The organism is Acidovorax sp. Q11, assembly GCF_054950075.1.
Genome location: NZ_JBUDZG010000036.1, coordinates 1 through 42,791, shown reverse-complemented (window position 1 = coordinate 42,791; position 42,791 = coordinate 1). Strand labels below are relative to the sequence as shown.

Annotated in this window: 37 protein-coding genes, 1 tRNA gene and 1 pseudogene; 17 read left to right on the top strand and 22 right to left on the bottom strand. The window is 66.7% G+C overall.

The features are described from left to right. The first annotated feature begins 136 nt into the window (after positions 1–136). From ACYZGB_RS20305 to ACYZGB_RS20290, 4 genes and pseudogenes are all read left to right on the top strand, one after another. A pseudogene (locus ACYZGB_RS20305) lies at positions 137–953 on the top strand (DMT family transporter). A gap of 9 nt (positions 954–962) precedes the next feature. Next, a complete protein-coding gene (locus ACYZGB_RS20300; RefSeq protein WP_462390648.1) occupies positions 963–2,075 on the top strand; it encodes an aldose epimerase family protein in 1,113 nt (370 codons plus the stop codon). 75 nt (positions 2,076–2,150) lie between these two features. Beyond that, on the top strand, positions 2,151–3,140 hold the full coding sequence (locus tag ACYZGB_RS20295; protein ID WP_462390647.1) for a catalase family protein: 990 nt from the start codon (positions 2,151–2,153) through the stop codon (positions 3,138–3,140). A 112-nt stretch (positions 3,141–3,252) separates the two neighbouring features. Further along, positions 3,253–4,773, top strand: coding sequence for a DegQ family serine endoprotease (locus ACYZGB_RS20290; RefSeq protein WP_462390646.1), 1,521 nt, complete (start codon positions 3,253–3,255; stop codon positions 4,771–4,773). Positions 4,774–4,788: 15 nt separating this feature from the next. On the opposite strand, the gene ACYZGB_RS20285 is transcribed toward ACYZGB_RS20290, so the two are convergent. After that, positions 4,789–6,981, bottom strand: coding sequence for a TonB-dependent siderophore receptor (locus tag ACYZGB_RS20285; protein ID WP_462390645.1), 2,193 nt, complete (start codon positions 6,979–6,981; stop codon positions 4,789–4,791). Positions 6,982–7,090: 109 nt separating this feature from the next. On the opposite strand from ACYZGB_RS20285, the gene ACYZGB_RS20280 reads away from it, so the two are divergent. Both ACYZGB_RS20280 and ACYZGB_RS20275 read left to right on the top strand, forming a co-directional pair. Next, positions 7,091–7,750, top strand: a complete 660-nt coding sequence (locus ACYZGB_RS20280; protein ID WP_462390644.1) for a response regulator transcription factor — start codon at positions 7,091–7,093, stop codon at positions 7,748–7,750. Continuing rightward, entirely contained in the window at positions 7,750–9,099 is a 1,350-nt protein-coding gene (locus ACYZGB_RS20275) for an ATP-binding protein (protein WP_462390643.1), read from the top strand. Before ACYZGB_RS20280 ends, ACYZGB_RS20275 begins: the two co-directional genes overlap by 1 nt. A gap of 733 nt (positions 9,100–9,832) precedes the next feature. Here ACYZGB_RS20275 and ACYZGB_RS20270 read toward each other — a convergent pair. Then, on the bottom strand, positions 9,833–10,504 hold the full coding sequence (locus tag ACYZGB_RS20270; protein WP_462390642.1) for an IPTL-CTERM sorting domain-containing protein: 672 nt from the start codon (positions 10,502–10,504) through the stop codon (positions 9,833–9,835). Positions 10,505–10,681: 177 nt separating this feature from the next. On the opposite strand from ACYZGB_RS20270, the gene ACYZGB_RS20265 reads away from it, so the two are divergent. Continuing rightward, the gene (locus ACYZGB_RS20265; RefSeq protein WP_462390641.1) at positions 10,682–11,680 is read left to right on the top strand and encodes a 2-dehydropantoate 2-reductase; all 999 of its coding nucleotides are present in this window, start codon (positions 10,682–10,684) and stop codon (positions 11,678–11,680) included. Here ACYZGB_RS20265 and ACYZGB_RS20260 read toward each other — a convergent pair whose 3' ends face one another. Continuing rightward, positions 11,681–12,169 (bottom strand): Lrp/AsnC family transcriptional regulator, encoded by a 489-nt coding sequence (locus ACYZGB_RS20260; RefSeq protein WP_462390640.1) that lies wholly within the window; start codon positions 12,167–12,169, stop codon positions 11,681–11,683. Positions 12,170–12,269: 100 nt separating this feature from the next. On the opposite strand from ACYZGB_RS20260, the gene ACYZGB_RS20255 reads away from it, so the two are divergent. Next, positions 12,270–13,172, top strand: coding sequence for an EamA family transporter (locus ACYZGB_RS20255; RefSeq protein ID WP_462390639.1), 903 nt, complete (start codon positions 12,270–12,272; stop codon positions 13,170–13,172). A 91-nt stretch (positions 13,173–13,263) separates the two neighbouring features. On the opposite strand, the gene ACYZGB_RS20250 is transcribed toward ACYZGB_RS20255, so the two are convergent. The 7 genes from ACYZGB_RS20250 to ACYZGB_RS20220 form a co-directional block, all read right to left on the bottom strand. Beyond that, positions 13,264–13,338, bottom strand: a tRNA-Arg gene (locus ACYZGB_RS20250). Between the two features lie 54 nt (positions 13,339–13,392). After that, a complete protein-coding gene (locus ACYZGB_RS20245) occupies positions 13,393–17,703 on the bottom strand; it encodes a translocation/assembly module TamB domain-containing protein (protein WP_462390638.1) in 4,311 nt (1,436 codons plus the stop codon). A 5-nt stretch (positions 17,704–17,708) separates the two neighbouring features. Next, positions 17,709–19,649: an autotransporter assembly complex protein TamA gene (locus ACYZGB_RS20240; RefSeq protein ID WP_462390637.1), complete on the bottom strand. Its 1,941-nt coding sequence runs from the start codon at positions 19,647–19,649 to the stop codon at positions 17,709–17,711. Positions 19,650–19,784: 135 nt separating this feature from the next. Continuing rightward, positions 19,785–20,972, bottom strand: a complete 1,188-nt coding sequence (locus ACYZGB_RS20235; RefSeq protein ID WP_462390636.1) for a vWA domain-containing protein — start codon at positions 20,970–20,972, stop codon at positions 19,785–19,787. Between the two features lie 21 nt (positions 20,973–20,993). Further along, a complete protein-coding gene (locus ACYZGB_RS20230; RefSeq protein ID WP_462390635.1) occupies positions 20,994–21,584 on the bottom strand; it encodes a GNAT family N-acetyltransferase in 591 nt (196 codons plus the stop codon). Between the two features lie 28 nt (positions 21,585–21,612). Beyond that, entirely contained in the window at positions 21,613–21,849 is a 237-nt protein-coding gene (locus ACYZGB_RS20225) for a hypothetical protein (protein ID WP_462390634.1), read from the bottom strand. A gap of 20 nt (positions 21,850–21,869) precedes the next feature. Continuing rightward, positions 21,870–22,724, bottom strand: a complete 855-nt coding sequence (locus tag ACYZGB_RS20220; RefSeq protein ID WP_063458900.1) for an AAA family ATPase — start codon at positions 22,722–22,724, stop codon at positions 21,870–21,872. Between the two features lie 106 nt (positions 22,725–22,830). On the opposite strand from ACYZGB_RS20220, the gene ACYZGB_RS20215 reads away from it, so the two are divergent. Together ACYZGB_RS20215 and ACYZGB_RS20210 are read left to right on the top strand one after the other, a co-directional pair. Beyond that, positions 22,831–23,493, top strand: a complete 663-nt coding sequence (locus tag ACYZGB_RS20215; RefSeq protein WP_462390633.1) for a c-type cytochrome — start codon at positions 22,831–22,833, stop codon at positions 23,491–23,493. A 250-nt stretch (positions 23,494–23,743) separates the two neighbouring features. Continuing rightward, positions 23,744–25,006 carry a putative Na+/H+ antiporter gene (locus ACYZGB_RS20210; RefSeq protein ID WP_462390632.1) on the top strand — a complete coding sequence of 421 codons (1,263 nt, stop codon included), beginning with the start codon at positions 23,744–23,746 and terminating at the stop codon, positions 25,004–25,006. Positions 25,007–25,027: 21 nt separating this feature from the next. Here the strand turns inward: ACYZGB_RS20210 and ACYZGB_RS20205 are convergent, their stop codons facing one another. Beyond that, positions 25,028–25,462: a DUF1841 family protein gene (locus ACYZGB_RS20205; RefSeq protein WP_063458898.1), complete on the bottom strand. Its 435-nt coding sequence runs from the start codon at positions 25,460–25,462 to the stop codon at positions 25,028–25,030. A gap of 185 nt (positions 25,463–25,647) precedes the next feature. Between ACYZGB_RS20205 and ACYZGB_RS20200 the strand changes: the two genes are divergently transcribed. Continuing rightward, entirely contained in the window at positions 25,648–25,869 is a 222-nt protein-coding gene (locus tag ACYZGB_RS20200) for a hypothetical protein (protein WP_199865904.1), read from the top strand. A gap of 176 nt (positions 25,870–26,045) precedes the next feature. Here ACYZGB_RS20200 and ACYZGB_RS20195 read toward each other — a convergent pair whose 3' ends face one another. Beyond that, entirely contained in the window at positions 26,046–26,846 is an 801-nt protein-coding gene (locus ACYZGB_RS20195) for an IclR family transcriptional regulator domain-containing protein (RefSeq protein ID WP_462390631.1), read from the bottom strand. A 91-nt stretch (positions 26,847–26,937) separates the two neighbouring features. Between ACYZGB_RS20195 and ACYZGB_RS20190 the strand changes: the two genes are divergently transcribed. From ACYZGB_RS20190 to ACYZGB_RS20170, 5 genes are all read left to right on the top strand, one after another. Continuing rightward, on the top strand, positions 26,938–27,639 hold the full coding sequence (locus ACYZGB_RS20190; RefSeq protein WP_462390630.1) for a 3-oxoacid CoA-transferase subunit A: 702 nt from the start codon (positions 26,938–26,940) through the stop codon (positions 27,637–27,639). Between the two features lie 29 nt (positions 27,640–27,668). After that, entirely contained in the window at positions 27,669–28,319 is a 651-nt protein-coding gene (locus tag ACYZGB_RS20185) for a 3-oxoacid CoA-transferase subunit B (RefSeq protein ID WP_462390629.1), read from the top strand. Positions 28,320–28,355: 36 nt separating this feature from the next. After that, the gene (gene pcaF, locus ACYZGB_RS20180) at positions 28,356–29,567 is read left to right on the top strand and encodes a 3-oxoadipyl-CoA thiolase (RefSeq protein WP_462390628.1); all 1,212 of its coding nucleotides are present in this window, start codon (positions 28,356–28,358) and stop codon (positions 29,565–29,567) included. Beyond that, a complete protein-coding gene (locus ACYZGB_RS20175) occupies positions 29,564–30,307 on the top strand; it encodes an SDR family NAD(P)-dependent oxidoreductase (RefSeq protein ID WP_462390627.1) in 744 nt (247 codons plus the stop codon). Before pcaF ends, ACYZGB_RS20175 begins: the two co-directional genes overlap by 4 nt. Before the next feature lie 163 nt (positions 30,308–30,470). After that, positions 30,471–31,475 (top strand): Bug family tripartite tricarboxylate transporter substrate binding protein, encoded by a 1,005-nt coding sequence (locus tag ACYZGB_RS20170; protein ID WP_462390626.1) that lies wholly within the window; start codon positions 30,471–30,473, stop codon positions 31,473–31,475. A gap of 99 nt (positions 31,476–31,574) precedes the next feature. Here the strand turns inward: ACYZGB_RS20170 and ACYZGB_RS20165 are convergent, their stop codons facing one another. Then, positions 31,575–32,177 (bottom strand): short chain dehydrogenase, encoded by a 603-nt coding sequence (locus ACYZGB_RS20165; RefSeq protein WP_462390625.1) that lies wholly within the window; start codon positions 32,175–32,177, stop codon positions 31,575–31,577. A gap of 128 nt (positions 32,178–32,305) precedes the next feature. On the opposite strand from ACYZGB_RS20165, the gene ACYZGB_RS20160 reads away from it, so the two are divergent. Further along, positions 32,306–33,199, top strand: a complete 894-nt coding sequence (locus ACYZGB_RS20160; protein WP_462390624.1) for a LysR family transcriptional regulator — start codon at positions 32,306–32,308, stop codon at positions 33,197–33,199. Between the two features lie 29 nt (positions 33,200–33,228). Here the strand turns inward: ACYZGB_RS20160 and ACYZGB_RS20155 are convergent, their stop codons facing one another. The 9 genes from ACYZGB_RS20155 to ACYZGB_RS20115 all read right to left on the bottom strand — a co-directional run bounded on the left by ACYZGB_RS20155 (position 33,229) and on the right by ACYZGB_RS20115 (position 42,338). After that, on the bottom strand, positions 33,229–34,524 hold the full coding sequence (locus tag ACYZGB_RS20155; RefSeq protein ID WP_462390623.1) for a type II toxin-antitoxin system HipA family toxin: 1,296 nt from the start codon (positions 34,522–34,524) through the stop codon (positions 33,229–33,231). Then, entirely contained in the window at positions 34,521–35,222 is a 702-nt protein-coding gene (locus tag ACYZGB_RS20150) for a helix-turn-helix transcriptional regulator (RefSeq protein ID WP_462390622.1), read from the bottom strand. Before ACYZGB_RS20150 ends, ACYZGB_RS20155 begins: the two co-directional genes overlap by 4 nt. Positions 35,223–35,450: 228 nt before the next feature. Continuing rightward, entirely contained in the window at positions 35,451–35,894 is a 444-nt protein-coding gene (locus tag ACYZGB_RS20145; RefSeq protein ID WP_094291371.1) for a PaaI family thioesterase, read from the bottom strand. Continuing rightward, positions 35,891–36,583 (bottom strand): transglutaminase-like domain-containing protein, encoded by a 693-nt coding sequence (locus ACYZGB_RS20140; protein ID WP_462390621.1) that lies wholly within the window; start codon positions 36,581–36,583, stop codon positions 35,891–35,893. Before ACYZGB_RS20140 ends, ACYZGB_RS20145 begins: the two co-directional genes overlap by 4 nt. A 377-nt stretch (positions 36,584–36,960) precedes the next feature. Then, a complete protein-coding gene (locus tag ACYZGB_RS20135) occupies positions 36,961–37,605 on the bottom strand; it encodes a trimeric intracellular cation channel family protein (protein ID WP_137745912.1) in 645 nt (214 codons plus the stop codon). Between the two features lie 168 nt (positions 37,606–37,773). Beyond that, positions 37,774–38,124 carry a hypothetical protein gene (locus tag ACYZGB_RS20130; RefSeq protein ID WP_462390620.1) on the bottom strand — a complete coding sequence of 117 codons (351 nt, stop codon included), beginning with the start codon at positions 38,122–38,124 and terminating at the stop codon, positions 37,774–37,776. Beyond that, entirely contained in the window at positions 38,121–38,951 is an 831-nt protein-coding gene (locus ACYZGB_RS20125; RefSeq protein ID WP_462390619.1) for a hypothetical protein, read from the bottom strand. The genes ACYZGB_RS20130 and ACYZGB_RS20125 overlap by 4 nt, the downstream gene beginning before the upstream one ends. Before the next feature lie 47 nt (positions 38,952–38,998). Next, positions 38,999–40,147 (bottom strand): PepSY-associated TM helix domain-containing protein, encoded by a 1,149-nt coding sequence (locus ACYZGB_RS20120; RefSeq protein WP_462390618.1) that lies wholly within the window; start codon positions 40,145–40,147, stop codon positions 38,999–39,001. A 31-nt stretch (positions 40,148–40,178) separates the two neighbouring features. Next, positions 40,179–42,338 carry a TonB-dependent siderophore receptor gene (locus ACYZGB_RS20115; protein WP_462390617.1) on the bottom strand — a complete coding sequence of 720 codons (2,160 nt, stop codon included), beginning with the start codon at positions 42,336–42,338 and terminating at the stop codon, positions 40,179–40,181. Positions 42,339–42,791 lie beyond the last annotated feature (453 nt).

The following is a 42,791-nucleotide window of genomic DNA, read 5'->3' as shown; positions in this document are numbered from 1 at the left end:
TCATGTCCATGGTGATCACTCCTCGAACCCCGCTGCTTAAATAAACAGCAGGGTAGGTTGAACACCTGGCTCATTTTTACTTCGGCCCTACCTACAAAACTGGCTCAGTTTCCGGTCGGCGCCAACATGGTTCGGCATCGCCCGCCATGACATTCCCACACAGCTGGTGTTTGCAGGCTGGCGGTTTCTGGGCGCGGGGCTGATCCTGCTCGCCTGGGCCATGGCCACGCGCAAGGCCATCTGGGGCCTGGGCTTTGCAGCAGGGCGGCAGCTGATAGTGCTTGGGCTGGCGCAGACCACGCTGCAATACGTGTTCTTCTACGTGGGCCTGGCGCACACCACGAGGGTCAAGGGTTCGATCATGAATGCCACGGGCACCTTCTTCAGCGTGCTGCTGGCGCACTGGGTCTATCACAACGACCGCCTGAGCCACGCCAAGCTGTGGGGCTGCCTGGTCGGCTTTGTCGGAGTGATGGTGGTCAACCTGGGGCGCGGCACGTTGGACATGGATTTCATGCTGCTGGGCGAGGGTTTTGTGGTGATCGCTGCCTTCGTGCTCGCTGCGGCCAGCATCTACGGCAAGCAGGTGTCCCAGCGCATGGATTCGGTGGTGATGACGGGCTGGCAGTTGGGCATCGGAGGCGCGGCGCTGCTGGCCATCGGCTGGGGCCTGGGCGGTGCGCTCACGGGTTTCACCTGGGGCTCGGCCCTGCTGCTGGTGTACCTGGCGCTGCTGTCATCGGCCGCGTTCTCGCTGTGGAGCATTTTGCTCAAACACAACCGCGTGAGCCAGGTCACGGTGTTCAACTTCACGGTGCCGATTTTCGGTGCGGGCGCTGTCAGCGCTGTTCCTGGGCGAGGCGCTGCTGGAGTGGAAGAACCTGCTGGCCCTGGTGCTGGTGTGCGGGGGCATCTGGCTGGTCACGCGCGACGCAGCCAGCCCCACGAAATAGACTCGGCGCATGGCTTACACACTCTCCCGCGAGGCATTCCAGCGCGACCTGCATGGCCAGCGCACCGATTTGTTTACCCTGCACGGCGCGGGCGGCCTGCAGGTGGCCGTGAGCAACTACGGCGCCCGCCTGGTGCAAGTGGCGGTGCCCGATGGGCAGGGCGGTCTGGTCGATGTGGCGCTGGGCTATGACAGCCTGCAGGGCTATCTGGATGGTCAACTCTCCATGGGCGCATTGATCGGGCGCTGGGCCGGGCGGTTGCGTGCAGGCACGCTCACCCTGCCCGATGGCTCACACCTGCAGCTGCCCACCAACAGCGGCCCACACCACCACCACGGTGGGCCGCGCGGCAGCCGCTTTCAGGTGTTTGCGGTGGATGGCGTGCAGGCCGATGCACTCGCCCTGAGCCACACCTTTCGCACCGAAGACGACGGCGTACCGGGTGATGTGCATGTGCAGCTGCACCTGCAGGTCACGGCCGACAACGCGCTGCACATGGCCTGGACGGCCCAGGCGCTGCGTGCGCCCACGGTGCTCAACCTCACCGGGCATGCATTCTTCAACCTGGCGGGCTGTGGCAGCACCCACGGCCACACCCTGCAGGTGCCTGCCAGCCGCTACGTGCCACTGGCCGCCGATGTGTGCCCCACGGGTGCACTAGCGGGTGTGTGGGGCACACCGTTCGACTTCCGCCAGGCCCGCCGTGTGGGTGACGCAGTGGCAGCGCCCAGCGAGCAACTGGCCCTGGCCGTCGGGCTGGATCACTATCTGGTGCTGGACGAACTGGATGTACACCGTGCACCTCCCGCTGTATCGATCACCGCACCCGGCCTGCGCCTGGCCGCGCTGCTCAGCGAGCCCGTGGGTGGCCGCGCGATGGAAGTCTGGAGCACCGCGCCTGGCGTGCAGGTGTATGCAGGCCATGGCCTCAAGGCTGACCCTGCGCGGGACCGAGGCCGTGGCATGCAGCAGGCCGACTGGCTCTGGCAGCCGGGCGACGGCATCTGCCTGGAACCCATGGCGTACCCCGATGCGCCTAACCAAGCCGCCTTTCCGGTGCAGTGGCTGGTGCCGGGCGAGGTGGCGCAGGGGGCCATCGTGTACCGGTTTCTCTACCTGTAGCGCAGTGGTTGCCAGGGGTGCCGATTTGGGGCGTGTCGCGCTACCATGCGCGCTGGCTTTCAAACGAGGTGGCCCATGGACACACGCTACACCCCCAGCACAGGCTGGAAAGAAGTGGTGGCACCCGACGAAGCGCAGCGCTTTGCCGGGTATGCGCGCCAGTTTGCCGAGTTGCAGGCACGCAAGTCGCAAAAATACGGCAAGGGGCGGGGCCTGCACCGCAAGCAGCTCACGGCTGCCCGGGGCCGATTGGAGGTGCTGGGCGATCTGCCCACATTTGCAGCCCAGGGGCTGTTCGCCGAGCCGGGGTTGTACGAAGTGCGGGTGCGGCTGAGCAACGGCGGCATGGACACCACCTCCGACCGCAAGCCGGACATCCGTGGCTTTGCGTTCAGCGTTCTGGGGGTGCGGGGCGATTCCGCTCTGGGCAACGGGCCCGCCAAAAGCCAGGACTTCCTGCTCATCAACCAGGAGAAGTTTGCTTTCCCCCAAAGTGGCGAGTTCGTGGACTTTGTGGTGGCGGCCTCGCATGGTGGCGGCGCGTTGATCAAGTTCCTGGTGCAACGCCATGGGCTGCTGGGGGCCGCCAGGCAGATCGCCAAGACGGTCAAGACCTTCGGGCGGCCCTTTGGCGGCTTTGCGTCGCATGCCGTGCACAGTGCGGCGCCCATCGCCAGTGGACCCTATGCGGTGCGTGTGCGCCTGGTGCCCCAGGCATCCAACGGCGCACCGGTCACCCAGGTGCAGGACGACTGGAACGCCGAGTTTTCATCGCGCCTGCAACAGCAGGATCTGCATTGGGATCTGCAACTGCAGCCTTTTGTGGACGAGGCCACCACCCCCATTGAAGACGCCAGTGTGGACTGGCCCACGCCCTACACCACGGTGGCCCGGCTGACCTTGCCCCGCCAAGACCCAGCGGCCGACCCCGCGCTGGCCGAGCAGGTGGAAGCTGCCGTGTTCGACCCCTGGCAGGCCCTGGCTGCGCACCGCCCGCTGGGCGACGTGATGCGCGCGCGCAAGGTGGTCTACTTCGAGAGCCAGAAAGGGCGCGAGGCGGCTTAGCCTGCAGCCAGCCGGTCCGGCGCGACGCAACCTTCGTCGCGCCTAAGTTTCGTCTAAGCGTGCGTGCCCACACTGCCTTCCATCGCAACTCCGATGGAAAAGGCATACCACCATGAACACGACCACGCTGACTTCCACCCCCCGCCGCCTCATCCTGGCCCTGGTGGCCGCCGGTGCAGTGGGCGCCATGGGCACGGGCCTCATCACGGGGCACCAGGCCCGTGCCCTGACCCCCACTGCCCCCATCGTTGCCCAGACCCCGTCGGCCCAGGGCGGCACGCTGCCCAGCTTTGCCCAGATCACTGCACAGAACGGCCCGGCCGTGGTCAACATCAGCGTCACGGGCAGCACCAAGACGGCAATGGCCCGCGATGAGGACGACGATGAGGGGCAAGCCTCTGCGCGCCAGCAACGGGGCCCTCAGATCGACCCGAACGACCCGTTCTACGAGTTCTTCCGCCAGTTTGGCTTTCCTGGCGCGGGTGCGCAGGGCCAGCCCAATGTGCCCACGCATGGCCAGGGATCGGGCTTCATCGTCAGCCCCGACGGCCTGGTGCTGACCAATGCCCATGTGGTCAAGGGCGCAAGCGATGTCACCGTCAAGCTCACCGACCGGCGCGAGTTCCGCGCCAAGGTGCTGGGCGCCGACCCCAAGACCGACGTGGCGGTGCTCAAGATCGATGCCAAGGATCTGCCCACGGTGCGCCTGGGCAGCACGCGCGACCTGCAGGTGGGCGAATGGGTGCTGGCCATCGGCTCGCCCTTCGGCTTCGAGAACAGCGTGACCGCAGGCGTGGTCAGCGCCAAGGGCCGTTCGCTGCCCGACGACAGCCTGGTGCCCTTCATCCAGACCGACGTGGCGGTGAATCCCGGCAACTCGGGTGGGCCGCTGTTCAATGCGCGCGGCGAGGTGGTGGGCATCAACTCGCAGATCTACAGCCGCTCGGGCGGCTACCAGGGGCTGTCCTTCTCCATCCCCATCGAGTTGGCCGCCAAGATCAAGGACCAGATCGTTGCCACGGGCAAGGTGCGCCATGCGCAACTGGGCGTGGCGGTGCAAGAGGTGAACCAGGCATTTGCCGGGTCGTTCAACCTCGACAAGCCCGAAGGCGCGCTGGTGGCCAGCGTCAGCAAGGGCAGCCCGGCCGAGAAGGCCGGCCTGCAGGCGGGCGATGTGATCCGCCAGGTGGACGGCCAGCCCATTGTGGCCTCGGGCGACCTGCCTGCGTGGGTGGGCCAGGCGCAGCCGGGTCAACAGGCCAAGCTGTCGGTGTGGCGCCAGGGCAAGCCCGTGGAGCTGACCGCCACCCTTGGCGACGCCAGCGACAAGGCCATCAAACAAGCGCGCAACGACGATGCCGTGGGCAAGGGCCAGCTGGGCCTGTCGCTGCGCCCGCTGGAGCGCGAGGAGCGCCAGGAGGTGGGGGTGAGCGAGGGCCTGGTGATCGAGCAGGCGCGTGGCCCCGCTGCGGCCGCCGGTGTGCAGCCGGGCGATGTGCTGCTGGCCATCAACGGCGCACCCGCCAAAAACATCGAGCAGGTGCGCGCGGCCATGGCCAAGGCAGGCAAGTCGGTGGCGCTGCTGATCGCGCGCGACGGCAACAAGATCTTTGTGCCGGTGCGCCTGGGGTAAGCCTTGCGCGCGCTGTCAGAACCGCACGGTGGCGCTCAGGTTGAAGGTGCGCGGATCGCCCGCCTTCACGTAGTTGGCGTACTGGTAAAGCCAGTATTTTTTGTCCGCCGCGTTGTTGATGGACGCGCGCCAGGTGGTGGCATAGCCGCCCATCAGCGTGTCGTAGGTGGCGCCCAGGTTCAGCAGCGTGAAGGCGGGCGTGCTCAGTTCACCCGAGGGGCGCAGCGGTGTGTTGCCCGTGTGCTTGATGCCCGCAGTCAGTTGCAGCCCAGGCACTTGCGCCACCCGGTAGGCCAGCTGGGCCGTGGCCACGGTCTTCGGGGCGCCCACCACGCGGTTGCCGGTGTGGGCGTTGCCCCGTCCGTACTCGCTGTCCAGCAGCATCAGGCTGCCGCCCAGGCGCCACTGGGCACCCAGGCGCGCCGTGGCGCCCAGCTCCAGGCCCTGGAAGGTGGACTGACCGTCCTGCACTACGGTGCTGGCGCCGCCGTTCACCGCTACGTACTCTGCCTTCTTCTCGATACGGAACAGCGCCGCTGTGGCCGCCCAGCTGGCTTGCTCGGTCTTGATGCCCATCTCATACTGGCGGCTCTTGAGCGGGTCCAGCAGGGCTCCATAGTTGGTGTAGGCCGGGTTGCTCACCGAGGTGCCCGGCTGCAGCGCCTCGACAAAGCTGGCATAGGCCATGGTCTGCGGCGTGAGGTGGCGCATCAGCGCGAGCGATGGTGTGATCACCCCCGACTGGCTGTAGCGCGACGTCTCTGCACCGTTGGTGCCAAACCCCCGTTGCGTGTAGTGGGTGTAGCGCAAGCCCGCCAGCACAGACCACTGGGGAGACAGCGCAATGGTGTCGCTCACGAACACAGCCTTTTGCGTGACCTCTACCGCGCGGAACAGCCCCAGGCTCGCCAAATCGCCTTGGCTGATGTAGCCCAGGGTGTTCTGGCTGCCCAGGTTGCCGGTGCCCACGGTGCCGTAGAACCCGTTCGCAGAGTAGTCGTTCGCCTGCTCTTGCCATGCGGCACCGGCCACGATCTGGTGCTGCAACCCTCCAGTGACAAGGCGCCCCTGCAGCACCGCGTCCAGGTGCCTGTACTGGTAGGACTCCCCATAGTCCGAGCGGTCGTTGCGGTAGTTGCCTGCGGCGTCCAGCAGGTCCAGCACCGTTTCATTGCGCCGCGTGCGCGTGCCGCTGTAGCTGTAGCTGCTGCGCAGTTGCCAGTCGGGTGCGATCTGGTACTTCAGGCCGGTGGAGACATATTTGAACGTGTTGTCTGCAAAGTTGCCCGGCCCCACCAGACGGCCGTTGTCATTGGCGATGGGCGAAGGCAGCCGCGTGCCCGCCAGGGATGCGGTGGTGATGGTGGGCTCGGCATCGCGCGAGAGGCGGTCCTGGTAGAGCGACTGGAACTCCCAGCTCAGGTCGCGTGTGAGCCGAGCATCCAGCGCCAGCGAAACGGCATTGCGCCGCAGATTCCCGTCGTTGAAGGTGTTGCCCTGCTCGCGCGTCACGTTCAGGCGAGAGCCCCAGCGGTCGTTCTCCCCGGCGCGTCCACCCAGGTCCGCATGCGTGCGCCACACGCTCTTGGAATTGACACCCAGGCCCACGCTGCGTTCGGCCATCGCCGCGCTGGCGGGCGGCTTCTTGGTCACATAGTTCACCAGGCCGCCGGGGCTGCCAAAGCCATACATGAAGCCCGTGGCGCCCTTGAGCAGCTCCACCTGCTCCATGTGCTCGTAGGGCAGCGTGGTCACGTAGCTGATAAAGGGGCGCCCATCGATGCGGTAGGCGTTCTGCCAGTCCAGATCCAGCCCGCGCACCGTGAGGTAGCTGGCCCAGGCCCCGACGCTGGCGCTGTTGTCCGACACCGACGCGTCGGTAAAGAACAGATCCCCCAGCTTGTTGGGCGCTGTCTGTTCAATCGTTTCGGCTGTGACCACGCGGCTGGAGTAGGGCGTCTCCAGCGCACTGCGTTCCCCCAGTGCACCTGCGCTGACCGGGCGGCGCAGTTGCAGGTCGGCCGCATCCTCCAGGGCGGTGGCACGCACTGTTACGTCGGCCAGCTGGGCCGAGGTGGTGGTTGCATCACCTGTGCCCTGAGCCTGCGCCGCCGCACAGGCCAGCAGGCACGCCAGGCCCAGCGCGGTGGGCGCAAAGGTGCAAGAAGGGGTGGCGGGGCGGCGCAAGGCGGTTCGGCGGTTTGTCATTTTAAAATGCGAATGAAAATAATTATTATTACAGAACTGGATCAAAGCGCCGCGCTTGGCAGCCGCTATCCTCGCGCCATGCTCTCTTCTTTCCTTGTAGACCGCCGCCATGCGCCTGTTGCTGGTTGAAGACGACCCCATGATCGGCGAAGCCGTGCAAGACCTGCTGCGCGCCGAACACTACGCGGTGGACTGGGCGCGCGACGGCGACGCCGCCGACACGGCCTTGCGCACCCAGCCCTACGACCTCGTGCTGCTCGACTTGGGCCTGCCCAAACGCGATGGTCTGACCGTGCTGCGTGACCTGCGCACCCGCAAGGACCGCACCCCCGTGCTGGTGGCCACTGCCCGCGACGCCGTGGCCCAGCGCATCGAGGGGCTTGATGCCGGTGCCGACGACTACGTGCTCAAACCCTATGACCTCGATGAGCTGCTGCCCCGCATCCGCGCTCTGCTGCGCCGCGCTGCGGGGCGGGCCGAGCCGGTGTACGAACACCAGGGCGTCAGCATCAACCCCGCCACGCGCGAGGTGACGGTGCGCGGCACGCCGGTGGTGTTGTCCGGCCGAGAGTGGGCCGTGCTGGAGCCGCTCATCGCCCGCCCTGGCATGGTGCTGTCACGCCAGCAGCTCGAAAACAAGCTCTACGGCTGGGGCGACGAGGTGAGCAGCAATGCGGTGGAGGTGTACGTCCACGGCCTGCGCAAGAAGCTGGGGCCCGAGCTGGTGCTGAATGTGCGAGGCGTCGGCTATCTCGTACCCAAGATGTGATGGACAAGCTTTCCTACGCCTTGCGGGGCCTGCTCCCGCGCTCCCTGCGCATGCGGCTGCTGATGTTCCTGCTGGCCGCCATCGTGCTGGCCGGGGCGGTGCAGGGCGCATTGGCCTACCGCAGCGCGCTGGATGAAGCCGATGCGCTGTTCGACTACCACATGCAGCAGACCGCGCTGGCCCTGCGCTCGGGCCTGCCGGTGGACGCGCAGGGCCTGGGCCCGGGGCTGGACCCCGAGGACGAGAACCACGAATTCATCGTGCAGGTGTGGACCAACGAAGGGCTGCGCATTTTTGAATCTGCCGTGGGCGCTGCCCTGCCGCAGATTGCCGTGCTGGGCTTCACCAACGTGCAGGCACGCGGCGGCACTTACCGAGTGTTCTCGATGCAGACGCGCTCGCAGGTCATCCAGGTGGCGCAGAACATGGCCGTGCGGCAGGGCATGGCCCGCAGCCTGGCCCTGCGCACGCTGGCGCCGCTGGCCTTCATGGCCCCGCTCTTGGTGCTGGCTGTGTGGTGGGGCGTGAGCCGCTCGCTGGCCCCGGTGGAGCGCGTGCGCCGCCAGCTCGCCCAGCGGCAGGCCGACGACCTCTCGCCCGTGAGCGATGCGCAGCTGCCCGACGAGGTGCAGCCCCTGGTGAGCGAACTCAACCTGCTGTTCGAGCGCGTGCAAAGGGCTTTCGAAGCGCAGGAACATTTTGTGGCCGACGCCGCACACGAGCTGCGCTCGCCCCTGGCCGCGCTGCGCCTGCAGCTGCAGGGTCTGCAGCGCGCGGGCGACGATACCGCGCGCGCCGCCGCCATCGAACGCCTGTCGGCCGGCATCGACCGCGCCACGCGCCTGGTCGAACAGTTGCTGACGCTGGCACGGCAGGAAGCCGGATCCACGGCAACCGAGCCTGTGGACCTGCGCGCCATCGCCCAGCTGGCCCTGGCCGATGTGGCGCCCGCCGCCCAGGCGCGCAGCATGGACGTGGGCCTGCTCGACGCCGAAGCCGCCACCGTGCCCGTGATCGTGCGGGGTAGTGCCGAGGCCCTGCGCATGCTGGTGCGCAACCTGCTCGACAACGCCATCAAATACACCCCGCCTGGCGGCCAGGTGGACGTGCAGGTGGGCACCGACCATGGCCGGGCCCTCCTCACGGTGGAAGACAGCGGCCCCGGCATCGCCCCCGAGCACCGCGAGCGCGTGATGCAGCGTTTTGTCCGCGACACCGCCGACGGCGCCCCCGGCAGCGGCCTGGGCCTGGCCATCGTGCAAGCCATTGCGCAGCGGCACGGTGCGGTGGTGGCGCTGGACAGCTCCCCGCGCCTGGGGGGGTTGCGGGTGACGCTGCGGTTTGGCTGATGATGTAGCGGTATATTGCTATGTACTTGATAGCTATAAGCGCTTGGTGGTCGCGCGGAGAAGGCCAAAAAGGCCATAAATTTCAGCGGAAGAAGGGCATGGATGGGCCCAGCGTCGCCTGCGTGCCAGACTGCGGGCCGCCCGGTCTGCACAATGCCACCGGCACCCGGCCCACTTTCCAAGGATTCTTAGAGCCTGTTCAAGGTCTTTTTGGAGATCGCATTGGAGTGCCATCGTGATGAAGTGGATGCTTCGGATGCGCCGCATGGGCTCATGCCCATGCAAGCAGCCGGGGCGTTCAATCGCCCGATTTCACTCCAACCCTTCGGGCAAGGGACTTGTGTGACTCCAAAAAGACTTTGAATAGGCTCTTAACCATGCACTTCATTGTTCTCGGCGCAGGCGCCATCGGTTGTTACGTGGGCGGTCGCCTGACGGCGATTTTCGGCGTCCTTACGGAATGGGTCTCCAATTCAGGACATTAGGCCGTCATGTTGGCGGGCCGCGATTGACGTCGCGTGTGTGCCACGCTGCCGCTCGAGGAGCGACGCGTGACCGCCTGCCCAGCGCAGGATTCACTCCAACTTAGGCTGCGGTCACACGACCTCAGGGGTTTTGACATCGGCCTTCGCTCACCTGCATGGAAGCCCTGTAGGGAGGTGGCGCGACCGGATCAACTGCGGGGCACAGTAATCTCTGCCCCTTTTCGCAGAGCGTTCTACGGGGTGGATGCTTACGCCGTACGTCGGCGCAGCGCGAAGTATCCCCCCATGCCCATCAGCCCTGCCATCAGCAGGAGGCCCCACTCAGACATCGTCGGAATGGAAGCCGTTGAGGTCGCCACTGCTGCGGAAGTCCAGCTGATGGTGGCCCCGCTAGCCTGTGAACTGCTCGCATCCACGTTTTCACTGTTGCAACTGTCCGCGACGCCAGCGGGAGACACGCCCACAGAACTGCACACGGCATTCCGCCGAGCAGTGCTTGGCAGAAAGATGAAGGAAAAGCGGTCGCCGATTGCGTGAGGCGAGGTGCCAGACTCCCAGCGCTCGATCAGGATGTCAACCGCAGTGATGGCAGCAGCCGCGTTGGTGGTCACTCGAATCCGATGCACACGGACATTGGGGTCAGTGTTGGTATAGGTCGTGAGACCGTCATTGAAACTGAACGAAGTCACTGAGGCGAGCACGTTGGCGTTGGCCAGATTGGCCGCCAGTGGGCTGGACACGGTAAAGGAGCCCGAGGGGCCCATGGCCAGCGTGAAGTTCTGGCATGGTCCCACGCCGCAGGGCGCTGTGAAGTCAACTTTGTTGCTGTAGTTGCTGGTGGCGGTGGCGGTGTAGGTGGTGGCTTGTGCCAGCGCGTTGCCTGCCGAAAAAAAAGCCAGCGCTGTGAAGAACGCGGCCATCCACCGCGCAAATATTGTTTGACCCATGGTCCGTCCATCCCTTCCAAGAAAAATATGTAACCTGCCGAAATGTATCAGGGCGTACAAGGCTGCCCGGGCGTCGCCAGGGCTACCGCGTCTGCACAATGCGCGGTCGGCCCGGTGCAGCGGCCCGCTTTAGTGAAGGAGGGCTCCACTATGAATTTCATCGTTCTCGGCGCAGGCGCCATCGGTTGTTATGTGGGCGGCCGCCTGGCCGCGCATGGACAGGCCGTGACCCTGGTGGGCCGCGCCCACGCGCTGCAGCCCATCGCCGCGCAGGGCCTGCGCGTGACCGACCTGGATGGCTTTGACCGCACCGTGCCCGCAGGCGCCCCGGCGCTGCGGCTGGCAGCGACTCTGGCCGAGGCGGCGCCGAGCGCGGACAGCATCGTCCTGCTGTGCGTCAAAAGCGGCGCCACCGAATCCGCTGCACGCGAACTGGCTGCCGCGTGCGCGCCTGGCACTCCCGTCATCTCATTGCAGAACGGCGTGGACAACGTGGCCCGCGTCCAGGCGCTGGCGCCGGACCTGAACGTGCTGGCGGGCATGGTGCCCTACAACGTAGTGCTGCGCGGCGCGCATGTGCACCGCGCCACCGCGGGCCACCTGCAGTTGCAGCGCGATGCGGCCACCGAGCGCATCGCGCCGGTCTTTGCCGCCGCAGGCCTGGCCACCGTGCTGTCGCCCGACATCCGCGCCGTGCAGTGGGGCAAGCTTCTGCTCAACCTCAACAACCCGGTCAACGCGCTGTCCAACCTGCCCCTGCGCCAGGAGCTGCTCGACCGCGACTGCCGCCGCGTGTTCGCCGCCCTGCAGTCCGAGGCCCTGGGCGTGATGGCCCGCGCAGGCATCACGCCCGCAAAGGTCACCGCAGTGTCGCCCACGCTGCTACCCGCTGTGCTGCGCCTGCCCAACTGGCTGTTCACCCGCCTGGCCAAACGTATGCTGCAGATCGACGCCACCGCCCGCTCATCCATGTGGGACGACCTGGAAGCCGGGCGCGTGACGGAGATTGATGCGTTGTGCGGCGCGGTGGTGCGGCTGGCGGCGCAGCAGGGCATGGCGGCGCCGCTGAATGCGCGCATGTGCGAGCTGTTGGGTGGGCCGAGGCTGCGGCTTGGCGGGGCAGAGATGCGGCGGATGCTGGGGGTGTAGTCAGATGCCGGGGCCGGTGCCCAGCGGCACGCGCAGCCCCGTCTTCATGCATTCCAGCGCCACCGAGGTCCGAAACCAGCGCACGTTGTCGTCGCCTTCAAACAGGCGCCGCGTCAGTGCCTGGTAGCCGGTCATCGAGGCCACTGTCACCACCAGCAGGTAGTCCGCCTCGCCTGTCACGCTGTAGCACTGCTGCACGGCCTCTTCGGCGGCGATGCGCGCGCGCAGCGGGGCGGTGCGGTCAGGGCGTTCGTTCTCCAGGTGCACCTCCACCACGATGGTCAGCGGCTTGCCGACCTTTTCCGGGTCGAGCACGGCCACGTTGGCGCGGATCACCCCTGTGTTCTGCAGCCGCTGGATGCGCCGCTGCACGGCCGGGGCCGAGAGGTTCACGGCCTGGGCGATCACGCGCTGGGGCGTGGTGTTGTCGGTCTGCAGGATGTCCAGGATGGCGAGGTCGAAGCGGTCGAGTGCGGCGGGTGCGGTCATGCGGAACCTCGTGCAGGGGCGAGAACGGTCGAGTGAAAGTTGCGTTTGACCCCTCAAATCAGAGTCAAAAACACGGCGTGAGCGAACTATATTTTTGCGCATGCCAGTTTCTTCCTCTACCTCTGCGGTTTTCCACCGATTTCTCCCTTTTCTTGCCGTGCTTGGCTCTGTGACAGCGCTGGGCATCGGCACATCCTGGGCCAAACACTGGCTGTTTCCGGCCGTGGGGGCGCAGGGCACCACGGCGCTGCGGGTGGGGTTCTCGGCGCTGCTGGTGCTCTTGCTGTGGCGGCCCTGGCGCTGGCACCTGAGCCGGGCCGATGCGAAGTCGGTGGTGCTGTATGGCGCGGCCCTGGGCGGCATGAACCTGATGTTCTACATGTCGCTGCGCACGCTGCCCTTTGGCCTGGCCGTGGCCATTGAATTTGCAGGGCCGCTGGCCGTGGCCATCTGGTCGTCGCGCCGCGCAGTGGATTTTGTGTGGGTGCTGCTGGCCATCGCGGGGCTGGGGCTGCTGCTGCCACTGGGGCTCAACGGCAGCATGCTGGACCCGGTGGGCGTGGCCTACGCGCTGGGCGCGGCGGTGTTCTGGGCGCTGTACATCGTGTTTGGCAAACGCGCGGGGCATTTGCACGCGGGGCATTCGGTATCGCTGGGCCTGTTGGTGGCGGCACTGGTGGTGGTGCCGGTGGGGGTGGCGCACGCGGGGGCGGCGCTGCTCTCGCCCAGCCTGTTGCTGATTGGCGTGGCGGTGGCAGCGGTGTCCAGCGCAGTGCCGATTTCGCTGGAGATGATGGCCCTCAAGCGCCTGCCCAAGGAGGCCTTCGGCATCATGATCAGCATGGAACCCGCCGTGGCCGCGCTGGTCGCCATGGCCCTGCTGGGCGAGCATCTGAGCGCGGTGCAGTGGCTGGCCATTGGCTGCATCATGGCCGCCTCGATGGGCAGTGCGCTCACGGCGCGTGCGCCCGCAGCGCCAGAGGCGGCGCCGCAACCGGCCTGAGCACTGGCAGGCGGTTGAGCGCGCGGTCGCTATGAAATTTGTAGCTTCAAATCCATGTGGATCGCGCGGTAAGGCCTATTTCTTTTAGCCGTGGTCCCCTCAGCAGGAATCGAACCTGCATCTAGCGCTTAGGAGGCACTCGTTCTATCCATTGAACTATGAGGAGCGAGGACAGCCGCGCATTGTAGTGGCGTGAGCGGGCCTCTTTCCCCGCCAAGCTCTAGTCGTACTTCACCGTGTAGATGATGTCCACCGCGCTTTTCTCGCCTGTCTGCCCGCGCAGCGTGAGGCGGCGGGAGAGGTCGTAGAAGATGTAGAGCGTGCCCAGTGTGCCCGACAGGCTGCGCTCGTAGGTCACGTACAAGTCCTTGGACAGGCGCTTGCCGAAGGTGAGGGCGGCGGTGCTGGCGTCGTCGCCCGGGGTGGCGCCGCGAAAACCGATTTCGTCCAGGCCCACGCGGCTGGCGATGTTGGCGGTGCCGGTGTTGCCGCCCTTGCGGCCGAGCAGGGCCAGGGCGGCTTGTTGCAGCACGGCGGCTTCGGCGCCGCCTGCGGTGGCGTTGCGGCCCAGCACTACCCACGAGAGTTTTTCGGCGTCGGGCAGGTCGGGGTCGGAATAGAGCTTGACGCGGGGCGCCTGCGCGCTGCCCGTGACCTGTACGCCCGCGCGCACGCTGATGTTGGGGCGCAGCGCCAGGATGTCGAGCGAGGGGTTGTTGTAGGGGCCGTTGAAGCGGATCAGGCCCGTCTCCACGTCCAGCATCTGGCCCCAGGCGCGGTAGCGGCCTTCGTCGGTGCGCACCTCGCCGGTCACGCGCGGCGGGGCGCCGGGCACGGCGCTGCTACGGATGTCCACCTCGCCCGTCAGCCGGGTGGTGATGCCATGGCCGCTGAGTGCAAAGTCGCGCCCCAGGTTGAGGGTGATGGCAATGTCGGGCGGCTTGGCGGTTTCTGCCTGTGCCGCCACCTGGCTGGCCTTGGCGGCGGCCTGGGCCCGGGCCTGGTCTTCGCGGTCCTTGGCAGCAGAGCGCACGACCACGTCGGTGCCCAGGGTGGGCGCGGTTTCGTCGGGCAGGATGATGGTGGCGCGGTCGGTGGTGAGCTTGCCGCGCAGGCTGATCTGGCCCTGCTGCAACTGCGCCTGCAACTGGCCCGACACGCTGACCTGCCGGTCGGCGCGCACCAGCACCTGCAAGGCCTTGGCCTCGGCCTGCAGTGCCATGGTGATGCCCGACAGGCCGGTGGTTGCCGCAGCGCTGTCGCCCCAGCCCACGCTGCCGGTGGCGGTGAGCGTGCCGCCGTCTTGCGGCGCGGCAGTGCGATTGCCGCTGAAGCCTGCAATGCGCGCGCCGCTGCCGCGCCCGCCCTGCAGGCGGAACTCGGTGATCTGCAACTGGTTGCCTTGCAGCGTGGCGCGCAGGCGGCCAGCTTGCAGGTCCACGCCATCGACCACCGAGCGCACGGCCATGTCGTCGGCGCCCAGCGTGCCGGCCCAACGCGGCGCATTGCGCGTGCCCGACAAGGTGGCGCTCGCATCCAGCGTGCCGCGCACGCGCCAGCCGGGTGGGGCCAGGGCCGACCACACCCCCACGTCGGGCAGGCGCGCGCGCAGCGTGCCAGCCAGGGGCGCATCGGGCGTGATGCGGGTGCTGACGCTGGCCTGCACTTCGCCAGCCCGGTCGCTGGCCCAGGCCAGTTGGGCGCGCAGGGCTTCGCCGTCGATCTCGATGGTGACCTCGGCCTGGCGCACACCGGCAGCAGTGCCTGGTGCATTGGCCGATCCTGCAGTGCTGGCCGACGCCTCGGTGGCGATCACGGTGGTGGCGCCAGCGCCCGTGCCCTGGCCGCTGCTTTGCACTGCGGTAATGGCGGTGGCGTCGCCCGCCAGGATGCGCAGGTCGCCACTGGCCCGGCGCAGGCTGGCGCTGGCGCGCAGCGGGCCCTGGGTGGTGTCTACATTCCATTGCCCGTCGAGCACGATGCTGGTGGCCAGCCCCATGCGGGCCAGCAGCGGCTGGGCGGGGCGGCCACCGGCGGCGGGTGTGTCGCCGAGGCCCAGGGCATCGACCCAGGCCATGGGCAGGCCCTGCAGCGTGCCCTGGGTTTGCATTTGCAGCGGGTTGGCACCGGTGGCCACGCGCAGGGGTTGCCACCGCAGCGTGGCGGTGCCGGGCAGGGGGCCGGTCAGGCGGGCCTGGCCTGCCGAGGCCTGCACGGTGTAGCCCGCCGCTGGCGACGACGCACTGGGGCTGGAGGGGGCGCGCGTGGTGAGGGACAGGGGCTCGGCCAGTTGCAGCGTCCAGGGGCCGGGGCGGGCGGCATCTTGCGCCACCAGCCGCAGTGCGCTGATTTGCACCTGAGCGCTTGGTGCGCCTTGCGCGGGTGTGCCCAGCCCACCGGTGGCGCGGGTGTGCAGTGCCAGCCGCTGCATCTGCCGGGGCTGGGATGCGTTCAGGCGCGCTTCGCCGTCCAGCACGAGCGTGGCCTGCGCCAGGGTGCCGGAGAGGTCGGCCTTGACAGCGCGCAGCTGCACGGCGGTGGCGCCGCCCGCGCGCTGGCCTGGGGGCAGGGACAGGTCCAGCTGCGGGGTGGAGAGCGCGGCTTGCAGCTCGAAAGGGGCCTTGTCCGATGGCGGTGTGCTGCACGTGTTGCGGGCGCTGGTGCTCGCACCGGTGCGGGTGCCGGTGGCGGATTCCAGCTGCCGGGCCAGCGTTTGCCAGCCGCCTTTCCAGCGGGCGGTCAGTTGTGCGGCGCCCTGAGCGGTGGCGCCTTGCAGGGCCTGTTGCAGTGGAGTGCCCACCAGCGGCAGGCTGGCCAGCCAGCGCTGGGTCTGGCCCACATCGGTCCATTGCATGTGCAGGTCGCCCGCGCCGGTCTGTGGGGCGATGCTGCCTTGTGCACGTGCTGTGGCGCCCGGCACGGCCAACGTGACCTGGCCCTGGCCCGACAGATCGCCGGGGGCCACGCGCAGCTGGGTGGCTTCGACGCGGGCTTGCAACGCGTCCAGCAGCAGGCGCTCCAGCTGCAAGCTGCCACCGGGCTGGGTGGGCGAAGGCGGGTGCCAGCTGCCTTGGGCGGCGAGCGTGTTGATGCGCAGCAGCGGGGCGCGCTGGGTGGTTGATTTGGCCGATGCCACAACGCCAGAGCCGGTGGCCCGGATGTCTGCTGTAAAACGCACCACCTCGCCCTGCATCTGCGCTGCCACGCGGCCTGCCAGCGGGGCGGCCGCCCAGGCGGTGTGCAGGGCGTCGGGGCGCAGGTTGCGCAGTTCGGCCTGGCCCTCCAGCGCGCCGGTGGCGGGGGTGTAGCTGCCGTGCAGGGTGACTGCGCCGGTGCCCGCATTCACCGTGGCGCCTGGCACCGTCCAGCGGGTGCCGTCGTACTTCGCGTCGGCCTGCAGGGTGGTGATGGGCAGGCGGGTTTGGTCCCATGGGCCTGCCAGCTCGTTGCGCAGCTGCGCCTGCAGTGCCCAGCCCGTGCTGCTGGTGGCCGCGCCTGGGGTGGGGCCCGCCTGCACGGTGCCATGCAGCTGCGTGGTCGGGGCCTGGGGCCACAGGGCTGCGAGGTTGACGGCGCGCAGCGTGGCCTGGGCCGATTGCAGGGGCTGTGTGGCCCATGGGGCCAGCGTGGCCTGCACCTCGGCCTGCATGGGGGCGGCGGTGGCGGGCGGTGGCGGTGTGGCCTGGGTTTCTTGCGAGCGAGTGGGTTGGATGCGCGCCTGCAGTTGCAGCTGCGCCGCCGCCGTGGCCAGCGTGCCCTGCAGCGTGGCGTGCGCGCCCAGCTGGATAGCGGAAGTGCCACCAGGCACGGCGGTGCGCACCGTGCCGCCCGCGGTGGCGTCCAGCGCCAGGGGCGCCTGGGCCTGCAGTGTCAGCCGCGCGTTGTATTGGCCCTGGGCCAGCTCCACGCCGCCGATGTTCAGGCGGTGCTCGCGCCCATCAAAGTGGTAGTCGCCCGCCAGGCCCCGGGCCTCCACGGCCGGGGCGCCTGCCCACTGCAACTGGTCCACGCGAAACGCCACGCCGATGTGCAAGGGCAGCACCAGCTGGGTGGGGGGCGTTGGTGGCTCGGCGCTTTGCGAGCCGCCCAGTGGCGTGATCTGCACCCGTGTGGCCAGCACTTCGCCCAGCTCCAGCCGGCGCTGCAGCAAGGGCGCCAGTTGCCAGCCCAGGCGCAGGTCGGTCACTTCAACGGACAGGCTGGGGCTGCTCCAGCGCAGCCAGCCGATGCGCCCGCCGCCGCGCAGCGAGCCGGTAGCTTCGCGGCTTTCCAGTTGCTGGCCTGCGGGCAGGTATTGCGCCGCGCGGGCCAGCGTGGTGGCCAGCGACGTACCGCTGCCCGCCCACCACCACAGCAGCGCGCAGGCCGTGAGCAGCAAGGCCACCAGCGCCACCAGCAGCCAGCCCAGTGCCCGCAGCATGCGGTAGGCACCGGGTGGGCGCGGTGGGCGAGGGCGCTGGGCCGATGAAGACCCGGCGCTGAAGTCCGACGCGCGGGCGCGCGGTGCGGGATGGGGCGGGGTGCTGCTCATCGCCATCAGAAGCTGAACCCCAGCCGCAGGTGCAGCCGCAGTTCCTGGGTCTTGATGCCATAGGCCAGGTCGGCCTGCAGGGGCCCCACGGGGCTGCGCCAACGCACGCCAGCCCCCACGCCCACGCGGGGGCTCAGGTCGCCCACCTTGTCGGCCACGGCGCCGGCATCAACAAACAGCGTGCTCTCCCAGTCGGTCATCTGGCCCTTGTAGACGATGGGGCGTTGCCATTCCACGCTGCCCACGGCCAGGTAGCGGCCACCGTAGAGCTGGCCGTTGTCGGTGCGCGCACCAATGCTGCGGTAGCCGTAGCCGCGCACCGTGGTGTCACCGCCGGTGATGAACAGCTGTGTCACAGGGATCTGCGCGCCATCGCGGGCGAGCACGGCCCCGGCCTCGGCCCGCAGGGCCAGCCGGGCGTTGCGGCCTGTGCCTGCATCGTCGGTCACGCGCCCGGCGGGGATGAAGGATTGCCAGCGCACCAGGGTGCGCACAAATGGGTCGCGCTCAGGCCGCAGCGTGGTGCCCAGGCCCAGCTCCACGGCGATGCCATGGCCGCGTGTGGGGGCGGTGAGGCTGTTGAAGTAGCGGCCTGTCCAGCCGTAGTTCACGCTGATGGCCGTGCTGGTGTCAGACTGCGACTGCACATTGGCGCCCAGCCCCTGGCTGTTGGCGTAGTCGTACTGCACAAAATAATTGCGGTCGATGTGCCGGGTGCTTTTGCTGCGGCCTGCGCGCACGCGGCTGCTGTTCACGTCGTAGTCGCCGGTGGATTCGCGCTGCAGCTCGCCGCCAGCAAACCAGCGCCAGCCCCGGGCGTCCGGCAGGTCGGTCCATTCACTGCTGGCCTGCTGGGTCTCGCGGTCCACTGCCAGCTTGCTCACGGCGCGCCAGCCCAGGCCCGGCATCTGGTTGTGGATATGTTCCAGCGACAGGCGCGCGCCGCTGTCGGTGGAGAAGCCCGGGCCGAACACCAGCTTTTGCACCTTGGCCTCGCGCACCTGGGCCACCACGGGGGCGGCCTGCGGGTCGGCGCCATCGGTGTCGAGTGTGAGGAACACGGCGTCGTAGTAACCGCTGCTGGCCAGCCGCAGCTGGGCGTCCAGCATTTCGGCCTCGTCGTACACGGCCCCTGTGGGCAGGCGAGCCAGGCGCCGCGCGCCATCGGGGTCGTAGCGCTGGCTGCCCTCCACCCGCAGGGGCCCAAAGCGGTAGGCGGGGCCGGGCTCGTAGGTCACGCTGAGCTGGGCCTCGTGTTTGTCGGCGTCGATCTCGGCCCGGCTTTTGGCAATGCGGGCAGTGGGGTGGCGGCGCGCCTGCAACTGGCGCAGGCCATCGTTCTTGGCTGTGTCCCAGGCAGACTGGGTGAAGGGCTGGCCTGGCGACAGTGACCAATTGCGCCGCACACGCTGCTGCTGGCGGGCACTGGCGTCCGGCGCCTGGGCACTGGTGGCTTCTGCGGGTGTCGTGTTGCCGGGGCTGAAGAGCACTTCTGCTCTGGCCACCTGGGTCTGCGGGCCGGGTTCCACGGTGATGACCACGGCGCGTGGTGCGGTGGGGCTGTCGGGGGTTTCGGTCAGCTCCACGGTGATGGTGGGCGCAAAGTAGCCCATCGTGCCCAGCAGCTCGCGGGCATTGGCGTCGGCGGCGCCCAGCAGGCGCTGCAGTTCGTTGGCATGCAGGTCGGGCAGGTGGCGAAAGCGCTGCAGCTCCAGGTGGCGCTCCAGGGTGTCCTGTACGGTGGCCGGTGCGCGCACCCGCAGGTCGAACGCGGGTGTGGCGGATTCGGCTATGGTTGCGGTGGCGGCTTCCTGGCTGTTGCCGCCTTCCTCACCGCGCGGCAGCAGGCTGCACCCGCTCAGGCACAGTGCGCCGATAAGCAGCAACGCCGACCATGGGGCCGGCGTTGGGGGATTGGCGGAGGAGCACAGGACGCGAAAGGGCACAGCTACAAAGGGTGGGGTTGGACGGTGGGGGCTCGCTGTTTAACAACCAGCCCGCCGCCACTATGCACTGAAAAGCGCCCCGCCCGTGTCAGACAGCGGCGCGCAATGGGCTCTTTGTGCCGCCAACCGCTGTGCTTACTTTGACAGCAGCCGCATGGTTTCTTCCAGCCCCTTGAGTGACAGCGGGTACATGCGATTGCTCAGCAGCTGCTGGATGATGCTGATGCTCTGGCGGTACTGCCACACGCCCTGGGGCTCGGGGTTGATCCATGCGTGTTTGGGAAACGCGTGGGTCAGGCGCTGGATCCACTCGGCGCCCGCTTCCTCGTTGTTGTATTCCACACTGCCGCCGGGCTGCAGGATCTCGTACGGGCTCATGGTCGCGTCGCCCACAAAGATCAGCTTGTAGTCGCGGTTGTACTTGCGGATGATGTCCCAGGTGGGGAACTTCTCGGCGAAGCGGCGGCGGTTGTTCTTCCACATGAAGTCGTACACGCAGTTGTGGAAGTAGTAGAACTCCAGGTGCTTGAACTCCGACTTCACCGCGCTGAAGAGTTCTTCCACGCGCTGGATGTGTTCGTCCATGGTGCCGCCCACATCCATCAGCAGCAGCACCTTCACGTTGTTGTGCCGCTCGGGCACCATCTTGATGTCCAGGTAGCCCGCGTTGGCCGCCGTGCTGCGGATGGTGTCGGGCAGGTCCAGCTCCAGCTCATGCCCCTCGCGCGCAAACTTGCGCAGGCGGCGCAGCGCCACCTTGATGTTGCGTGTGCCCAGCTCCTGCTGGTCGTCATAGTCCTTGTAGGCGCGCTGTTCCCACACCTTCACGGCGCTCTTGTTCTTGCCCGCGCCGCCAATGCGCACACCTTGCGGGTTGTAGCCGCCGTGGCCGAACGGGCTGGTGCCGCCCGTGCCGATCCACTTGCTGCCGCCCTCGTGGCGTTCCTTTTGCTCTTCGAGGCGCTTCTTCAGCGTCTCCATCAGCTCGTCCCAGCCCATCTTCTCGATGGCGGCCTTCTGCTCGGGCGTGAGCTCGTTTTCCAGGATCTTGCGCAGCCAGTCGGCCGGAATCTCCTTGGTGAAGTCGGCCACCATCTCCACGCCCTTGAAGTAGGCGCCGAAGGCCCGATCGAACTTGTCGTAGTGCTTCTCGTCCTTGACCAGCGTGAGGCGCGAGAGGTTGTAGAAATCGTCCAGGCTCCACGCATCGTCCGACTTGGGGCCCACCACGCCCGCCTGCAGGGCTTCGAGCAGGGTGAGGTATTCCTTGACCGACACGGGCAGCTTGGCCGAGCGCAGGGTGTAGAAGAAGTCGATCAGCATGTTTTTGGCTCCTTGCGCGCGTCAGGCGGGCTTGTTGCGCTCCAAAAGGTATAGCAACTGCGCACGCGCCTCGGGCCACTCGCCCACGCGCATGCTGTACATCACCGTGTCACGGATGGTGCCGTCGCGGCGCAGCGCGTGGCCACGGATCACACCGTCCTTCTTGGCGCCCAGGCGCTCGATAGCGCGCTGCGAGGCGAAGTTGTAGTTGTCGGTGCGCCAGCCCACCACGTTGCAGCCCAGGGTGTCGAAGGCATGCTGCAACAGCAGTAGCTTGCAGGTGGTGTTGACATGGCTGCGCTGTACGCTTTGGCAGTACCAGGTGTAGCCAATCTCGACCCGCTTTACGGCGGGCAGGATGTCGTGAAAGCTGGTGCAGCCCAGCACCTTGCCGGTGGCCTCTTCGACCACGGCGAATGCAAAGCGGTCACGTGTGGCCAGGGCGGTTTCGATGTAGGCGCGGGTGTCCTGGGGCTCAGGCACCGAGGTCACACGCAATTTCCACAGTTCGCCGTCGGCTGCGGCCAGGCGAAGGCCTTCTTCATGCGACAGGGCCAGGGGCTCCAGGCGCACACCCCGGTCGCGCAGGGTGATGGGTTCTACAAAAGCCATGGGTGTTGCTCTCGCTCTCGGCGCTTCATCAGTCCTGGGATGGCTTGCTGCGGCGGCTGGCCTGCCAGCGTTTGGCCGCATGCAGGCCCAGACCGCCGCCCAGACCCACCAGGGCAATGCCCAACAGAGCCGGGGTGCCATAGCCGGGGGCGAAGATGTCCAGGCCGAGCCACTGGCCCAGCCAGAAGCCGATGAGGGCGCCGCCGACAAAACCGACAGCGTCAGAGATGCCGTCTGCGAGAGACGGGGTGTTGGGGGCGCTCATGGTGCGGCCTGTCCGAAAAATCAGCGGTTTCGCTGGTTCATGAACACCAGCTTCTCAAACAGGCTCACGTCCTGTTCGTTCTTGAGCAGCGCGCCCACCAGTGGCGGCACCGCCACCTTGTTGTCGGCGCTTTGCAGGGCCGTGAGCGGGATGTCTTCGGCCACCAGCAGCTTGAGCCAGTCGATCAGTTCGCTGGTCGAGGGCTTCTTCTTGAGGCCGGGCAGGTTGCGCACGTCGTAGAACGTCTTCATCGCCACACTGAGCAGCTCGCTCTTGAGTGTGGGGAAGTGCACGTTGATGATCTGCCGCATGGTGTCGGCCTCGGGGAACTTGATGAAGTGAAAGAAGCAGCGGCGCAGGAAGGCGTCGGGCAGCTCCTTCTCGTTGTTGGAGGTGATGAACACCAGCGGGCGGTGCTTGGCCTTGATGAGTTCGCGCGTCTCGTAGCAGTAGAACTCCATGCGGTCGATCTCGCGCAGCAGGTCGTTCGGGAACTCGATGTCGGCCTTGTCGATCTCGTCGATCAAGAGCGCCACGGGGCGGTCGGCCGTGAAGGCCTGCCAGAGCACGCCCTGCACGATGTAGTTGCGGATGTTCTTCACGCGCTCGGCGCTGTCGCCATCGTTGAGCTGGCTGTCACGCAGGCGGCTCACCGCGTCGTATTCATACAGGCCCTGCTGGGCCTTGGTGGTGGACTTGATGTGCCATTGCAACAGTGGCATGTCCAGGGCCTGCGCCACTTCCTCGGCCAGCATCGTCTTGCCCGTGCCGGGCTCGCCCTTGATCAGCAGCGGCCGTTGCAGCGTGATGGCGGCGTTCACGGCGAGCATCAGGTCTTGGGTGGCGACGTAGTTCTGGGAGCCTTGGAATTTCATGGGGGAAAACACCGGATCGTTGATGAATGGGCTTGACAGGGCGCTGGCTATAATCAACGGCTGATCAGAGCCCAGAGCTGAACTTCCACGAGATTGTGCGCGCAAAATGAACAAAACGCTGACCACGCTATTTGCCCTGGCTGTCGCTTCCGTGACCGCCGTCTCCCATGCCCAGGAAGCCAAAGGCGACGTGGAAGCCGGCAAGCAAAAGATTGCCATGTGCATTGGCTGCCACGGCATCGTTGGCTACCAGGCCAGCTTTCCTGAGATCCACAAGGTGCCCATGATCTCGGGCCAAGGCGCCAAGTTCATCACCGCCGCCCTGGTGGCTTACCAGAAGGGCGAGCGCAAGCACCCCACGATGCGCGGCATCGCCGAATCGCTGTCCGAGAAGGACATCGCCGATGTGTCGGCCTACTACGAACAACATGGCAAGACCGGAGCCGAGCTGCCCGCCAAGCCCGGCCGTGAGCCCAGCGTGCAAGTGGCCGAGCTGCTCAAGAAGGGCGCTTGTGTCTCCTGCCACGGCGACAACTTCGCCAAGCCCATCGATCCTTCCTACCCCAAGATCGCAGGCCAGCACGCCGACTACCTCTTTGTGGCCCTCAAGTCCTACAAAGTCGAGAAGAACGCCAATGTGGGCCGCAACAACGCCATCATGGGTGGCGTGGCCAAGCAGTTCACCAATGCGGAGCTGAAGGCTATGGCCAACTACATCAGCAGCGTTGAAGGCGACCTGCACGTGGTGCCCCAGTCGCGTTTCCGCTGATACGGCCACCTGGCCCCGCACCCGAAAGCCCGCCTTGGCGGGCTTTTTTCATGGTGCTACGGTGACGCGGGTGGAGGGGCTCCCCCACCGGTCTGCGGGCCCTTGCCACAGTCTCTGGGTGAACCCGAACGCGTCCTGCGCCTACAAGGGGTTTTGGTGGGCCTTTGTAAAATGGGCGCGGGTGTCGCAATCAGGGTGATTCGGCAGGTTCATGCGCTGGTCGGGCCGCCGCGCGGCTTCGCTGCGACCCATGAACTCCTCTCCGACCCTGATCCAAGTGATCGGCGCCGTCCTGTTCGGACTGGCCATCCTCCACACCTTCTCCACCAAGTTCTTCGAGCACCTGGCGCACACACAGCCACGGCATGCGGGCATCTGGCATCTGCTGGGTGAGGTGGAGGTTGTCTTTGGCTTCTGGGCCATGGTGCTCATGCTGTTCATGTTTTCCATCAGCGGAAAACAGGAGGCCACGGCCTATCTGGACTCGCGCAATTTCACAGAGCCTTTGTTTGTGTTCGCGATCATGGTGATCGCTGCCACCCGCCCCATCCTGGAGCTGGCCGGGGCCGTGGTGCGGGCGCTGGCAGCCATGTTGCCCGTGCAGCGCGGCATGGCCATGTACTTTGTGGTGCTGGCGTTCGTGCCCCTGCTCGGGTCGTTCATCACCGAACCGGCGGCGATGACGCTGGCCGCCCTGATGCTGCGCGATACGCTGTTCTCAAAGCCCACCTCAAGCCGTCTCAAGTATTCGACGCTGGGCGTGCTGTTCGTGAACATCTCGATTGGTGGAACGCTCACTTCCTTTGCGGCGCCGCCCGTGCTGATGGTGGCTGCCAAGTGGAACTGGGACATCTGGTTCATGGTGTCCCACTTTGGCTGGAAGGCAGCGGTGGCTGTGGTCATCAATGCGGGCATCGCGATGCTGATTTTCCGCAACCAGCTGGGCCACATGGGCCGCAAGACCCCTGCCTCCGAGTCTCCCGTGCCGTGGACCGTAGCGGGTGTTCACCTCGCGTTCCTGGTGCTGGTGGTGGTGTTTGCCCACCATCCCGCAGTGTTCCTGGGCCTGTTCCTGTTCTTCATGGGGTTCACCACGGCCTACCAGCGCCACCAAAGTCCGCTGATCCTGCGCGAAGCGTTGCTGGTGGCGTTCTTCCTGGCCGGGCTGGTGGTGCTGGGCGGCTTGCAGCAATGGTGGCTGCAGCCCGTGCTCATGAAGATGGATGCCAATGCGGTGTTCTTTGGTGCTGCAGCACTCACCGCCTTTACCGACAACGCAGCGCTGACCTACCTGGGCTCGCTGGTCGAGGGCCTCAGCGACGAGTTCAAGGTGGCCCTGGTGGCGGGCGCTGTGACGGGAGGCGGCTTGACCGTGATTGCCAACGCGCCGAATCCGGCCGGGGCATCGATCCTGAAGGAGAAGTTCTCGCAGGGCGTTATCAACCCGCTGGGCCTGCTGCTGGGCGCGTTGCCACCCACGCTGGTGGCGGTGCTGGCGTTCAAACTGCTGTGACCGCCACGACCCGTGCGGGGATTAGTCCCGCGTGGCGCGGCGCTGCACGCAGGCGATGTAGGCCTCGCCGTCGGGCGGGCGGCCTGCGCGCTGGCTCTCCCACAGCATTTCGCCCAGGCAGTCCATGGCCGCGTGGTGGGCATCGTGCAGCGAATCGAGCCGCGCCGTGAGCAATTCGACCGCCTGGCGGATGCCGCGCGGCTGGTCGATGCTGCATTGCTCGCTGATCGACAAGTGCATTGACAGGTGCAAAAACGGATTGGTTTGCCCCGGCGTTTCGTCGTAGTTGCGCGCCACGGCGGCATCGGCATCCGATAGGTCGGCGTGGTACTCGGGGTGCTCGGCGATCCACAGGCTGGCCAGCGTCTCGATGGCTTCCATAGGGGCGCCGCTCTGGGTCTTGGCGTGCACACCACACAGAAAGCGGCGCACATCGGCTTGGGAGGGGCTGAACATGGGGCGTGAGGGTAGCACGCGCCTTTTGACTTGGGGGCTGTAGGGTCGCGCCTGTGCGCTACGCAGTGCTGCGGCCGCGTCCTACCCGCACTGGCGGGGGCGGCTCCTACATTGGCTGGGCGCAAAGACAAGGAGCCGGGTCCGCTTTGTTGCAGCCCTTTAAACCCGGCATGGGGAGAAATGCCATGAATGCAATGCGAATCGTTGGTGTGCTGTTGTTGGTGCTGGGTTTGGCCGGTTTTCTGACCGGGGGCTTCAGCTTCACCAAGGAGAGCACCCAGGCCAAGCTGGGCCCGCTGGAGCTGACCGTCAAGGAGAAGGAGTCCGTCAACATCCCGCAGTGGATGAGCCTGGGCGCCATGGTGATCGGCGGCGTGGTGCTGGTGCTGGGCTTTCGCAAGCGCTGAGGCGTTTCGCTGGGCCTGTGCCTTGGGGCGCGGGCCCGTTGTGCCTCAGCCCATTCAGCGCAGCGAGCGGTTGGTGTTGATGCCCCGCGCCTTGCATCCACGCACGGCAAGGGCCACCGGGTTTTCAGCCCCGGCCGCTCGTTGCGCTGAGTGCGTCTTCCACCCATCCCCGGATGTCAGCCGCGTGGCGCACCCATCATCCGCGAGATGGTCCGGGCCGCGCTCAGCAGCGCAGGCAGCAGCGTCTCCTGCATCACCGCCGCACTTGTGCGGTTGGCTTGGCCGCTGATGTTGAGCGCCGCCACCGTCTGCCCTGTGCGGTTGGTCAGCGGTGCGGCAATCGAAATCAAACCTTCTTCCAGCTCCTGGTTCACCAGGCACCAGCCTTGTTGCCGCGCCTGGCGGATGTGGGCCAGCAGTGCATCCCCATCCGTGGTGGTGTGTTCGGTAAAGCGCTGCATGGGGTGGCCTTGCAGCCGGGCCTGCAGTTCGTCGTCCTGCAACCCGGCCAGCAGCATGCGGCCCATGGACGTCCAGCAGGCGGGCAGGCGCGAGCCCACGCCCAGCGTGGTGCGCATGATCTTGTGGGTGGGCACGCGCAGTACATAGACGATGTCCAGGCCGTCGAGCACGGCGGCCGATGACGACTCGCGCACCTCTTCCACCAGGTCCTCCATCACAGGCTCGGCCAGGTTCCAGATGGGCAGCGATGAGAGGTACGCAAACCCCAAGTCCAGAATGCGCGGGCTGAGGCGAAACAGCTTGCCGTCCGTCTCCACATAACCCAGCGTCTGCAGCGTAAGCAGGATGCGGCGCGCGCCTGCGCGGGTCAGGCCAGTCTGCGCGGCGACTTCACTCAAGGTTTGCTGCGGCGTGGCCGCGCTGAACGAGCGGATCACCTCGAGCCCGCGCGCGAACGACTGCACATAGCTGTCGCTCGGTTTGGGGTCTTTGGCTTCAGGGGTTTGGGAATTCATACGTATACCAACTATAATTCTTTAAGCGAACATTTGTTCTATATGTGAACAAATTTCAAAGAGACAACAGAGAAACCAAGAAAGCGTTGCAATGATCAACAAACTGGCGGACTCGGTGGCCCAGGCCCTTGCGGGGGTGAGGGATGGTGCCACGGTGTTGATAGGTGGGTTCGGCACGGCCGGCATTCCGGGCGAGCTGATTGATGGCCTCATTGCCCAGGGGGCGCGGGACCTCACGGTGGTCAACAACAACGCAGGCAATGCGGATCAGGGCCTGGCTGCGCTGCTCAAGGCGGGCCAGGTGCGCAAGATAATCTGCAGCTTTCCGCGCCAGGTGGACAGCTATGTGTTCGACGGCCTGTATCGCAGTGGCAAGCTGGAGCTGGAACTGGTGCCCCAGGGCAACCTGGCCGAGCGCCTGCGCGCTGCGGGCGCGGGCATCGGCGCCTTTTTCTGCCCCACGGCCTATGGCACTGAACTGGCTGCGGGCAAGGAAACACGCGAGATCAATGGCAAACACTACGTGCTCGAATACCCCATCCATGGCGATGTGGCCCTGGTCAAAGCCGAGAAGGGCGACCGCTGGGGCAACCTCACCTACCGCATGTCGGCGCGCAACTTTGGCCCCGTGATGGCCACGGCTGCCAAGACCACCATTGCCACCGTGCACGAGGTGGTGGAATTGGGCGCGCTGGACCCGGAAGCCATCGTCACTCCGGGCATCTATGTGACGCATGTGGTGAAGATCGACCGCACGGCCACGCAGGCGGGCGGATTCAAGAAATCCGCGTGATATCGGCCCCAAGCGCAGAAAGAATAAGCATGAGCAGCTATCAAAAGCGTAGTAAAGAAGAACTCGCGAAGCGCGTGGCGCAGGACATCCACGACGGCGCCTACGTCAACCTGGGCATCGGCCAGCCCACCCTGGTGGCCAACCACATTCCCGTGGGCCGCGAAGTCATCCTGCAAAGCGAAAACGGCATCCTGGGCATGGGCCCCGCGCCCGCTGCGGGGCTGGAGGACTACGACCTCATCAACGCGGGCAAGCAGCCCGTCACGCTGCTGCCTGGCGGTGCGTACTTCCACCACGCCGACAGCTTCGCGATGATGCGCGGCGGGCACCTGGACATCTGCGTGCTGGGCGCCTTCCAGGTCAGCGCCACGGGCGACCTGGCCAACTGGAGCACCGGCGAGCCCGGCGCCATCCCCGCCGTGGGCGGCGCGATGGACCTGGCCATCGGCGCCAAGCAGACCTGGGTCATGATGGACCTGCTGACCAAGCAGGACGCGAGCAAGATCGTGACGCAATGCAGCTACCCCCTCACCGGTGTCGCCTGCGTGAAGCGCATCTACACCGATCTGTGCACACTGGCCTGCACGCCCACCGGTCTGCAGCTCATCGACACCGTGCCCGGCCTGTCGCACGCTGAGCTGGAGCAGCTGGTGGGCCTGCCCATCCGCCCCGCCGCCTGAACGAATCCACCCCCCAAGAAACGAGGAGACAAAACCATGAGCCAACAACGCCAAGCCTTCATCTGCGACGCCATCCGCACCCCTTTCGGCCGCTACGGCGGTGCGCTCTCCAGCGTGCGCACCGACGACCTGGGCGCCATCCCCATCAAGGCGCTGATGGAGCGCAACCCCGGCGTGGACTGGGCCGTAGTGACCGACGTGCTGTATGGCTGCGCCAACCAGGCCGGTGAAGACAACCGCAACGTGGCCCACATGAGCAGCCTGCTGGCGGGCCTGCCCATCGACGTGCCCGGCGCCACCATCAACCGCCTGTGCGGCTCGGGGCTCGACGCCGTGGGCACCGCAGCGCGCGCCATCAAGGCGGGCGAGGCGGGCCTGATGATCGCGGGCGGCGTGGAGAGCATGAGCCGCGCCCCCTTTGTCATGCCCAAGGCAGAGTCGGCCTTCAGCCGTAACAACGCGGTGTATGACACGACGATTGGCTGGCGCTTTGTCAACAAGCTGATGAAGGAAAAGTACGGTGTGGACTCCATGCCCGAAACCGCCGAGAACGTGGCGACGGATTTCAAGATTGAGCGCGAAGCCCAGGACCAGATGGCCCTGCGCAGCCAGCTCAACGCCGTGGCCGCCATCAAGGCCGGCCACCTGGCCCGTGAGATCGTGCCGGTGCACATCCCGCAAAAGAAGGGCGACGCGATCATCGTGAGCCAGGACGAGCACCCGCGTGAGACCAGCATCGAAGCGCTGGCCAAGCTCAAGGGTGTGGTGCGCCCCGATGGCACGGTGACGGCGGGCAACGCATCGGGCGTGAACGACGGCGCCTGCGCGCTGCTGCTGGCCGACGAGGCCAATGCTGCCAAGTACGGCCTCAAGCCCCGCGCCCGCGTGCTGGGCATGGCTGTGGCCGGTGTGGCGCCACGCATCATGGGCTTTGGCCCCACGCCTGCCACGCAAAAGGTGCTGGCGCAGACGGGCCTGACGATCGACCACATGGACGTGATCGAACTGAACGAAGCCTTTGCCGCGCAAGGCCTGGCCGTGCTGCGTGCCCTGGGCCTCAAGGACGACGACGCCCGCGTGAACGCCTGGGGCGGTGCCATCGCGCTGGGCCACCCGCTGGGCGCCAGCGGCGCGCGCCTGGTCACCACCGCCGTCAACCGCCTGCACGAACATGCGGGCCAGTACGCGCTGTGCACCATGTGCATCGGCGTGGGCCAGGGCATTGCCGTGATCCTGGAGCGCGTGTGACCGTGATCGAGCGCAACCCCACGCCCGTCACCGTTATCACCGGCGCCAGCAACGGCATCGGCCGCGCGATTGCCGAGGCCGTGCTGGCCCAGGGCCACGCGGTGGTCAACCTGGACTACGTGCTGCCCACCTGGAGCCACCCGCAACTCACCTCGTACCAGGGCGACCTGACCGACGAGGCATCGACCCGCGAGCGCGCGGCCGAGATTGCGGCCAAACACAACGTCACGGCGCTGGTGAACAACGCGGGCGCCACGCGCCCTGGCACCATCGACACGGCGACCACAGCCCAACTGGATGACGTGGTTGGCCTGCACCTGCGTGCACCCATGCTGCTGGTGCAGGCCTTTTTGCCCACGCTGCGCGCCAGCGGGCAGGGCCGCATCGTCAACATGTCGTCGCGCGCCGCACTGGGCAAGGGCGAGCGCATCGTGTATTCGGCCACCAAGGCCGGAATGATCGGCATGACACGCACGCTGGCCATGGAGCTGGGGCGTGACGGCATCACCGTCAACGCGATTGGCCCCGGGCCCATCGCCACCGAACTCTTCCGCCAGAGCAACCCTGACGGAGCGCCGCAAACGCAGCGCATCCTGAACAGCATTGCCGTGGGCCGCATGGGCACGCCCGATGACGTGGCGCGCGCGGCGCTGTTTTTCCTCTCGCCCGACAACGGTTTCGTGACCGGGCAGGTGCTGTACGTGTGCGGAGGCACCACGCTGGGAGTGGCGCCTGTTTAGCAACCTGAACTGATCTTCCTTGCCGCCCCGCAAGGGGCGTGCCCCCGTTCTCGTCCGGAGGCCTCGGCGCCCGGTTGAGGCCACGGCGCGGCCAGACGCGGGCCCACGCGGTGCTGGTGGCACCGACCCATTCATTCATCCACCTTCTTGAAGGAGACAAACCATGACCCGTTCCATCCACACCACCCGCCGCTTCGCGCTGTCGGCCGCTGCAGTCACCGCCCTCGCTGGTATCGGCCTGCTGGGCAGCAGCGCTGCGCTCGCCCAGGCCTATCCGAGCAAGCCCGTCACCATCGTCGTGCCCTTTGCCGCAGGCGGCACCACCGACATCCTGGCGCGCATCATCGGCCAGGCGCTGACCACGGAGCTGGGCCAGTCCGTCATCGTGGACAACCGCGCAGGTGCGGGCGGCAACATCGGCGGCGCCATGGCGGCCAAGGCCCCGGCAGATGGCTACACACTTTTTATGGGCACGGTGGGCACGCACGCCATCAACGCCAGCCTGTACAAGAAGATGCCGTTCGACCCCATCAAGGACTTTGCACCGCTCACGCGCGTGGCCAATGTGCCCAACCTGCTCGTGGCCAACCCGGCACAGCCCTACAAGAGCGTGAAGGAGCTGATCGCCTACGCCAAGGCCAACCCGGGCAAAGTCAACTTCGGCTCGTCGGGCAACGGCAGCTCCATCCACCTGTCGGGCGAGCTGTTCAAGAGCCTGGCCAAGGTGGACATGGTGCACGTGCCCTACAAGGGCAGCGCACCCGCTGTGACCGACCTGCTGGGCAACCAGATCGGCATCATGTTCGACAACATGCCCTCGGCCATTCAACACGTGCGCAGTGGCAAGCTGGTGCCCATTGCCGTGACCACGGCCAAGCGCTCGCCCGAGCTGCCCAATGTGCCGACCATCGCCGAAGCCGGTGTGCCCGGCTATGAAGCCACCTCGTGGTTTGGCATGTTCGCGCCCGCTGGCACGCCTGCGCCGGTGCTGGCCAAGCTCAACACCGCACTGGTGAAGGTGCTGAACCAGGCCGAGGTGAAGAAGAAGATCAACGAGCAGGGCGCCGAGACCTACAGCGAGACGCCTGAGCAGTTTGCCGCCTTCATCCAGGCCGAGTCGGTGAAGTGGGGCAAGGTGGTCAAAGAGTCGGGCGCGAGTTTGGACTGATCTGCGCCTTCGATCACCATAGCTACCAAATTGATAGCTGCTGCCGCTTGTTAGACGGGCGGTAGCAGCTATTTTTCTTTCAAATCCAGGTGGTGTGGCTCACTGTACCCGGTACACCCGCCCCGTCTGCGCCCCTTCCACGCTGCGCTGGTAGCCGCGCGCGGCACGCTCGGCAGGCACCGTGTCAAACCCCGGGAAGAACGGCCCGTACACGCCCACCGATTCGGTGAGGATGGTGGGGCTCACGGCGTTGATGCGCAGGCCGCGCGGCAACTCGATGGCGGCGGCGGCCACGAAGCCCTCGATGGCGGCGTTCACCGCCGTGGCGCTGGCGCCGTTGCGGATGGGCTCGATCGACAGGATGCCCGCAGTCAGCGTGATGGAGCCGCCATCGGTCAGGTACTTCTGGCCGACTAGCGCCAGCTGCACCTGGCCCAGGAGCTTGTCCTGCAGGCCCAGGTTGAACTGCTCGGCAGTCATTTCCGTCAGCGGGCCAAAGTGCAGGTTGCCTGCGGTGCTCACGATGGCATCGACGTTGCCCACCGCCTCGAAAAGCTTTGCGACCGCGCCCGGCTGCGAAAAGTCTGCGCGGTGCGTGCCGCTGCTGCGGCCCACGGTGATCACCTCGTGGCGTGCGCCCAGGTTGGCCAGTACGGCCTGGCCGATGGTGCCGCTCGCGCCGATGAGAAGAATCTTGGACATGGTGTTTTCCTTGAAGGTTGAAAAAGAACGGGTGGAGGAACAGACAGGCCCCGATTCTTTTACGAATCAATCAATGCATAAAGTACATTGAAGTTCTTCTTGTGCTAACCATTGATTAGGAATCCGCCGTGGACAAACTGCGCAACATGGAAGTCATGGTGGCCGTGGTCGAAGCCGGCAGCTTTGCCGCCGCCGCGCGCCAGCTGCAGGTGTCGGCGGTGATGGTGGGCAAGCACATCCAGCAGCTCGAAACCCACCTGGGCGCGCGCCTGTTCCAGCGCAGCACGCGCCAGAACAGCCTGACCGAGGTGGGCGCTGCGTTCTACGAAGACAGCAAACGCGTGCTGGAGCAGGTGCGCTGGGCCGAATCGGCCGTGGAGCGCAGCCGCGCCGTGCCACAGGGCCTGCTGCGGGTGAGTGCGCCTTTTACCCTGGGCAGCCATGTCATCGCGCCACTGGTGGCGGAGTTTCTGCAGCGCCATGAGCAGGTGCGTGTGGACCTGCAGCTCACCGACAGCGTGGTGGACATGGCGGGTGAGGGGTTCGATGCCGCCATCCGCATCGGCCGCATCGTGGACGAAGGCCTGGTGGCCCGCTCACTGCGCCCCTACCGCATGGTGATTGCCGCCACGCCCGCCTATCTGGAGCGCCATGGTACGCCACAGGGCGCGGCCGACCTGGCCCGCCACCAGTGCCTGAGCCACTCGGTGTGGCAGCGCCGTGTGGAATGGACGCTGCGCGATGGCAACGAGGAGTTCTTCTGGCCCGAGAACGCGCGCTTCGTTTGCAACCAGGGCGATGGCCTGCGCCAGGCGGCGCTGCGTGGGCTGGGTCTCGTCATGCAGCCTGAGGTGCTACTGGCCGACGACCTGGCCAGCGGCGCGCTGGTGCCCGTGCTGCAGCGTTGCCTGCCCGCACAGCGCGATGTGCACTTGGTGTACGCGCCCGATCGGCGGCAACTGCCCAAGCTGGCGCGGTTTGTGGAGTTTGTGGTGGAGCGGCTAGGTGAGCAAGAGCGCTGAGAGGCGTTGAGGCCTGCGCAGAAGCAAGCTCAGCAGAACGCCAGGCGCTGCTGCCGGAGCGCATCGCGGTCGATGCTGGCCGCCAATTGCTCCATGTCTGCAGCGCAGACGCCATGCTGCAGGAAATGCCGAGGCCATTGCTCGACCGCCTGGGCGACTTCCTGAATCAGCGCGATGGCCCGGGCCCGGGTGATGCCGAACTCGCTCAACTCGGTCAGCGCGTTGTCCACCGTGGATTGCGTGCCGTGCCGGCCCACCACCATCGCTTGGTAGCCCATTTTTTGCAGTGTGGGCACAACGTCGAACGCTGGAGCCAGGTCGTAGTAGCCATCGAAGCCCAGCCGCAGGCAGTGGTTGCGCTCGTGGTCGTCGGTGTTGTCCATGAGGATGTTGAACACCATGCGCCTGAACAGCTCTTCGCGCAGCGCCTTTTGCCGGTCGGGGTGTGCCTTGCGTTGCAGCACGGTGGCCAACGCGCCATAGCTATTCTTATCTGCAAGGCCTGCCGCCGCCAGCGCAGTCTTAGCGGAGATGCAGTGCACGCGCAGGCTCAGGGTGTCCAGTTGCACGCGGTCAAACCGCTGGATCGTCAATGCATGGCGCTGTGGCCCACGGCCCAGTCGCGATGGAATGGGCAGAACGCCCGTGGTCGCCACACGAATTCCTGCCAGGGCCGCTAGCGTCATGGTGGCGTGCTCGACGAGGGGCGTGTCCACGGGGTCGTCCAGCTCGCTGAACTTGATGACACACGGCCCGTTGTCGGTTTGCAGCAGCGCCTTAGGCCGGGCACCGCCCAGTGTTACGCCAGGCTGCACCAGCCGCTGGATCTCTGGCGTGACCGGGGCTTGTGACTGCACGTCTTCCACCGCCCGCACCATGGCCTCCAGATCGCGCAGTTGCGGATACGGCCCAATGCGGCGGGGAATGTAGTGCTCGGCCGATGTGGATATTCCCAACGCGCCAAAGCGGTCGTCGCCAGCGAACAGCAGCATCTCCAGAATCGACAGGCGCGCAGGGCGGTCGATGTAGAGGATGATGCGCTCGCCCCAGCGGTCTGGCCGCGCGTCGTCTATGGCGCCTGGTGCGCTGTCTTTGTGGCCTGCGCTGAACATCTGGCCTGCCTGCAGGGGCAGGTCTTCGCTCAGCGCAAACTCCCACCAGTCTGCGGCGTAGCTGAAGGTGGCGCAGTTGGGCACCAGCTGCGACAACCCCACCGCCCCGGTCAGTACCGGCTGGGCGGGGTTGACCAGCGCCCAGACATACAGCGTGTCTTGCGGCACATAGGAGCGCGGCGTGATCTGCTGCGCGTGGGGCTGCTGGCTCATGGCCGCGCTTTCTTCTGGCCCGAGATCAGTGCGGCCAAGCCTGCGGCGGTGCTGTTGGGTTGGCGCTCGGGCGCGCCGATTCCTGCAATACCAAGGGCTCTTTTAATCTCTTCATCGTGGCCCAGCCCGGGGGCTATCTGCATGGCCTTCTTGACCTGTTCTTCGTGGCCCAGTCCAGCCGCCATCCAAGCTGCCTTCTTCGCTGCATCCGTCTGATTTATTCCCAAGAACGAGCGCTCTTTTCCTGCAAGGTGTGACGCCCTTGGATGGATAGGCGCATTGGCTTTTGATGCAAGTGGTAAGGAGGAGTCTTGTGCTTCGCTTGTTGCAGGCTTTGTCGAATTTTTTTGGGGGGAGGGCGCCCGCTTCTGCGCCGTAGCCCGTGCAGCGCCCCGGGGCTGGGTTCTGGCCACCTCAAGCTCCAGCGATGCCAGGTCGTTCTGCGGCGCAATCAGATCGGCCAGCCCCTGGGCCTGGTTGATGAGCCACATGCACATCACATACGACGCCATCGACACCGACGGGTCGCCCCGCTCAATGCGCGCCATGGTGGGCTGCGACACGCCCAGCCGTTGGGCCCACTGGGCCTGCGTTTCCTTGCGGCGCTTGCGAGCAATCACGATGTTCTGCGCGAGCAACGCGATCTGCTGAAGGACCGCCTGGGGGTAGTCAGCGGGCTTGGTGTTTTGAGATGGCATTCATAGATATTAGTTCAAGACGATATTTTTGAACATCTAGGAATTAATTGCGATGATGCACGAGAACAAGAGCTGAATGGTATGAATTATTCATAGATGCACATGAATGTGAGAAAAAATAACATCTATGGATTAATCGGTGCTGGGCTGCCAGCATGGCCATGCAACCAAGGGGGCGCTCAGCACAAGGGCGTGCTGCCACGCGCCGCCATGCCGGGCCTGCGGGGTTCACTCCACAGCGTTGCTGGGCACTGCAGGCCCGATTTTGAACACCCCGCTCACCCGCGCACAGGGCACGCCATCGGCGGTGACCAGGCCCTGAGCAAACACCAGCGAGCGCGTGACGCGCAGCGGCTCGGCCTCGCCCTGCACCCAGGCGCCCAGCGGGGCGGGGGCCAGGTAGTCGATCTGCAGGCTGATGGTGGGCAGGAAGCGGTCGGCCACCTGGTCGCTTTTGCGGTGCACCGACAGCGGCAGCAGCATGTCGCAAAAGCTGGCCATCATGCCGCCGTGCAGGTTGTTCATGGGGTTCACATGGCGGCGCTCCACGCGAAAGCCGAACTGCACCACGCTGCCTTCGTGGCGCAAGTAGAGCGGGCCGTTGTGCTGGATGAACGGGCCGCCGGACTGCAGCGGCGCAAAGCCCGGCGGGATCTCGGCATGGCTGCTCATGCGCGGGCCTCCTTCTCCACATCCTGCGCAAAGCTGGCGCCCTCCAGGCTGCTGTGGGTGGCGCCGTCTTCGGGCAGCCAGCCGCTGTACACCGTGCGAAAGTCCGCCACGATCTGCGCCAGCGGCATGTCGTCAAACGCGCCGCGCTGGTGCACATATTCCATGTGGCGCGCGCCGGATTTGTCGAACGGGTGGTAGATCGAATCGTTTTCGCCATCGAACTCCAGCGGCAGCAGCCCGAAGCGCTCGCACAGCTCGATGTTGAAGGCGGGTGTGGCCTTGCGCCAGGCGCCGTCGAGCCAGATGTCGGTGTAGCCGTGCCAGATGAAGAGGTCGGTCTTCATGGTCTCGCGCATGCGCTCGGTGCTGAGGTGGTTGCGCACATCGGCAAAGCCCATGCGCGCGGGGATGCCCGCCGCGCGGCATGCGGCGGTGAGGAGAGCGGCCTTGGGCACACACCAGCCGTGGCCGTTGGCCAGCACGGTGCTGGCCGCCATGCCCTGGGGCGAGAGGTCGATGCGGTAGGGGTCGTAGCGAAAGCCGTCGCGCACGGCCAGGTACAGGGCCACGGCACGGTCACGGTCGGTGGTGCCGCGCGCGTGTTGGGCGGCAAAGGCCTGGATGGAAGGTGCGTCGCTGTCGATAAGGGCCGTGGCACGCAGGTGGGCGGGCGTGGGTGCGGTGGTCATTGTGGTGTGTCTCCTGCAGTCGGACTAAGAACCTTTTCAAGGTCTTTTCGGGGTCGCACAAGTACCTTGCCGGGATGGGATGCTAGGCGCAGTGCGCCGCCAATAGCTCGGCTATTGGCAAGCGCTGCAACGCCGCAGACCGCCCGGCAAGGCACTTGCCCGAAGGGTTGGAGTGAAATCGGGCGATTGGAAGCCCCGGCTGCTTGCATGGGCACGAGCCCATGCGGCGCACCCGAAGCATCCACTCCTCCCGATTGCACTCCAATGCGATCCCCGAAAAGATCTTGAACAGGTTCTAAGGCCAGTGTGCGGGCCCCGGGCACCCGATGCTGTCACAGGCGCGCCAGCTCTGCGCGGCAGGGGGGCCGATGCCCCCCTCACACCCGCCACGCAGGCAGCTCCCAGTTGCGCCACAGCGCCAGCCCGCGCAGCCCGGCCGTGAGCAGCACGCAGACCACCAGCGGTGCCCAGTCGGGCGCTTGCAGGTGGCGCAGGGCCACGTCGGCCCAGCCACCGGCAAAGGCACACAGGGCATAGGGCCGGTGGTCGCTGAAGGCCTGGGGCACCTCGTTGCACAGCACGTCGCGCAGCACGCCGCCGAACACGCCGGTGGTCACACCCATCATCACGCTGATGATGGGAGGCATGCCGATGGCGGTGGCAATGTCCACGCCCACGGCGGCAAACAGGCCCAGGCCAATGGCGTCGGGCAGCAGCATGGCACGCTCGGTGGGCTTGAAGTGGCGCTGGCGCATGAACAGCATGGCGCCCACACACAGGGCCAGGATGCCCCAGACAAAACCCGTGTGGCGCACCCAGAAGAAGGGCCGCTGGTCCAGCAGCAGGTCGCGCAGCGTGCCGCCGCCGAACGCTGCCACAAAGGCCACCACACACACGCCCACCACGTCCAGCCGCTTGCGTGCGGCAGCGATCACGCCTGACAGCGCAAACGCCACGGTGGCGGCCACTTCCAGAAGAAAGCGCAGGGTGTGCACCCAGGGGGCATCGAGCAACTGATCCATGGGCGCGATTGTGCCGTGAGGCAGCGGTGGGCCCGGGTACGGTGCAGAGAGTTTTTGCTATAAAAATAATAGCTACAAGGGCATGGTGGTTGCGCGCAAAGGCCTGTTTTTTCTCAAATATCAGGTTGGGCATACACGCAGAGAAGCGCCTGGCGCAGCGCCCACCGCCTACCCCAGCACCAGCAGCCACCCCAGCGCCACCACACAACCCGCGCCACCCAGCGCCCCCAGGCGTGGCGCCCAGCGCAGTGTCGCCTGTGGCCACAGGTTCATGGCCAGCACCAGCAGCCAGCCCAGGGCCATCCAGGCGGCGATGACCAGGGCCACCCCCGCCGTGGGCCCGGCCGCAGTGATGGCGGCCATGGTTTGCAGCGCCAGTGTGCCCAGCGCGACGGCCCAGGCCTGGGCGCGGCCCGTGCTGCCGTCGCCCCAGGCGCGGGTTGGCACTGCCCGTGCCCAGAGGGTCAGGCCCACCAGTGAGGCCAGCGCGGCGCTGGCGCCTATGAGTTCTGCGGTCATGCGGCCTCCGAGGGGTGGTGGCTGGTGGCCTGCGCTGGCCGCCGCCGCAGTGCCCGCCGCAGGTGCTGCTGCCGCAACAGCGGCGCGCCAGCGGCCACCATGCACAGGGCCGCTGCAGCCGCCCATTGCCACAGGCCCGCCTTGGCCACCAGGCCGCCATAGGCCAGCGCGGCCAGCAGCCACAGTGCGGCCGAGGTGCGGGGTGTCCAGTGGCGCAGGGTGGCGGCGGGCAGGGCCACCAGCAAGGCGAGCAGCAGGCCCAGCATGCCCGACGAGCGTGCGGGCTCGGCCGCGACGATATGGGCGAGGCGGAACGACTCCACCGCCAGCACACCGCTCAGCCAGAACGGCCCGTGGGCCAGCACCACACCACGGCCCCAGCCGCGCGGGTGCCAACGGTGGCGGGCTGTGGCGGGATGTGCTTTGGTGCCTGCGGCGGCCGCTGCATGGCGCACCGCCTTGCGCCGGGGCGCCTGCACCCGCTGGGGCCCGATAAAGGCCGCGATGCCCGCGCAGGCCAGGCCCACGGCGGCGAGGCTGGCGAACATGGCGGGCGCCAGCGCGCTGCCCAGCACCAGGCCCGCGGCGCCCGCCAGGGCCAGCAACCCGCCCGCGCCGCCCAGTGCCACGCGCCACAGCGCCAGCGTGCGCAGCGCCCAGGCGGCCAGGGCCGACAGCAGCAGCCACACGCCGATGAGTGCCCACACCGCCCACACGGGCCGCTGCGCCAGCGAAGGCAGGCCCGCCGGCCCCCACAGGTGCACGAACACCGCCACGATGAGCGCGGCGGGCGTGGTGGCATGCAGGGCCAGAAAGAAACGTTGCATGGGGAGCGAAGCTGTGAAGCTATGAAGGGGGACGCTTGGCGTTGGTGTCAGCCCGCAGCCGCGATGCCGCCCGCTGTGGCCTGTGTGGCCTCGGCCTCGCGCCTGCGCTGCTGGCGCGCATCCAGCCAGATCAACGTGCCCGAGATGGACAAAAAAGCGGGCGTCATGCCCAAAAAGAAATACAGCCACTTCAGCGCCAGCCCGCCAAAGTCGCCAAAGTGCAGCGGCTCCATCAGGCCGTTGACCAGCGACCAGAAGCCCGCCGTGCGCGGGTCGTGCACCTTCTTCGGCACGCCGGTGGCGGCGTGGATGTCCACCCGCGCCGTGCTGGCCAGGTGGTTGCTGAGATTGCCGGTAAAGCCCGCTTCGGCCGTGCTGGTGCCCCAGCGGCGCAGCGACACGTAGCGCGCCTCCAGGCCGGGCACAGCCTGCTGCGCGGTGGCGTACAGCGCATCCAGCGATTGCATGGGCACCGGCTCGGTGGCGTCACCGCCCGCCTTGCGTGCTGGCTTGGGGGCGGTGGCATCGGTGCTGGTGGTCACGTACTTGTAGCCCTGCTCAAACAGCGGCGCCAGGCCCATCCATGCACCCGTCGCTGCGATCAGGATGTGAAAGCCCAGGCCCCAGATGCCTGCGGACTTGTGCAGGTCCGACATCACCACCCGAAAGCTGCGGCCCCAGCGCTGGGTGAACAGCTCGGCCAGGATCTTGCGGTGGATGACGATGCCCGTGGCAATCAGCACCAGCATGGCCATGCCGAGGAACCCCACAATCCAGCGCGGCCCGAAGAACAGGAACACATGCAGCATGCGCAGGTACTGGCCCAGCTGGCTGTCCACCGGGCCGACCACCGTGCCCGTGTCGGAGCGCAAGGCCACCTTGGTGCGCGTGTTGGCAGGGGCTCCGCGCTCGCGTACAAAGGCAAAGTAGCTCGGGTTGACCGCATCGGGCAGCGCAATGGTTTCCACCGTCGCGCCGGGGTAGTGGGTATGCACCTGCGCCAGCACCGCGTCGAGCGGGGCGGGCTTCTCAGCGCGGGGCAGCTGGGCCAGTGACGGGTTGGCCCACAGGTCGATCTCGTTCTTGAACACCACCACCGCGCCCGAAAAGCACACGATGAACATCAGCAGCCCCGTGACGATGCCCGCCCAGGAGTGCAGGGTGAACAGGCGGTTGAGCGTGCGCTGGCTGGTCATGGCGTGCGGGCGGCGGGGGTGGAGCGCTGCGTCAGAAGAAGTACGTCACACCCAGGCTGAAGTTGCGTGGCAGCGAGGGCGAGACCACGTTGGCGTTGATCGCGCCGTCGTAATACGCCTTGTTGAACACGTTCTTCACGCCCGCCGTCACGCGGTAGTTGTCGCCCGCGTAGCTGATGGACGCATCGGCCACAAAGTACGACGGCAGTGTGAAGGGGTAGGAGCCGATCTGCTCGCTCACATACCGCCCGCCCAGGCCCAGCGTCACCCGCTGGTATTGCGGCAGCTTGTACGTGGCCCATGCCGTGAGCGTGTGGCGCGGCGTGAGGTTGAGTGGCTTGCCCACGATGGCGGCATTGTTGTCGCGCGTGACCTTGGTCTGTGTGTAGGTGTAGGCGCTGGTCAGCTTCCAGCCGTTCTTCAGGTCCGCTCCCAGCTCCAGCTCCAGCCCGCGTGCGCGCTGCTCGCCGGTCTGCACGCTGAAACCCGTGTTCACCAGGTCGGCCGTGGTCACGTTCTCACGCACCAGGTCGAAGATGGCGAGCGCGCCAGTGATCTGGCCGTTGGGCGACTCGTACTTCACGCCCGCTTCCCACTGCTTGCCGGTCTCGGGCACGAAAGGCGAGCCCGCAAACGTCAGGCCCGACTGGGGCAGGAAGGATTCGCCGTAGCTGCCGTACGTTGCCCAGCCGGGCTTGAACTCGTACACCAGCCCGGCCGACAGCGTGGTGGCGCTGTCCTTCTGGCGCGTCTGCGTTTTGGCCACGCGGTTGTTCGTATCGGTGGTGGACCAGTCGCGGCGCAGGCCCACCAAGGCCGTCCAGCCCTGGCCGAACTTGATCTGGTCCTGCGCGTAGAGGCCTGCCACGGTGAGCTTGGAGGGCGCATCGGCTGTAAGCGCGGCCGGGCAGGTGGCCTGCATGCCGTAAACGGGCGCGAACAGGTCCAGCGCGCCGATGCGGCAGGTGCGGCTGGCCAGCAGGCTGTGGCCGCTGCGCACATCCAGGCCCGTCACCAGTTGGTGGCGCGCGCTCAGCGCCTCGAAGCGCGAGAGCAGCGAGGTGTCTGTGGCCAGCAGGTCGTAGTCCATGTACTGGCGAGATGCCTGGCGGTTCTGCAGCCGCTGGTTGGCCTGCAGCGCCAGATTGGAGACAAAGTTGCCCGTGCCTTTCTCTGTTTCGTAGCGCACGTTCTGGCGGAAGGTCATCGCATCCGACACCTTGTGCTCCAGTGCATAACCCAGCGAGGTGGTTTCGACGTCGTAGGGGCCAAAGGCCGGATCGCCCGTGAACATCGTGCGCGGCAGAGTGCCATTGCGGTTGGGCAGCACCGTGCCATAGGGCGTGATGCCCTGCTGGCGCATCCACTCGCTCTGGCTGTAGGTAGCAAACAGCACCAGGTCGGTCTGTGCGCCCAAGTCGATGGACAGCGACGGCGCAAACCAGCGGTCCTTGCGGTAGACAAACTGCGTCGGGTCGTCCGCATCCGACACCTGGGCATTGATGCGCAGCGCCGTCTTGCCCGATTCCGACAGAGGCCGGTTGATGTCGGCCTGCAGCGTGCGCTGGCCAAAGCTGCCCACCTCCACGCCGACTTCGTTGATCGCCTCCTTCTTGGGCCGCTTGCTTACCGCGTTGACGATGCCGCCCGGCTGCACCTGGCCGTACAGCACCGAGGCCGAGCCCTTGAGCACCTCGAACCGCTCGTAGCCATAGGTCTGCAGCTTGGTCCACATGCCGGGGCTTTGCACCAGACCGTCGATCAGGATCGACTCGGAGGAGCGAAAGCCGCGGATGTTGATATCGTCAAACCCCCGGCGCCCAAAGTTGACCGGGCTCACACCCGCCACGGTCTGCAGCGCCTGCTGCACGTTCACGATCTGCCGCGACTCCATCTGCTCGCGCGTGACCACGCTGACGGACTGCGGGGTTTCCAGCCTGCGCATGGGCGCCTTGCTGGCGGTCTGCGCCTCCACGGGCGCAAAGCCCATGTCCTTTTCGGTGCTGGCGTTGATGCGGACTTCTTGCAGCTGGGGCGCGGCCGTTGCCGGGTCTGCTGCCGGTGTGCTGGGCTGCTGTGCCATGGCGGCCTGGGCGAGGCACAGGGCCAGCGGGGTCAGGGTGAAAAGAGTGGCCGCGCGGACGGATGGCAAGCGCGGGGCGTGCGCAGAGCGCAGGGGCTGAGAAGGCATGGGGGTCCCGATGAAATTGAGCGGACAACAAACGCTGGGGGCGCTGGCTCACGTGGCAGGGGACGTTGGCTGGCGGAGAAGTGATGAATTGTAATGCGAATGGTTATCGTTTGAAATTTTCGGTGAAGTACCTGAAGCCCGGAGAGTCGCGGAGCCTTGTTGAAGGGGGTAGAGCTGACCAACCCCCCATGCGGTGTGATAACTGGGACTTTTTGGGCTATGCCGGGACAACGCGAAACGTATCGTTGAAACGAAGTTGCAACCTAGGTAGTGGCGCGTGACCCCGCCAGGAGCCCAATCTGAACTCCGAGGCTAGACTTCGGCTTTCGGCCAGAGGACTAAACCGCTCGCGCGGTAGCCCGCCGCGAAGGCCCTGACAGTAACTACACATCGCGCCCCTGTCTATGTTGGCGAGCGAGGCAATCGGCCTCTTTCTTCGACAGGAGCGCGATC

Coding starts and splice junctions, on each gene's coding strand:
- ACYZGB_RS20230 (WP_462390635.1), bottom strand. CDS start 21,584: ATGGCTTTTGTAGAACCCATCACCCTGCGCGACCGGGGTGTGCGCCTG.
- ACYZGB_RS20285 (WP_462390645.1), bottom strand. CDS start 6,981: ATGACAAACCGCCGAACCGCCTTGCGCCGCCCCGCCACCCCTTCTTGC.
- ACYZGB_RS20125 (WP_462390619.1), bottom strand. CDS start 38,951: ATGCAACGTTTCTTTCTGGCCCTGCATGCCACCACGCCCGCCGCGCTC.
- ACYZGB_RS20300 (WP_462390648.1), top strand. CDS start 963: ATGGCTTACACACTCTCCCGCGAGGCATTCCAGCGCGACCTGCATGGC.
- ACYZGB_RS20275 (WP_462390643.1), top strand. CDS start 7,750: ATGGACAAGCTTTCCTACGCCTTGCGGGGCCTGCTCCCGCGCTCCCTG.
- ACYZGB_RS20145 (WP_094291371.1), bottom strand. CDS start 35,894: ATGAGCAGCCATGCCGAGATCCCGCCGGGCTTTGCGCCGCTGCAGTCC.
- ACYZGB_RS20155 (WP_462390623.1), bottom strand. CDS start 34,524: ATGAGCCAGCAGCCCCACGCGCAGCAGATCACGCCGCGCTCCTATGTG.
- ACYZGB_RS20135 (WP_137745912.1), bottom strand. CDS start 37,605: ATGGATCAGTTGCTCGATGCCCCCTGGGTGCACACCCTGCGCTTTCTT.
- ACYZGB_RS20195 (WP_462390631.1), bottom strand. CDS start 26,846: ATGAATTCCCAAACCCCTGAAGCCAAAGACCCCAAACCGAGCGACAGC.
- ACYZGB_RS20270 (WP_462390642.1), bottom strand. CDS start 10,504: ATGGCCGCGTTCTTCACAGCGCTGGCTTTTTTTTCGGCAGGCAACGCG.
- ACYZGB_RS20165 (WP_462390625.1), bottom strand. CDS start 32,177: ATGTCCAAGATTCTTCTCATCGGCGCGAGCGGCACCATCGGCCAGGCC.
- ACYZGB_RS20210 (WP_462390632.1), top strand. CDS start 23,744: ATGAACTCCTCTCCGACCCTGATCCAAGTGATCGGCGCCGTCCTGTTC.
- pcaF (WP_462390628.1), top strand. CDS start 28,356: ATGAGCCAACAACGCCAAGCCTTCATCTGCGACGCCATCCGCACCCCT.
- ACYZGB_RS20290 (WP_462390646.1), top strand. CDS start 3,253: ATGAACACGACCACGCTGACTTCCACCCCCCGCCGCCTCATCCTGGCC.
- ACYZGB_RS20215 (WP_462390633.1), top strand. CDS start 22,831: ATGAACAAAACGCTGACCACGCTATTTGCCCTGGCTGTCGCTTCCGTG.
- ACYZGB_RS20190 (WP_462390630.1), top strand. CDS start 26,938: ATGATCAACAAACTGGCGGACTCGGTGGCCCAGGCCCTTGCGGGGGTG.
- ACYZGB_RS20225 (WP_462390634.1), bottom strand. CDS start 21,849: ATGAGCGCCCCCAACACCCCGTCTCTCGCAGACGGCATCTCTGACGCT.
- ACYZGB_RS20220 (WP_063458900.1), bottom strand. CDS start 22,724: ATGAAATTCCAAGGCTCCCAGAACTACGTCGCCACCCAAGACCTGATG.
- ACYZGB_RS20200 (WP_199865904.1), top strand. CDS start 25,648: ATGAATGCAATGCGAATCGTTGGTGTGCTGTTGTTGGTGCTGGGTTTG.
- ACYZGB_RS20185 (WP_462390629.1), top strand. CDS start 27,669: ATGAGCAGCTATCAAAAGCGTAGTAAAGAAGAACTCGCGAAGCGCGTG.
- ACYZGB_RS20130 (WP_462390620.1), bottom strand. CDS start 38,124: ATGACCGCAGAACTCATAGGCGCCAGCGCCGCGCTGGCCTCACTGGTG.
- ACYZGB_RS20170 (WP_462390626.1), top strand. CDS start 30,471: ATGACCCGTTCCATCCACACCACCCGCCGCTTCGCGCTGTCGGCCGCT.
- ACYZGB_RS20295 (WP_462390647.1), top strand. CDS start 2,151: ATGGACACACGCTACACCCCCAGCACAGGCTGGAAAGAAGTGGTGGCA.
- ACYZGB_RS20235 (WP_462390636.1), bottom strand. CDS start 20,972: ATGCTGATCGACTTCTTCTACACCCTGCGCTCGGCCAAGCTGCCCGTG.
- ACYZGB_RS20260 (WP_462390640.1), bottom strand. CDS start 12,169: ATGACCGCACCCGCCGCACTCGACCGCTTCGACCTCGCCATCCTGGAC.
- ACYZGB_RS20115 (WP_462390617.1), bottom strand. CDS start 42,338: ATGCCTTCTCAGCCCCTGCGCTCTGCGCACGCCCCGCGCTTGCCATCC.
- ACYZGB_RS20265 (WP_462390641.1), top strand. CDS start 10,682: ATGAATTTCATCGTTCTCGGCGCAGGCGCCATCGGTTGTTATGTGGGC.
- ACYZGB_RS20255 (WP_462390639.1), top strand. CDS start 12,270: ATGCCAGTTTCTTCCTCTACCTCTGCGGTTTTCCACCGATTTCTCCCT.
- ACYZGB_RS20280 (WP_462390644.1), top strand. CDS start 7,091: ATGCGCCTGTTGCTGGTTGAAGACGACCCCATGATCGGCGAAGCCGTG.
- ACYZGB_RS20205 (WP_063458898.1), bottom strand. CDS start 25,462: ATGTTCAGCCCCTCCCAAGCCGATGTGCGCCGCTTTCTGTGTGGTGTG.
- ACYZGB_RS20120 (WP_462390618.1), bottom strand. CDS start 40,147: ATGACCAGCCAGCGCACGCTCAACCGCCTGTTCACCCTGCACTCCTGG.
- ACYZGB_RS20150 (WP_462390622.1), bottom strand. CDS start 35,222: ATGCCATCTCAAAACACCAAGCCCGCTGACTACCCCCAGGCGGTCCTT.
- ACYZGB_RS20140 (WP_462390621.1), bottom strand. CDS start 36,583: ATGACCACCGCACCCACGCCCGCCCACCTGCGTGCCACGGCCCTTATC.
- ACYZGB_RS20245 (WP_462390638.1), bottom strand. CDS start 17,703: ATGAGCAGCACCCCGCCCCATCCCGCACCGCGCGCCCGCGCGTCGGAC.